This is a genomic window from Pantoea sp. LS15 (genome assembly GCF_012241585.1).
GTDB lineage: Bacteria > Pseudomonadota > Gammaproteobacteria > Enterobacterales > Enterobacteriaceae > Enterobacter.
Genome location: NZ_JAAVXA010000015.1, coordinates 57,672 through 115,342 on the forward strand (window position 1 = coordinate 57,672; position 57,671 = coordinate 115,342).

Genomic DNA, 57,671 nt, shown 5'->3' on the forward strand with positions numbered 1-57,671 from the left:
GCCTTCAAATCCATCATCGGCGCATTATTGGCGTCCTGCTGGACGCTGATAGATTCCATCATCGACATAGACTCCCGGTCGTTCAACAGAAGTCGGGTAACTTCCGGACACGAGAGATTGAGCGATTTTTCGATTTCATTTTTATAGACCCGGCTTGTCCGTGGAAATGACGAACAGGTTGGGCTTAAGGCCTGGGCACCCATGGCGCTATGAATAGAGCAGAGCTTTTCCGTATCCATAAACGGGCAGTTTTTACTTTCCGTATGGAAAATCACTTCACCCCAGTTGCCATACTGCTTTTTAGTGACTTTTATCGCCGTTTTCGCTGTCTGGCGAATAGCCGCATTTTTACTGTTCAGATAGCGGTTAACGGAGGATTTATCAAACGCGATGGTCCAGCCCTGACAACAATGTTCACGGCATTCCCCACCGACACAGGAAAAATCTGCGACCAGTTTAGGCTGGGTAATAACGATCTGTTTCACAGGCGGGTCCTCAAAATTCAGAGACAAAAAAACCCCGCCGAAGCGGGGTTTCACGCGTAAAATTAACGCAGCAGAGACAGAACAGTCTGTGGAACCTGGTTTGCCTGAGACAGAACAGAAGTACCAGCCTGCTGCAGGATCTGCGCGCGGGACATGTTGGAAACTTCAGTTGCGTAGTCAGCGTCCTGGATACGGGACTGAGCAGCAGACAGGTTGTTAGAGGTGTTGTTCAGGTTGTTGATTGCAGAAGTGAAACGGTTCTGCACAGCACCCAGACCAGAACGTGCTTTATCAACAGTAGCGATAGCTTTGTCGATGGTGTTCAGGTCGGTAGCGGTCATTGCTTTCAGGTCGATAGCGTTCACGCCCAGAGTAGTAGAGTCAGCTTTAGCGCCGCTCAGATCCAGGTTGATGGTGTCGCCGTCGTTAACGCCAACCTGAATTTTAACCACACCAGCAGTACCTGCAGTGCCGTCCAGCAGTTTGATGCCGTTGAAGTCAGTTTTGCCCGCAACGCGGTCGATTTCAGCCAGACGAGCGGTAACTTCATCCTGCAGAGATGCCAGGTCAGACGCGCTGTTAGTACCGTTGCTTGCCTGAACAGCCAGCTCACGAACACGCTGCAAGTTGTTGTTGATTTCGTTCAGAGAACCTTCAGCAGTCTGCGCCATGGAGATACCGTCGTTGGCGTTACGTGCTGCCTGAGTCATACCTTTGATCTGAGCGGTCATACGGTTTGCAATCGCCTGGCCAGCGGCATCGTCTTTCGCGCTGTTGATACGCAGACCTGAAGACAGACGCTCAATAGCAGTGCCCAGAGAAGACTGAGATTTGTTCAGGTTGTTCTGAGTGGTCAGGGACAACAGGTTAGTATTGATAACTGCCATAATTTTCTTTCCTTCAAAAATTGGGTTTTAGGTCCGGTGCCTAACACTCACAGCGTCTCTCACCGTCAACAAGGTTATCGACGGGTCCCCAAAAGACTTTAGAATCAATTTTGAAAAAATTATAAGCAGATGATTTTTAAGGTGTTTATTTTTAAAAAAGCAATTAAGGTTCACTATCGACTTATTATTTACGGCTTTTTAGCGCAAAGAATAGACACACTATTCAATGTGTTTTCAGCGCGCTGAAAATTACCCTAAAGTGCAATCCTTTCATTTACCCCACCGGGACCTGTCTATTCTTTGGATTATTTTTTTCTCACCATCGTAAACTTTTACGTTAAGAGGCCGATAAGAGTCCTGAACTACTTTCGTATTTTAAGGAAAATATGCATGGCTACTATCAGTAACCTCGGGATAGGTTCTGCAGGACTCGGGGATTTATATAATCAGTTGGATGCAGCAGAAAGAACCAAGCTGACGACGATTACTTCCCAGCAATCAACGTATAACGCACAGTTAAGCGCTTACGGCAAACTGCAGAGCGCCATGACATCGCTGCAGACTGCCACCGCTGCGCTGGGTAAAGCAACCACCTGGAACTCCACGTCTGTTAGCAGCACGAACACGGCCTTTACAGCCACAACGACCGCTGACGCATCCGTGGGTTCTTTTGTTGTCAACGTCAACCAGGTCGCGAAGGCACAGGCTCTCACCACAGGCTCCTATACAAACAACACGGACCTGCTGGGCGATACGACAGGTACGACACGTAAAATCACTATCACCCAGCCGGGTACGAAGACACCTTTAGAGGTGAACCTGGCGGATGGCGATACCTCTCTGGCAGGGATCGCGAGCGCCATTAATAAAGCGAACGGCAACGTCACCGCCAGCGTGATCAAAGCGAAAGAAGGTGATTACCGCCTGATGCTGTCATCGAAAACCACCGGTACGGATGGGGCGATGACGATTAGCGTCACCGGCGATGACAAACTGCAAAGCGCAATTGGCTACGATTCGACCACTAAAACGGGCGCACTGACGGTAAACACCGAAGCACAAAACGCCATTGTGGTGGTGAACAACATTTCGATTGAGCGCCAGTCGAATACCATCACCGATGCGCTGCCAGGTGTGACCTTCTCGCTGAAGGCAGAAAGCAAGGCCGATGAAACACTTGAGGTGAGTCGCGCAACAGATGCTAACCAGAAAGCCATCTCTGACTGGGTAACCGCATATAACTCGCTGCAGTCCACCATTAACAGCCTGACGAAATATGTTCCTGTTGACGCAGGTTCAGGAAGCCAGTCCACCAGTAACGGTGCGCTCGTTGGCGACGCGAATGTGCGTGGTATTCAGTCTCAGCTGCGCGGTCTGCTGACTGAAGTGCAGAGCGGCTCTGTTCAGATCATGGCTCAACTGGGAATTACCCAGGATCCAGTAAAAGGGTCTGACGGAACAGTCGGTAACCTGAAAATTGATACCGATAAACTGAAAAAAGCGCTCACCGACAACCCTACCGCCGTACAGCAGTACTTTGTGGGCGACGGGAAAACAACCGGTATGGCCACCCGGATGAGTAAGACGCTGGATACCATGCTCAGCACCAGCACCGGTAGCGCAGGTGTGATCCAGAACGCAAAAGACGGGATCAATAAAACGCTGAAAACGCTGGGTGAACGCTACGATGCGATGGAAGCCACTATTGATGCCACCATGGCGCGTTACAAAACGCAGTTCACCAGCCTGGACGTATTAGTCACCAAAATGACCAGTACGGCCAACTACCTGACACAACAGTTCTCACAAAAGTAGTCGTAGCATTTAGGAGTGGATATGTATAAGACCTCTGGTGTTCAATCCTATCAACAGATAGGTGTAGAAAGTGCAGTCATGAATGCCAGTCCACACCAACTGATTGTCATGCTGTTTGACGGGGCGCATAGCGCCCTCGTCCGCGCGCGTTTGTTCATGGAAGCCGGGCAAATTCGTGAAAAAGGTGAGGCTTTATCTAAAGCCATCAACATCATCGACAATGGTTTAAAAGCAGGACTGAACATGGAGGTTGAGAGCGAGTTGTCCGGTAATCTTGCCTCCTTGTACGAATATATGGTTCGACGTTTGTTACTGGCGAATGTCAGTAACGACGTAGACGCAATTGTTGAAGTCGAGGGTTTATTAAACAACATTGCGGATGCGTGGAAGCAAATTGGCCCCAATGCGTCCTCTATTTCAGGATAATTTTAATGAATAATCCCAGCGCAGCGCTTAGCCACTGGCAAGCGTTACATGCTCAGAGCATTGCTATGCTAAATCTCGCACATTCTGGTCAATGGGATGCGCTTATCGAGCAGGAAATGCATTACGTTCAACTGGTGGAAAAGATTTCGCAAACGCCCATCATGTCATGCCCTCCGGCTCAGGTTGAGCAAGCGCGTGCGCTGCTGGAAATGATCCTTGAGAATGAGAATACGCTAAAGTCGCTGCTGAAAGTCCGGATGGACGAGCTGCGCAGTCTCATTGATCAAACCGGTAAACAGCAATCCATTACATCTACCTATGGAAAGCTGTCAGGGAATATTCTTTATCCAGAAAGTTTGACCCGCGACACACAATTATGATTTCTTCATCCATACTCCAGAAGTCAGCCAAACGGCTTCTGGAGCACGGACGATGAAAAACCCCACCCTGTTACAATGTTTTCACTGGTACTACCCTGCTGGCGGTGAATTGTGGCGAGAGGTCACGGCATTAGCCCCCAATCTTAACGAAATCGGCATCAATATGATCTGGCTGCCACCCGCTTATAAAGGCGCGTCTGGTGGGTATTCGGTTGGGTATGATTCTTACGACTTGTTCGATCTCGGTGAGTTTGACCAGAAAGGCAGCATCGCCACCAAATACGGCAACAAAGCTCAGTTGCTGGAAGCCATTGACGCGCTAAAAAGCAACGACATTGCCGTGCTGCTGGATGTGGTGGTGAATCACAAAATGGGGGCAGATGAGAAAGAGTCTGTCCGCGTTCAACGCGTTAACGAACAGGACCGCACGCAAATTGATGACGAGGTCATCGAGTGTGAAGCCTGGACCCGCTACACCTTCCCTGTCCGCGCTGGGCAATATTCGCAGTTTATCTGGGATTACAAATGTTTCAGCGGCGTCGACCATATTGAAAACCCCGCTGAAGACGGCATCTTTAAAATCGTCAACGACTACACCGGCGAAGGCTGGAACGATCAGGTTGATGATGAAATGGGTAATTTCGATTATCTGATGGGCGAAAATATCGACTTTCGCAATCACGCCGTCACCGAAGAGATCAAATACTGGGCCCGCTGGGTCATGGAACAGACGCGCTGCGACGGTTTTCGTCTGGACGCCGTTAAACATATTCCCGCCTGGTTTTACAAAGAGTGGATTGAACACGTACAGGAAGTCGCGGAGCAGCCACTGTTTATCGTGGCGGAATACTGGTCCCACGAAGTGGATAAGCTCCAGGCCTATATTGACCAGGTCGAGGGTAAAACGATGCTGTTTGACGCCCCCTTGCAAATGAAATTCCACGAAGCGTCACGTCAGGGACGGGATTACGACATGAGCCAAATCTTCACCGGTACGCTGGTGGAAGCCGATCCGTTTCATGCGGTAACCCTTGTGGCTAACCATGACACCCAACCTTTACAGGCCCTGGAAGCACCGGTCGAACCTTGGTTTAAACCCCTGGCTTATGCGTTGATCCTGCTACGGGAAAATGGTGTGCCGAGCGTCTTTTATCCCGATCTCTTCGGTGCCAGTTATGACGATACAGGGGGCGACGGTGAAATGTACCATATCGACATGCCGGTCATTGAGCAGCTCCACGAATTGATCCTCGCTCGTCAGCGTTTTGCTCACGGTGTGCAGACGCTCTTTTTTGACCATCCTAACTGTATCGCCTTCAGCCGCAGCGGTACCGAGGACGATCCCGGCTGTGTGGTAGTGCTGTCAAATGGTGACGACGGTGAGAAAGTGATTTGTCTTGGAGAAAACTACGGTAATAAAACCTGGCGTGATTTCCTCGGCAATCGCGAAGAAACCATTACCACCGCGGCAGATGGCGAAGGGACCTTTACCTGTAATGGGGGGAGCGTCAGCATTTGGGTAATAGAGGAAGTGCTGTAGAAACAATGCCGGGTAAGCGTCAGCGCCACCCGGCAAAAATGGTTAAGGCGCCTTACTCTCCAGCGGATTTTTGCTCAGGTAATCAGCGCACTCAACCGTAGGACGGTCGACTTTCTGCAGCTCCATCCCGTCGTACTCAAGCGTTAAACCATCGCGTTCCAGCGGATAGATATCCAGCTTGCGGGTCACGTTGTAATAACTGTCTGAACGCAGCATGATTTTACCCGGCACGGCAATCACGCGCTGCCACTGACGGCAGTCAAGCGTATCGCCCTCTTCCGTTACCACCAGCGTGGCGATCGCCTCTGGGCTGACCATTTTGCTCTGCGGCCCTTTTGACTGCCAGTATCCCGCCAGTTCCGCCGGAACAGGATGCTTGATCACTTCTTTATAGTTATCGACCTGAACGCACCCGGTCAGTGCCAGCAGCACACCAGCAATTGCTATTTTTTTCATCACCTTTCCTGCATTCGAAGAAAAAAATATTGTGGCATTAAAGCGCTAAGGCTGCCAGCGAAGATCGACAGGTCTTAAACCTGCATCCCCATCACTTCCTGGTAAGCCGACACCAGTTTGTTACGCACCTGGATCCCCATCTGCAGGGACACCGACGCTTTTTGCAAATCGGCCATCACATCATTCAGGGCCACACCCGGTTCACCGAGGGTGAACTTCTCTGCCTGGATCCGTGCGGCGGTCTGGGTATCGCTGATACGGTCAAGAGCGGCATGCAGTTGCCCTGCAAAGCTAATGCTCGGCTGTTGTTCTGCCACATTCTGATTACGGGCAGTCATCGCCGTTGCCTGCAACTGACTGATTACCCCTTCAATACCCTGTATAGCCATGACTCTCCCCTGGATGGTTTTTTACGCGGTCAAGACTAACAGCTTGTCAATAAGATAATGGCGGTAAATAGCGTGAAAAAACCAGGTTATTTGACGCATAGAAAATCACGAATCATCAAATAATGGCAGGGCCATCAATATGGAACTTTTGTCGTGTTTGCCGACCCGGGAGTCAGTTTTGTTTCTCTACACGAATAACGTAAACCACCAGGATTTAAGAGGTGCGCAATGAGTGCAACAGCATCGACAGCGCCACAAAATAAATCACTCGAGTGGATGAACCGCCTTCGCGCGAATCCTAAAATCCCGTTGATCGTGGCAGGCGCTGCCGCAATTGCGATCCTTGTAGCGATGGTCCTGTGGGCGAAAAGCCCTGATTACCGGACGCTCTACAGTAACCTTTCCGATCAGGATGGCGGTGCCATCGTCACCCAGCTTACCCAGATGAACATCCCTTATCGCTTTGCCGATAACGGGGGTGCGCTTGAGGTACCGGCAGATAAGGTGCATGAACTTCGTCTGCGTCTGGCGCAGCAGGGGCTGCCGAAAGGTGGCGCGGTCGGTTTTGAACTGCTGGATCAGGAAAAATTCGGTATCAGCCAGTTCAGCGAGCAAGTGAACTACCAGCGTGCGCTGGAAGGCGAACTGGCCCGTACCATTGAAACGTTAGGCCCGGTGAAAAGTGCCCGTGTGCACCTGGCGATGCCTAAACCTTCTTTATTTGTCCGCGAACAGAAATCACCTTCCGCTTCCGTTACCGTGAATCTCGAACCTGGCCGCGCGCTGGACGAAGGGCAAATTAGCGCGGTGACACATCTCGTCTCCAGCGCTGTCGCCGGTCTGCCGCCGGGTAACGTGACGCTGGTTGACCAGAGTGGTCATCTGCTGACGCAATCCAACACCGCCGGTCGTGATCTGAATGACGCGCAACTGAAATATGCCGCAGATGTTGAAAACCGTCTCCAGCGTCGTATTGAAGCGATCCTCGGTCCGGTCGTGGGTAACAGCAACGTGCATGCGCAGGTGACCGCGCAGATCGACTTCTCTAATAAAGAACAGACCGAAGAGCAGTACAGCCCGAACGGTGATGCCGCTCAGGCGGTGATGCGCTCTCGCCAGATCAACTCCAGCGAACAGTCTGGTGGTGCGTACCCTGGCGGTGTTCCGGGCGCGCTGTCTAACCAGCCCGCACCGGCTAACTCAGCACCGATTTCTACACCTCCGGCTAACCAGCAGAACGGTCAGCAAAATAACCAGCAGACGACGTCAACGGCCAATAATGCCGGTCCGCATACCAGCAGTCGTAACGAAACCACGAACTACGAAGTGGATAGGACGATTCGCCACACTAAACTGAACGTGGGCGATATTCAGCGTCTTTCTGTTGCGGTAGTGGTGAACTACAAGACGCTTCCAAATGGCAAACCGCTGGCGCTGACAGCCGAGCAGATGAAGCAGATCGAAGACCTGACCCGTGAAGCAATGGGTTACTCCGAGAAGCGTGGCGATAGCCTCAACGTGGTGAACTCACCGTTCAACGCGGTGGATGAGACCGGCGGTGAACTGCCGTTCTGGCAACAGCAGGCGTTTATCGATCAGCTGATGTCCGCGGGACGCTGGCTGCTGGTACTGATTGTCGCGTGGCTGCTGTGGCGTAAAGGCGTTCGTCCGCAGCTCCAGCGTCGTGCTGAAGCCGAGAAAGCCGCTCGCGAACAGATGAGTGCGCGTCAGGAAGTGGAAGAAGCGGTTGAAGTTCGCCTCAGCAAAGATGAACAACTGCAGCAACGCCGTGCTAACCAGCGCATGGGCGCTGAGGTCATGAGCCAGCGCATTCGCGAAATGTCAGATAACGATCCGCGCGTCGTGGCGCTGGTCATCCGCCAGTGGATGGGTAACGAACATGAGTAATACGCTTACAGGCACCGATAAAAGCGTCATCCTGTTGATGACCATTGGCGAAGATCGCGCGGCAGAGGTGTTTAAACACCTCTCCCAGCGAGAAGTGCAAATTCTCAGTGCGGCCATGGCCAACGTGCGTCAAATCTCCAATAAACAGCTAACCGAAGTGCTGGCAGAGTTTGAACAGGAAGCCGAACAGTTTGCCGCACTGAACATCAACGCCAATGACTACCTGCGCTCCGTGCTGGTCAAGGCGCTGGGCGAAGAGCGTGCCTCCAGCCTGCTGGAAGATATTCTGGAAACGCGTGATACCGCCAGCGGTATCGAAACGCTCAACTTTATGGAACCGCAGAGTGCCGCCGACCTTATTCGCGACGAGCACCCGCAGATTATTGCCACCATCCTTGTCCACCTCAAACGTGGTCAGGCGGCCGATATTCTGGCGCTGTTCGAAGAGCGCCTGCGTCACGATGTGATGCTGCGTATCGCAACCTTCGGTGGCGTGCAGCCAGCCGCACTGGCGGAGCTGACAGAAGTACTGAACAACCTGCTCGATGGCCAGAACCTCAAGCGCAGCAAAATGGGCGGCGTAAGAACGGCGGCGGAAATCATCAACCTGATGAAAACCCAGCAGGAAGAGGCGGTTATTACCGCAGTACGCGAATTCGACGGCGAGCTGGCACAGAAAATTATCGACGAGATGTTCCTGTTCGAAAACCTGGTCGAAGTGGACGACCGCAGCATCCAGCGCCTGCTGCAGGAAGTGGACTCCGAGTCGCTGCTTATCGCCCTCAAAGGTGCCGAGCAGCCACTGCGCGAGAAGTTCCTGCGCAACATGTCTCAGCGTGCGGCAGATATCCTGCGCGACGACCTTGCCAACCGTGGCCCGGTACGTCTGTCTCAGGTGGAAAACGAACAGAAAGCGATCCTGCTTATTGTTCGTCGTCTGGCGGAAACCGGCGAGATGGTGATTGGCAGCGGAGACGACACCTATGTCTAATGAGATGCCGTGGAAGCGCTGGACACCGGACGATCTGGCTCCTCCCCTCTCCGAATTCACGCCAGCGGTGGTATCGCCCGAGGCGCTCGACCCGGATGCTGAGCAGCCTGAACTGAGTGAAGAAGAGCAACAAGCACAGATGCTGGCTCAGCTGCAAATGCAGGCACACGAGCAAGGCTATAATGCCGGTCTGAACGAAGGCCGGCAGAAGGGCCACGAGCAAGGGTATCAGGAAGGACTGGCGAAAGGGTTAGAGCACGGTATTGATCAGGCGCGCCAGCAGCAAGCGCCGATCCATGCCCGCATGCAACAGCTGGTCAGCGAGTTCCAGCACACGCTGGATGCGCTGGACAGCGTGATTGCCTCACGACTGATGCAGATGGCGCTGGAAGCCGCGCGTCAGGTTATCGGCCAGACGCCAGTGGTGGATAACACTGCGCTGATCAAACAAATTCAGGGGCTACTGCAACAAGAGCCGCTGTTCAGCGGTAAGCCGCAGTTGCGCGTTCACCCGGACGACCTGCAGCGCGTGGAAGAGAGCCTGGGGGCGACGCTAAACCTGCACGGCTGGCGTCTGCGCGGCGACCCGTCGTTACATCACGGCGGCTGCAAAGTCTCTGCCGATGAAGGTGACCTGGATGCCAGCGTTGCTACCCGCTGGCAGGAACTGTGTCGCCTTGCGGCACCGGGAGTCGTCTGATGACCGCACGCCTCACCCGCTGGCTCACCACGCTCGACAACTTTGAGACGAAGATGGCGCAACTGCCATCTGTTCGTCGTTATGGGCGACTGACACGCGCCACCGGGCTGGTACTGGAGGCCACTGGCCTGCAGCTTCCGCTGGGGGCGACCTGCGTCATTGAGCGTCAGGATGGACAGGAAACACGCGAAGTCGAAAGCGAAGTGGTCGGTTTTAACGGCCAGCGTCTGTTTCTGATGCCGCTTGAAGAGGTGGAAGGCATTCTGCCCGGTGCTCGCGTATACGCTAAAAACATTATCGGTGATGGACTGCAAAGCGGGAAACAGTTGCCGCTTGGCCCTGCCCTGCTTGGTCGCGTGCTGGACGGCAGCGGTAAACCGCTTGACGGCCTGCCTTCTCCGGACACCACTGAAACCGGCGCGCTGATCACTCAGCCCTTCAACCCCTTGCAGCGTACGCCAATCGAGCATGTCCTCGATACCGGCGTGCGTCCGATCAACGCCCTGCTGACTGTAGGCCGTGGACAACGTATGGGCCTGTTCGCCGGGTCTGGTGTGGGGAAATCCGTCCTGCTCGGCATGATGGCGCGCTACACTCAAGCCGATGTTATCGTCGTGGGTCTGATCGGCGAGCGTGGGCGTGAAGTTAAAGACTTTATCGAAAACATTTTGGGTGCGGAAGGCCGCGCCCGTTCGGTGGTCATCGCCGCACCGGCAGATGTCTCGCCGTTATTGCGTATGCAGGGTGCAGCCTATGCCACCCGTATCGCCGAAGATTTCCGTGACCGTGGCAAGCACGTACTGCTGATCATGGATTCCCTGACCCGTTACGCGATGGCACAGCGTGAAATCGCGCTGGCTATTGGTGAGCCTCCGGCGACTAAAGGCTACCCGCCTTCGGTATTCGCCAAGCTCCCAGCCTTGGTAGAACGTGCAGGGAACGGCATCAGCGGCGGCGGCTCCATTACCGCGTTCTATACGGTACTGACCGAGGGCGATGACCAGCAGGACCCGATTGCCGATTCCGCGCGTGCGATCCTTGACGGTCACATTGTGCTGTCGCGTCGTCTGGCCGAAGCCGGGCACTATCCGGCCATTGATATTGAAGCCTCTATCAGCCGCGCAATGACGGCGCTGATAACCGAGAAGCACTACGCCCGCGTGCGTAATTTCAAACAACTCCTCTCCAGCTTCCAGCGTAACCGCGATCTGGTCAGCGTAGGGGCGTATGCCAAAGGCAGCGACCCGATGCTCGACAAAGCGATTAACCTGTGGCCGCAGCTGGAGGCGTTTTTGCAACAAGGCATTTTTGAACGTGCCGACTGGGAAGATTCAATTCAGGCACTGGAGCTGATTTTCCCGCAGGTGTAACACAGGTGGAGGGCGAAGGTTATGGCGCAAAACAGCGCGTTATCAACGCTGAAAGATCTGGCTGAAAAAGAAGTTGATGATGCCGCATTGCAGCTTGGCGCAATGCGACGCGGGTGCCAGCAGGCTGAAGAACAGTTGAAGATGTTAATCGACTATCAGCATGAATATCGCACCAACCTCAATACCGATATGACACAGGGCATTGGAAGCCAGCGCTGGATTAACTATCAGCAGTTTATCCAGACGCTGGAGAAGGCGATAGAGCAGCATCGCCAGCAGCTTAACCAGTGGACCCAGAAAGTCGATACCGCGCTGAATTTCTGGCGCGAGAAAAAACAGCGGCTGCAGGCCTGGCAAACCTTACAGGACCGGCAGATTGCAGCCTCGACCCTGGCGGAAAACCGTCTGGATCAGAAAAAAATGGATGAGTTTGCCCAGCGCGCATCAATGAGGAAACCGGAATGATCACACTGCAACAACTGCTGATGAGCGACAGCGACCTGTCAGGCGGCACGCTGACAGGGAAAGGCACTGACGGTGCGCAAGACTTTCTCTCTCTGCTGGCGGGCGCCCTGACGGATGCAACCGGCAAAGGTAAGGATGCGCCACTGACCCTGGCTGACCTGAAAGCGGCTGGCAGTAAGCTGTCAAAAGTCGCTCAGGACGCCAGGGGAGATACCACGCTGCAGGCTAAAATTGCGGACCTGCTCTCGCGTCAGGGTGCGCTGAATGGCGATGAAGCACCCTCAACCACACCGCTGGAAACGCTGGTTTCCGGGCTGACACCGCTGTCAAAGGGAGATGCCCTGAAGACACTGAATACACTGAATACAGCCAGCAAAGATGACAGCAAAAGCGAACTGAGCGAAGAAGAGCTGGCAGGTTTAAGTGCGCTGATGGCGATGCTCCCCCACCAGCAGACCAGCACTACTCACGCGACAGGCACTGACGGTATTACCGCGAAGTCTGTTCTGAGTTCAGCGACGCCTGCACAAAATGGCGCGGGTCAATCGTCCCAGAACACCCCGCTGGCAGGCCATGATAAAGCACTGCTTTCTGCGTCTTATCAGAGTCAGGCGAAACACAGCGACCCTGCTCTGCCTGACAACGCACCCGCGACACCGGTTGTGACCGTTGCAGCGGAGAAGCACGAACTCGCCAGCGCGTCGTCTTCAACATCGCCGACGGCCACCCTGGCACCAGTTATGTCCAGCCATACGACCAGCCAGCCGGCCGCCACCGTTGCCACTGCGCCGGTGTTAAGCCAGCCTCTGGGGACTCACGAATGGCAGCAATCCCTGAGCCAGCACATCACGCTGTTCACTAAACAGGGACAACAGACAGCAGAGCTGCGTCTGCACCCGGAAGACCTGGGTCAGGTGCAAATTTCGCTTAAACTGGATGATAACCAGGCGCAACTGCAGATGGTCTCGGCGCACAGCCACGTGCGCGCAGCACTGGAAGCAGCCCTGCCGGTACTGCGGACATCGCTGGCTGAGAATGGTATTCAGCTTGCACAGAGCAGTGTCAGCAGTGAGAGTTTTGCCGGGCAGCAGCAGTCCTTCTCCGAGCAGCAACATCAGGCTTCGCGTTCCGGTAACACCGGCGGTTTTAATGAAGAGAGTGATGAGTTACTGCCTGCCCCTGCCGCCCTGCAATCCGCAGCGCGCGGTAACAGTGCCGTAGACATCTTCGCCTAAACGCCAGAGGTAGCGTGATTATCCCCGTCTTTTCCACGCTTTGACGACAGCAGGACACGGGATAATCACCTTATTAAGCTGTACCGAAACAGGAAGCTCGTATCAGATGACTGACTCCGCTATCACCAAAAAAAGTAAGCGTTCCATCTGGATCCCGCTGCTGGTGTTGATCACGCTCGCCGCCTGCGCCACCGCGGGCTATAGTTACTGGCGTATGCAGCAGGAACCTTCGACCGCTGCGGCCAAAGCCGAACCTGCACCACCGCCGGCGCCGGTATTTTTCCCTCTCGATACCTTCACCGTGAATCTCGGTGATGCGGATCGTGTGCTGTATGTCGGTATTACGCTGCGCCTGAAGGATGAAGCCACGCGCGCACGCCTGAATGATTATCTTCCGGAAGTGCGTAGCCGCCTTCTGCTGCTGTTCTCTCGTCAGGATGCTTCGACGCTGGCCACCGATGTTGGTAAGCAAAAGCTGGTCGACGCCATTAAACAAACGCTGGCGACCCCGCTGGTAAACGGCCAACCTAAGCAGGAAGTCACTGACGTTCTGTATACAGCCTTCATTCTGCGGTAACGACATGGGCGACAGTATTCTTTCTCAGGCAGAAATCGATGCGCTGCTTAACGGCGACAGCGATAAGAGTGATGATCCGCAACCGGGTCTTGGCGGCGATAGCGATATTCGCCCCTATGACCCGAATACCCAGCGTCGCGTGGTACGTGAACGTCTGCAGGCGCTGGAGATCATTAACGAACGTTTTGCACGTCAGTTCCGTATGGGGCTGTTTAACCTGCTGCGTCGTAGCCCGGACATCACGGTCGGTGCGATCCGTATTCAGCCGTATCATGAGTTTGCCCGCAACCTGCCGGTGCCAACCAACCTTAACCTGATTCATCTGAAGCCGCTGCGCGGCACTGGACTGGTAGTGTTTTCGCCAAGCCTGGTGTTCATTGCGGTGGATAACCTGTTCGGTGGCGACGGACGTTTCCCGACCAAAGTAGAAGGTCGTGAATTTACCCACACCGAGCAGCGCGTGATTAACCGTATGCTGAAGCTGGCGCTAGAATCTTACAGCGACGCGTGGAAAGCCATTAACCCACTGGACGTGGAGTATGTACGTTCTGAGATGCAGGTGAAATTTACCAATATCACCACCTCTCCAAACGATATCGTCGTCAACACACCGTTCCATGTGGAAATCGGTAACCTGACCGGGGAATTCAACATTTGCCTGCCGTTTAGCATGATCGAACCGCTGCGCGAACTGCTGGTTAACCCCCCGCTGGAGAACTCACGCAACGAAGACCAGAACTGGCGTGAAAACCTGGTACGTCAGGTTCAGCATTCGCAGCTTGAGCTGATCGCGAGTTTTGCCGATATCCCGCTGCGGTTATCCCAGATTCTGAAATTACAACCCGGCGATGTTCTGCCGATAGAAAAACCCGACCGCATTATTGCCCATGTGGATGGTGTCCCGGTGCTGACAAGCCAGTACGGCACACTTAACGGTCAGTATGCGTTACGCGTTGAGCACTTGATCAACCCGATATTGAATTCGCTGAATGAGGAACAGCCCAAATGAGTGACATGAACAATCCGTCCGATGAAAACAGCGGAGCACTGGACGATCTGTGGGCTGACGCGTTAAACGAGCAACAATCCGCCCCGAGCAAAAGCGCGGCGGATGCAGTATTCCAGCAGCTTGGTGGGGGTGATGTCAGCGGCACGCTGCAGGACATCGACCTGATTATGGACATCCCTGTTAAGCTGACCGTGGAACTGGGACGCACCCGTATGACCATTAAAGAACTGCTGCGCCTGACGCAGGGTTCCGTGGTGGCACTTGACGGCCTGGCCGGTGAGCCACTGGATATTCTGATCAACGGTTATCTGATTGCCCAGGGTGAAGTGGTGGTGGTTGCCGATAAATACGGCGTACGTATCACCGATATCATTACCCCATCAGAACGTATGCGTCGTCTGAGCCGTTAAGCATGAAAACTCAGGCAATAATATCACAACCTTCTGCCGTCCCCGGCTCACCTCTGCTCCAGGTGAGCGGGGCATTGTTCGGTATTATTGCCTTTATTCTTATCGCCGCATGGCTGGCGAAACGCGTTGGTCTGGCGGGTAAAACTGCCGGTGCCCGCGGTCTGAAGGTCAGCGCCAGCACCACACTCGGGCCACGGGAACGCGTGGTCATTGTCGATGTGGAAGATGCGCGTCTGGTCCTGGGCGTAACCGCCTCAAACATTAACGTATTACATAAACTGCCGCCCGCTCCTGTTGTGGTGGACGAGCGCGCAGACGCCCCTGCGGATTTCCAGTCCGTTATGAAGAGTTTGCTTAAGCGTTCCGGGAGATCCTGATGCGCCGTTTGTTATCCCTTACGCTTGCGGGCGTGGGCCTGTTTGCTCCCGCGGTTTATGCGCAATTGCCTGGTCTGGTCTCAACGCCCCTCGCTGGCGGCGGCCAAAGTTGGTCGCTCCCGGTTCAGACACTGGTTTTCATCACCTCGCTGACGTTTATTCCGGCCATCCTGCTGATGATGACCAGCTTCACCCGCATCATCATCGTCTTTGGTCTGTTGCGAAACGCGCTGGGAACCCCTTCGGCACCGCCAAACCAGGTTCTGCTGGGGCTGGCGCTGTTTTTGACCTTTTTCATTATGTCGCCGGTAATCGATAAGATTTATACCGACGCTTACCAGCCGTTCAGCGAAGACAAAATCTCCATGCAGGAGGCGCTGGATAAAGGCGCGCAACCGCTACGAGAATTTATGCTGCGTCAGACGCGTGAAGCGGATCTTGCGCTCTTTGCTCGCCTGTCCAACACCGGTGAGCTTCAGGGCCCGGAAGCGGTGCCAATGCGTATTCTGCTGCCTGCCTATGTCACCAGCGAGCTGAAAACCGCGTTTCAGATTGGCTTTACCATTTTTATTCCGTTCCTGATTATCGACCTGGTGATCGCCAGCGTGCTGATGGCACTGGGTATGATGATGGTTCCTCCCGCCACCATTGCCCTGCCCTTTAAGATCATGCTCTTTGTCCTGGTCGATGGCTGGCAGCTGCTGGTCAGTTCTCTGGCCCAGAGTTTCTACAGTTAAGGAACGGCGATGACACCCGAATCGGTCATGATGATGGGCACGGAAGCGATGAAAATCGCGATAGCCGTTGCCGCGCCTTTGTTGCTTGTCGCGCTGGTAACCGGTCTGATTATCAGTATCCTGCAGGCCGCCACGCAGATTAACGAAATGACGCTGTCATTCATCCCGAAAATCATCGCCGTGTTCGTGGCGATTATCGTTGCCGGGCCGTGGATGCTGAACCTGTTGCTGGACTATATGCGCAACCTGTTTACCAATCTGCCGTACATTATCGGCTGACCTGACGATGCTGCACTTCACCAGCGACCAGTGGGTTCAGTGGCTTGGCGTCTATTTCTGGCCAATGCTGCGCATCATGGCGCTGATCTCAACAGCCCCGATTCTCAGTGAGAAATCGATCCCCAAGCGTGTCAAAGTGGGGCTGGGCATTATCATTTCCATTATCGTTGCGCCCTCTCTCCCCCCAGTGGATATTCCGATTTTCTCGGCCAATGCGGTATGGGTGGCATTGCAGCAGGTGATGATTGGCGTCGCCGTCGGCTTTACCATGCAACTCGCCTTTGCCGCCGTGCGTACCGCAGGGGAACTCATTGGCCTGCAGATGGGGTTATCGTTCGCCACGTTTGTCGATCCCGGTAGCCATCTCAACATGCCCGTTCTGGCGCGCATTATCGACCTGCTGGCCATGCTGCTGTTCCTGTCGTTCAACGGTCATCTGTGGCTCATCTCCATGCTGGTGGATACGTTCCATACGCTGCCGATTGGTGAGAACCCGGTGAACAGCAATGCTTTTCTGGCGCTCACCCGCGCAGCAGGGCTGATATTCCTGAACGGGCTGATGCTCGCGCTACCGATTATCACGCTACTGCTGACAGTAAACCTGGCATTAGGTTTACTGAACAGAATGGCGCCACAGTTATCGGTGTTTGTCATTGGTTTTCCGCTGACGTTGACGGTCGGAATTTTATTAATGTCATTACTCATGCCACTTATCGCCCCCTTCTGTGAACATTTATTCGGCGAGATATTCAATCTGTTAGCGGATATTGTCAGCGAACTGCCACGTAAATAATAGCCCTCACTGTTGATATTGTCTTTCTGAGGATATTCCTAAAATAAAACCCGAAAAACATCTTCCAGGATATATCTGACGCGGTTTAATTGTTTCTAACCACCTCACAATACTTAATAATTACTTTACTTTAAGAAGATTCCTGGCAAATTATACGTAACTTTACGGGATAGTGAGTCCGCCTGAAAGTCTTTGTCATGCTCACAGGTTTATTATTTTTTTCCATCCCGTATGGCTGTTTTGAGCTCTCAGGCAGATGGTGAATTATCGTTACGCATTGAGTGAGGGTATGCCATGTCAACGATCATTATGGATTTATGCAGCTACACCCGGCTAGGGTTAACCGGGTACCTGGCAAGCAGAGGGGTAAGAAAGAGAGACATCAACGATGCACACACCGTTGACGAACTCGCAGCCGCTTGTGACGAACTAAAACCAGGCGTGGTGTTTATTAATGAGGACTGTTTCATTCACGATCCAGCCAACAGTCAGCACATTAAGCAAATCATTAATCAGCATCCAAAAACCCTGTTTATTGTTTTTATGGCGATCGCGAATATCCATTTCGATGAGTATTTATTGGTCCGTAAAAACTTATTAATCAGTTCTAAATCGATTAAACCAGAGTCGCTGGATGACATTCTGGGTGATTATTTGAATAAAGAAGTTAAAAATGTAGGAGCGGTTAACTTACCCACCCTATCATTAAGCAGGACTGAATCAAGTATGCTGAGAATGTGGATGGCGGGCCAAGGAACTATTCAGATCTCAGACCAGATGAATATTAAAGCTAAAACCGTTTCGTCACACAAAGGAAATATTAAAAGGAAAATTAAAACGCATAATAAGCAAGTGATCTACCACGTAGTACGCCTGACCGATAATGTGACGAACGGGATTTTCGTCAACATGCGTTAGTCGCTTAAGACCCTGTGCACCCTACCTTTGATCTCTGGCCTGGCCAGAGATTTTTGCTTCTATAGAGATTGTCGGGCACGCGATGTGCTACCCGACGCCGTGCTACTCTGCTTTCTCAACAAAAATACCGTCCGGATGCCCCAGTTCGTTAAAAAACCAGATGCCGAGCGGGTAGTCTTCCAGTGATACCAGGTACATTGTGCCTTCGCTAAACTCTTCAATTGCCAGTACCACACCCAGGCGGCGCGGCCCACCGTCCGTTTTAACGGTTACCCGATCGTTGACCTTCATACATTCCTCCTCTGGTTTTGAGCCAGTGTAGAACAAAACGCAAAAGCGCACATCGCCGTCCGGCGCGAATGGCGTTTTTATACACAGGCTATACTTAACCTTGGACACGTTTGTAGGTTGAAAGAGGAGTCCCGTAATGAAGACCGATAAAGCGTACAGCGACACTATCAAACGCGACGTCGAAGTGGATGTCGATGCCCTGCTGGCCGCCATCAATGAGATCAGTGAATCAGAAGTCCGTCGCATGGACGATAATTCTGACCGCGTCATTGTTAACGGAAGGGATTATCACACCTATCGTGAGCTGGCTGAGGCTTTCGAGCTTGATATACATGACTTTAGCGTGTCTGAAGCAAATCGGTAGCACGAAAAAAATCCCGGTCATGGGGATGACCGGGATCAAAACTTGCTTATGCAAGAAGCACTTGAAATTCGTTACACCAGGAAACCTGATGTACACGCCACACTATCCCCAACAATTTTGTCTGACAAGCATATATTCTCAGAATGAATATAACATTTTTAACATATTGATTTTTGTTATGAGCGACAACATACGCCGAATGCGGGTTTGCCTGGGATAGTTCCTTTCTCCCGAGTTTCCCTTTCCGTAATTTTTTAGGAATATTCTTAGTCGCTGACACATCCGTTATCTGGAGTCACTATGCCTTCACTGCGGGATACACTGCTGATTTTTTCTGATCTGGATGGCTCGTTGCTGGATATTCATACCTATGACTGGCAACCAGCGATACCCTGGCTCGACAGGCTGCTGGATTACCAGATACCGATCATTCTTTGCAGCAGTAAGACGGTGGCAGAGATGCTTGAGATCCAGCAGGAGCTGGGACTGGAAGGTTTACCTCTTATTGCCGAAAACGGCGCAGTGATTCAACCTGATGTCCGCTGGGAAATGGGCAAGCGCCACATCAGAGGGATGGCGCACCAGGATATCCGTCGGCTGATTGAGCAAATCCGCCTGCAGTTGCGCGTTAAATTCACTACCTTTGACGACGTCGATGAACGAGTGATCAGCGAGTGGACCGGGCTGACGCGCTATCGCTCAGCCCTTGCACGCAAGCATGAAGCCTCCGTCACGCTTATCTGGCGCGACACCGATGAGAAAATGGCTGAGTTTGAAGAGGAGCTGGCGCAAAGTGGTCTGAAATGCCTGCAAGGCGCCCGCTTCTGGCATATTCTGGACGCCCGCTGTGGTAAGGACGTTGCGGTTAACTGGCTTATTGAGCAGTACCATGAGCAGGAAGGTCTAGTCCCTACCACCCTGGGGCTCGGCGATGGCCCAAATGATGCACCACTGCTGGACAGCGTGGACTTCGCTGTCGTCATCAAAGGGATAAACCGACAGGGTATCGTGCTGCGGGACACTAGCCCTGCGCGGGTCTATCGCACGCAGCAGCCCGGACCAGCGGGCTGGTGTGAGGGGCTGGATCACTTCTTGTCACGATCGCGCCAGATAACCTGATTACGTCCCCCCTGTTTTGCCAGATACAGCCGGGAATCGGCAATCGACTGCAGCTGTTCAAAGTTGTAATTCCCTTTTTCATGGGCACAACTCACACCAAATGACGCACTGATATGTACTGTGGTGCTTTTTTTCACCAGAATCTCTTTGCTGTCAATTCTTGCGCGGATGCGTTCTGCTATCATCGAGGCCTCCGGAAGTGCCACCCCAGGTAATACCACGCAAAACTCTTCCCCACCGACGCGCCCGGCGACATCGTTTTCACGTAGCCCGCTGGCAATAATCCCGGCAGCGTGAGACAACACCTTATCACCCGCCTGATGACCAAAGCGGTCATTGATACTTTTAAAGTGGTCCAGATCTATCTGAATCACGGAAAACGGTAGCGACTGCTGCTGGCATTGTTGCGCCAGTATTCTGGCCCGTTCGAAGAGCGCACCACGGTTATTCAGACGAGTGAGCGGATCATGCCATGCCTGCCACTGCAGTGAGTTTTGCAGGGTATACATGTTGCTCACCATTCGACGGATCACCAGCCAGGAGATAAGCAGCATGGCCGTGAACAGCGCCCACAACAGCGCCAGCACTATGCTGATGCTACCGAAATCACCCTGAACACCTTCATGGAGGGTATGCACCCGCAGAACGACGCCATCAAAGTGATCGAGCCGTTCCCAGCTGATAAAACGACTACCGAGACGGATACCACCTTCCGTATCACTTTCAATGGCATGCGCAATTTGCGCCATTTCGCGTTCGTCAAAATGGTTCATCAGGCTGGCCGGAGATTCCGAAGAGGCAATAATGTTGAGGCGCGAATCGTACAGCTGATATTCCCCTTCGGCATGATCGTCTGTTGCATCGGCCAGCAAACGCTGCATGGTGCTAAACGAAAAATCCATCGCCACTACGCCATACCAGTAATGTTCGAAATAGATGGGTATGCTGGCCGTAATCATGCGCTCATTGCCGGTCCAGGATGAAGCGGTGGAGATAAACCAACGCACCGCCCGCGCGCGATTATTGCGTTCCGACTGCTGCGTAAACCAGGGCTGGGTCACCAGGTGGTAATAACGCGTGATGATGTCGCCACTCTGTGCAGGTGTATCGGTGGAGAGATAAAACCCGGCACGGGAGATATAGATAACCCGCTCTTCATTCTGCGCTGCCGATGAGGCCAGACGCAGCAAATACCCTACTTCAAGCGCAGCAGATATTTCATTACGGATGCGTTCATCGTCACGGTTCAGGAGCGTGGTTTTTTCAACAAAAGCATCTGATACGCCATTGATGGGGAGCGTGCGTTCTTTATCCACCGCCAGCTGCCAGGCAGACTGCTTTCGAAGGGTGTCAAAACGTACAACCGCATCATGCAAAACATCAAATGCCAGCGGTTTATGCAGTGCGTCCCGCATGCTGTTACGGAAAAATAGCGCCTTATCAACGCCAAATTGCAGCTGTCTGTCGAGCGAATTGGCAACCGTTTCCAGATGGTTACGCTGGCTGGAGATATAGGCCTCTTCCAGCACCACCACCTCGCGCCAGGTCAGAAGCGTGGAAAAGATCAGAACGACAAGAAAACAGGAATTAACAATCAGGCCAGGGTTGCTGCGCTTTTGCAGCCATTGTAAAAAAGATCGTCTTACAACAAATGTATCGCGCTGCACACACACTCTCCCTGATGACTGCCTGGACCCGGTACCTGAAATAAAAACGCCCGACAAAGCCGGGCGTTATGTGATTAAGCCTTGTCTCGTTTCTGCTGCCCGTCACCCGGCTGAAGCTCATCTTCACGAAATGCTTCCCGCTTGATGCTGTAGCCATCGTGCCACCGACATTCCACCATTCCACTGGAATACCCGGTGACAATCATTCGTGGGCCGCCCTTCTTAGGCTTAACTTCATCACTGACCAAAAAGACCATACCTGCCTCCTGTATCAGGGTGAAACTGTTTCAATTTAGACGAGGAACAGTCTTTTTGCATCTGTAACGAGTAACAATTAGTGCGCCGTGCCACGCATTTTTTCGACCAGCTTCACGACTGCCACCACGATAGCACCAATGATAAAGCCCAGCACAAGGTTAAGCAGTGTAGGCAGGATAGCCGCCACGATGGCCCCCTGCGCCGACGAGAAGTGTTCGATGGCATGATGCAATGGCGCAATACCGTGAACCACAATACCGCCACCCACGAGGAACATCGCCAGCGTGCCGACCACGGATAAACTCTTCATCAGCCACGGCGCCAGCACCAGTAAGCTTTTGCCGACCCCTTTTGCCACCACGCTCGATTTCTCTTCCAGCCAGAAGCCGATATCATCCAGCTTAACGATCACGCCTACCAGGCCGTACACCCCAACCGTGACCAGAATAGCGATCCCGGAGAGGATCAGAACCTGGTTCATCAGTGATGTTTCAGACACGATCCCCAGCGTAATGGCGACGATCTCTGCAGAGAGAATAAAGTCGGTACGAATAGCCCCTTTCACTTTATCGCGCTCAAAGGTTTTCGGATCCTGCGCGGCCAGTGCTTCAAGACGCTGCTGGCGCATTTCAGGTGTATCGCTCTTATTACGTGCCGCGAACGAATGCAGGACTTTCTCAACGCCTTCGAAGCATAAAAATGCCCCACCAATCATCAGTAACGGCGTGATGGCCCAGGGAATAAACGCGCTGATCAGTAGCGCCAGTGGTACCAGAATCACCTTGTTGAGGAATGAGCCTTTCGCTACACCCCACACCACCGGCAGTTCACGGTTAGCCCTTACCCCACTCACCTGCTGGGCGTTAAGCGATAAATCATCTCCCAGAACGCCAGCGGTTTTCTTCGCGGCCAGTTTCCCCATCACTGAAATGTCATCCAGTAAGGTGGCAATATCATCCAGCAATGTTAATAAGCTACTTCCTGCCAAAATCTCAATCCTTCTTTTTTGGTAATTAAGTGAATAGTATGGAGCAAAAGTACAAACCCGGAAACAGGCACCTTTCGTCAACAAAAAATTCACATCAACTACACAATTAAAGGGCTCGCCAGCACGAAAGTTTTCGCGTTTACTATCAGCGACCTTTTTATTTCGTCGTGAGGGATTATGCGTTTCCGGCAATTGCTACCGCTCATTGGGGCACTCTTTTCACTGTATATCATCTGGGGTTCAACCTACTTTGTCATTCGCATCGGTGTAGAAAGCTGGCCGCCGCTGATGATGGCGGGGATTCGCTTCCTCGCGGCAGGGGTCTTGTTGCTGGCTTTCCTGCTGCTACGCGGACATAAACTGCCCCCACTTCGCCCGCTGCTTAATGCTGCATTGATTGGCCTGCTGCTGCTGGCCGTGGGCAATGGGTTTGTGACCATTGCCGAGCACCAGAATGTACCGTCAGGGATCGCCGCCGTGGTTGTTGCCACCGTCCCGCTGTTTACCCTCTGTTTTAGCCGTCTTTTCGGCATTCGTACCCGCAAGCTGGAATGGCTGGGAATTGGTATTGGTCTTGCTGGCATTATTCTGCTCAACAGCGGCGGAAACCTGAGCGGGAACCCGTGGGGCGCCGTGATTATTCTGATCGGCTCTATGAGCTGGGCGTTTGGTTCCGTATACGGCTCCCGGATAGAGTTGCCCTCCGGCATGATGGCTGGCGCAATAGAGATGCTCGCTGCAGGGATTGTGCTGTTGATCGCCTCAACGCTGACGGGAGAAAAGCTGACGACAATGCCGGGTCTGTCGGGTTTTCTGGCGGTCGGTTATCTGGCGTTGTTTGGATCGCTCATCGCCATTAATGCCTACATGTTCCTGATCCGCAATGTTTCTCCGGCCGTCGCCACCAGCTATGCCTATGTTAACCCGGTCGTGGCCGTGCTGCTCGGCACAGGATTGGGCGGTGAAACACTCTCGTCGGTGGAATGGCTGGCACTAGGGGTGATTGTTTTTGCTGTTGTGCTGGTCACGCTGGGCAAATATTTGCTGCCTGCCAAACCGGTTGTCACACCTTGCGAGGTGGAAAAACCGTAAGCGGGTGAATCCCTTGAGTATCGATCTGCGCGGTCTGACCGCCGCCGCAGATCCACTCTTCCAGCCGTTCTGTTAGATCGGCATCGTTCAGTTTTAATCTGCCTCTCAGGGCACACTCCCAGACGATCAGCACTCGCCAGCCCTGAGCAATAAGCGTGGTGAGATCCCGGTTGTCACGATCAACGTTCTTACCAATTTTCTCCAGCCAGAAATCGGTGCGTGTCGCCGGGACCTTGAACAAGTAGCAGTCGTGATGATGCCAGAAACAGCCGTGGGTAAAGATGATGCACTGGTACGCGTCGACAACGAAGTCCGGGCGACCCGCAAGCGCGGGGTCCTGCACGCGGAAATCAACGCCGGCCTGTGTCAGAAGTGCGGCCAGGCGTTTTTCAATTGCGGTATCACGCGTGCCGATGGCACGCATGTTTTTACTGCGTGTTGCTTTATCGTGAACATCCGTCATTGACGGCCTCACTCTGACGTAGCGCCACTGCCTGTTTGATGCGCGAGAGCAGCAGTTTTGCCACCGCCGCAAACGCGGGAACCACCACAGAATTACCAAACTGGCGGTAAGCCTGCGTGTCCGAAACCGGAATGCGGAAGCTGTAGCCTTGCGGGGTCTCAAACCCCATTAACCGGGCGCATTCCCGGGGGGTTAAGCGTCGTGGACGATGACGCTGGTTGTCCGGGTCGTCGAAATTCTGCTCGCCAAGCGCCTTGTCCCAGCCTCTGTCGATCAGAATTTCTGCACCGTCTTTATAGTAGCGGGCAGACAACGTACGGGTAACACTGTGCGGATCGTTTGGGTTTACCATCCCGAAACCGAAGCCGTTACCTTTCGCCTGATGTTTTTTGGCATAGCGGTAGAGGTATTTCCATAGCACCGGGGTGAGGATAAATTTGGCGTCGACGGCAGGCTCAAGCAGATCAGCCACGGTAGGACGGCGCGCCGGATATAAAGAAGGAATATCACGCAGGGTGAAATCCCCTTTCAGATTGAGATCGCGGCGGAAACCCACCAGCACGATTCGTTCGCGATGCTGGGGCAGAAAATGTTTCCCATCAATGATTTTTGGATCATCCGCGCCCATGTCCTGTGAGTCGGCCACGTCATAGCCCAACTCGTCCAGCGTTTGCATGATGATGCGGAAGGTTTTTCCACCATCATGGCTCTTTAAATTCTTGACGTTTTCCAGCACAAAAATCGCCGGGCGTCGGGCGTCAATAATGCGGGCCACATCAAAAAACAGCGTTCCCTGCGTATCACAGGCGAAACCGTGGGCGCGTCCGAGGGCGTTCTTTTTCGAGACGCCCGCCAGGGAGAAAGGCTGACACGGGAAACCCGCCAGCAGCACATCATGCGCCGGGATCGTCTGGCGAATGTGCTCCGCGGCTTGCGCATCGCTCACGCCACTTTTATGGCTCAGGGTGACATCGCGGATATCCGCGTTGAAATGATGTTCATGCGGATCGCAGTACCAGTTTGCTTTGTAGGTGCGCACAGCATGTTTGTTCCACTCGCTGGTAAACACGCACTGGCCGCCGATGGCTTCAAAGCCGTGTCGGATACCACCGATACCGGCAAACAGATCGATAAAGCGGAAGGCATAGTTCGGGTGCGCGGCTGAAGGGCGTGGAAGCAGGCTCTGCAGGTAACGAAACTCGCCTTCGCTCAGGCGACGCCCTGCCCGCTCGCTGGTCAGCAGTCTTTTCAGGATTGCCGGGCTCCAGTGGCTCTCACCGTGTGCCACCAGCTGATTTGCCAGGGTTTTAGCATCATAGATATCTAACAACTGGTGCAATAACGCCTGCACCGTTGCCGTTGATTTCTCAGCCTGCTCAGGTGCGGGCTCAGTCACTGATCGATTTTCCTGCATTCTTTTAACCGGACAATAAAGACTGGAAACAGATTACCACAGTTCATTTGCGCAAACTGCGACGGAAGCGGCTCTGAACCTGGCTATCCAGCCCGATGCAGTCGCCGTGTAATTCGGCACTGAGTTTCGCCATAAACTGGATCAGAAAATCGGCGTTGTGGTGCGCGAGCTCGCGCCCGACATCCGTTTGCATTGTATCAGGCAAGCGCAACAGCTTGGTCTGAAAATGGTCAAGGGCAAATGCCCGGTCATCAAGTGCTCGTGCATCGGCGAACGGATCGTCAGCATCAAACAGTGCCACTCCCAATGCGCCAGACACGGCAAAGACACGCGCCAGACCGATGGCTCCCAATGCTTCCAGACGGTCTGCATCCTGGACAATTTTGGCCTCAATACTTTGTGGCGTCAGACCGGCGCTGAAACTGTGTGCTTCGATGGCATGTTCCACGGCGGCATAGCATTCGGACGGAAAATCAGGGAAATCGCATTGCAGAATGCTACGTGTCTTACGCGCCGCCAGACGGGATGACTGACTGCGTTCCGGATGGTTTTTCGGCAGGCTAACGATGTCATGAAAATAACATGCGGTCAGCACAACCAGCGAATCAACCGTCTGGTTGTCCATGATTTTTTGCGCGGTAATCCAGACACGACGAAAGTGTGAAATATCATGAGCGGCGTCGTCGGTAGTGTGGTTTTCGTCGAGCCAGCGTTCAAAGCGGTGCTGCCACTGCGTAAGTTCCATTATCACATCCTGTCGTTGAAACGGTAACAATAGCAACTTTCCCCGCTGCTATCACCGGTTGTCCTGACGGGGACGCGTATACCAGGCAATCGCGCCCAGAATCAGACCGACTGTGCCCAGCACCAGAAACCCCAGAATGGCTCCAAGCCACTTCCCGCTGGTCGAGCCTAAATCACCGTCCGCAACGGTATCAGGCAGTGATGGAATTTTACTTACCACCCACGCGTAGCGCGCCATAGCCCAGACAAAGTAACCGCAAAATGCGTAGAATACCCACAGAGCCAGTTTGCCTCCCAGGCCGCGTTCAATTTTTCGTTCCATCATTACCCTTTACTCCACGATAGCAGCGCTACCGTTTTCACCTTCTCACTTAGTTTTGTGACAATCATCACATTTTGTCATTAAACGCGGTTGTGTGGGAAGGTTTCTTACGCTCAGTTTGCGTTAAGTTGATCTCAGGCAAGATTGACGGTTGTATTAATTTTGCTCTGAAAGGGCGAGATATATAATTTCAAGAAATTATAAAACTGAAATAATAATAGCGTGAAATACTTAACAATAATTAACCCCTATACATTCAACTGAATAATTCACAAGAAAAATAAAGCGACATTTAGAAATATTTTGCAATATTTATACGATTTTAATTACATTTATTTTTGAACCAAAATAACAATCGATAGAATAGTATCAGCCATGTAATTACGGAGGGTAATTACATATATTCATATAAATTATCTTTAAAGGGAATATATAATGAAAAGAAAAGTTCTGGCACTTCTTGTACCTGCTTTATTAATGGCTGGCGCAGCAAATGCGGCGGAGATTTATAACAAGAATGGTAATAAACTGGATCTTTACGGAAAAGTAGATGCGCGTCATACCTTTTCTGACAATGCTAAAGAAGATGGTGACGACACCATTATTGAAATCGGTTTCAAAGGTGAGACTCAGATTAACTCACAGTTAATGGGTTATGGCCAGGCATTGTTAAAATCCCAGGCGAGTGATACTGAGGGCTCACAAAAAAGTTACGCGAAGCTTGCATTTGCCGGTCTGAAGTTCGCTGAATACGGTTCATTTGATTATGGTCGTAATTATGGTGTGGTTTACGATGTAGAAGCCTGGACAGATATGCTTCCAGTCTTCGGCGGAGATTCTTACACCTGGACTGATAACTTTATGACTGGTCGAACCAACAGTGTTGCGACTTACCGTAACAATGATTTCTTCGGTCAGGTAGAGGGACTTCACTTCGCGCTTCAGTACCAGGCAGCCAACGAAGGTGAAAATGCCAACGAAGATCAGGAAGGTACCCGTAATGGTCATAAAGACCCGCGCTTCCAGAACGGTGATGGATTTGGCCTTTCCACATCTTATGACTTTTCTGGTGATTTGAGTGGCGTCAGCCTGGCTGCTGCTTATGCCTCCTCTGACCGTACCAATGAGCAGGTAGCCGCTGGTAAGAACAAAGAGGGCAATGGCTGGGCCAACGGTGAGACTGCCGAAGCCTGGACTGTTGGTGCTAAATATGACGCGAATAATGTCTATCTGGCGATGATGTATGCTGAAACCCGTAATATGACACCAATCGGTAATGACGGTATCGCTAATAAGACTCAAAACTTTGAAGCAGTAGCACAATACCAATTTGACTTCGGTCTGCGTCCTTCACTGGCATGGGTTTATTCAAAAGGGAAAGATCTGGACGGTAAAGGATTCAACCATGACCTGGTTAATTACGTTTCTGTTGCCAGCACTTACTACTTTAATAAAAACTTCTCTACCTATGTTGATTATAAAATAAATCTGCTGGATGAAGATGAAGATGAAGATGAAGAACTGTATGATACATACGGCATTTCCACTGATAACGTTGTCGGTATTGGTTTGACTTATCAGTTCTAATTTACAAAAAGACCAAAGGCCGCAATTGCGGCCTTTTTTATTACTGTGCTGAATATATTACGGTGCTTCCTGCAACGCCACACGAATAAATCCATTATTCTGCGCCAGCAGTTCATGCGCTTTCCACGCATCCAGCCCTGTCAGCACCATCAACACCGCTGTTTTACAGTTATGGTTACACCCTTCCAGCGCGGCTTTCGCCTCCGCCCGGGTACATCCGCTGGCTTCCATCACTATTGCGATTTGTCGCTCAGCCCATTTGGTATTGCTTGCCTCCAGATCCACACGCAGGTTGCTGTATACGCGACCGGTACGAACAGCCAGCCCGGTAGCGATCATCGAGAGGATCATTTTCTGCGCAATCCCCGCTTTGGTATTGATATAGCCTGCGACCACATCAGCCCCCAGTTCCGGGGCAATCACCATACTCGCCAGTTGCGCCGCTTCACTTTGCGCGTCACCGGTAATAACAGCAACCGCAGAACCCAGCGACCACGCATGCCGCATCGCGCCCCAGACCCACGGTGTTTTTCCGCTAATGGTCACCGCCAGCATCATATCGTGTTCGCCAAAGGTGATGGCCTGCAGGTCGGCAACGCCACGCTCATAGCTCCCTTCTCCCTCGCCTGCTGTAACGGCAATGACAGGAGTTTTACCCGGAGCATATTCATCCGCTACCTGCTGCGCGACACGGCCCGACGGGCCTGCGCCAACAATGACTAAACGACCGCCGTGGCTGAGGGTCGCGGCGGCGTTATCCACCACGCGGGCGATAGTTGTTAAACAGGGGGTAATAGCAGCAGTGATAAGTGCATCATCCTGGTGAATGACTTTCAGCATGTCCAGCGTGGACAATCTATCAATATTCATCGTGCTGGCGTGCCGTCTTTCCTTGACCGAACCGGTAAGCATAATGCTCATAAACAGCCTCCTTATTATGAGTACCCACACACTATAAAGTGTTTTATATGGATGACATGCGAGGAGGGTCACGAAAAGAGGAGCAAATCCACGCCTTTACATGGCTTTAAGAAAAGCGCGTCATCGGCGATAATTACCCCCTTTCTTAATCATCGCGGAGTGTTGATGAGCGATTTGCAGCCTTTCCTTCTGACGCGCAAGCGCCCCATGAAACTGAATACGCTGGTCACGTTGATGGTATGCGCGATTATTGCCTCTGTGCTGCTGGTAGTCTTTGCACTCTATTCAGTACAAATTACCCGGGCGACCCGCGATGATGTTAAAGATACCGCTCTGGGTATCGCCCGCACGCTGGCCGACAGCCCGGAGATCCAGCGAGGTCTGATGCAGCCCCCGCAGGCAGATATCATTCAACCCATCGCCAAAGCCGTCACCCAACGCAACGATCTGCTGCTCACGGTGGTGACTGACATGCGGGGGATTCGTTACTCGCACCCGAACGAAGCGCTGATCGGCCTGCACTTTATTGGTAATGACCTCGAGCCTGCGCTGGAAGGTAAAGAGAATGTCTCCGTTAACCGTGGTGCGCTCGCCGAAGCGCTCCGCGTTTTCACCCCTGTTTACGACAGCCAGCACGATCAGATCGGTGTGGTGGTGGTCGGTATCTCTCTCAAAAAAGTGGAAGATCAGATCGCCCGTGGGCGGATGAACGCCGTCTGGACCATCATATTCAGTATATTTATGAGCTCTATGGCGATTTGGGGCCTGGTTCGGGTACTGAAACGCATCCTGTTCGGGCTCGAACCCTACGAAATCTCCGCATTGTTCGAACAGCGTCAGGCTATGCTGCAGTCGCTCCGTGAAGGGGTGCTGGCCGTCGATATTCATGGCCGAGTGACGATGATTAATCAAACCGCCAGAGAGATTTTACTCCTGCCTTCAGGTAAGCAGACTGAAAATGCCAGCGCGCCGCTGCTGGCCAGCCTGCGGGAAGTCTCGAAAACGGGAATTGCCCGCCAGGATCAGGAGATAAGCTGCAACGGGCGGCTGTTGCTGTGCAACATGGTGCCAGTCAAAAGCCAGGATCGTGTGATCGGCGCGATCACCACCTTCCGCGATAAAACGGAAATCAGCCAGTTGATGCAGCGGATTGATGGCATGGTCAGTTATGTCGACGCCCTGCGCACGCATACACATGAGTTTATGAACAAACTGCACGTGATCCTTGGCCTGCTGCACATGAAACGCTACGACAAGCTGGAAGAGTACATCATCCAGACCGCGCATAATTACCAGACAGATATCGGCGAGATACAGAGCAAGGTAAAATCTCCGGTGATTGCCGGGTTCCTGCTGGGTAAAATAAACCGGGCGAAAGAAGTGGGCGTCACCCTGACGCTGGCCGATGAGTGTCAGATACCGGACACCGCCAGTGAAGAGCAGGTTGCGGTGCTGATCACCGCGCTTGGTAACCTTATTGAAAACGCACTCGACGCGATGGAAGGACAGCAGGAAGGCGAAATCAGTCTGCTGTTGCATTATCAAAATGGCTGGCTCAGTTGCGAAGTCAGTGATGACGGCCCCGGTATTGATCCCACTCAGCTGGAGGCTATTTTTACAAAGGGATTCTCAACCAAAGGTGAAAACCGCGGTGTTGGGTTATTCCTTGCTCGCCAGCAGATCCAGAACCTGGGTGGAGACATCTCCGTCGAGTCTGAGCCTGGTGTATTTACCCAATTTTTTGTTCACATCCCCTGGGATAGCGAGAGGAATATCGCGTGATAAATGTATTAATTGTCGATGATGATGCCATGGTAGCCGACCTCAACCGTCTGTACGTCAACCGTGTTGAAGGCTTTAGCTGCTGCGGTGTCGCCTCTACGCTCAACCAGGCCGAGGCCTTTATCAACAACCCCAACCAGCCTGTCGATCTGGTACTGCTGGACGTTTATATGCAGCAGGATAACGGGCTTGATCTGTTGCCTGTCATTCGCGCTTCAGGCCGCCCTATCGATGTCATTATGATCTCCTCCGCTGCTGACGCCGCCACGATCCAGACCTCCATCCATTACGGCGTGATGGATTATCTGATTAAGCCCTTCCAGTTCCCACGTTTTGAAGAGGCACTGAACGGCTGGAAGGCGAAGCACAGTCTGATGGGATCGCACCAGTACTATGAGCAGGCCGACGTCGACAGGCTGATTCACGGCGGAGCGCCAGAGCTGGCGGACAGTAAAAAGCTGCCGAAAGGGTTAACGCCGCAGACGCTGCGCACGATTTGTCAGTGGATTGATGCCCATCCGGAGACAGAATTCTCCACCGATGACCTGGCAGGCGCGGTCAATATCTCCCGCGTGTCATGCCGCAAATATCTGATCTGGCTGGCGCAAATCAATATTTTGTTCACCAGCATTCACTACGGTGCCACCGGGCGTCCGGTGTATCGCTACCGCCTCCAGCCGGAGCAAACAGGCCTGCTCAAGCAGTATTGTCAGTAACGCGGTAGCTGTTATCCAGCAACGTAAACCGGAAGTGGTGCGCTGAAGAGAGCACCACTTCTTTTGTTTTGGTCACAAAGATAGCTTCAATATCGGGGCGCGCTCGCAGCGTGGCACATCCCTTCTCTACCCCCATGCCGTACATCAACGTGGTCCAGATATCCCCATCAATGGAGTTTTTAGAAATGATGGTCACGCTATCCAGTTCGTTATCCAGGGGATACCCGGTGCGCGGATCAAGAATGTGGTGGTAGCGCTTACCATTCTGTTCAAAGTAACGCTCGTATGTTCCGGACGTCACGACAGACATATTCTCGACCGTCATCGTGCCGATCAACGCATCTCCGGCGAACGGTTTTTTGAGCCCCACGCTCCAGCCCCCTTCCGGCGAGCCTAATGTCTGGATATTGCCGCCGAGGTTAATCAGCCCCAGATCTGCCCCCTCTTTGTGCAGATAATCCCGCACTCTGTCGGCGATATACCCTTTGGCGATGGCCCCCAGATCAATCTCCATACCCGTTCTGGTCAGAAAAACGCTGCTGCGAGTCTCATCAAGGATGACATCATCAGGACGGGTAATCGCCAGCAGTGACGCGATTTCATAGGCAGGCGGAACGCTGTCTCCCTGAAAACCAATTTTCCAGCGTTTCACCAGCGGACCAATGGCCAGGTTAAAGGCGCTGTCCTTGAGGAGGCTTGCCGCTTTTGCACAGCGGATCAGTTCAAATACGGGTCGGCTGACGGTAACCGGATGCTGGCCTGCAGCATGGTTGATATCCATGACCTGCGAGTGCGCGCGGTTGACGGTGAACAGATCTTCATACTGTTTGATCAGGCGAAACACACGGGATGCGAGGGCTTCGTCATGGGAGAAGAGTTTCAGGAGGATGGGTGAGCCCATCAGGACGGCGGAGTAGCTGTAAACGCGATGGCTATCGGGCATGGGATGTATCCTCAAATGTAACCCCGGCAAGCACAGCGCCGCCGGGGAATATGCCGGATGGCGCTGCGCTCATCCGGCCTGAGAAACAGGTGCCTTACCTCATTTTCGAACGCATAGCCGCCTGGTGTCCGGCCAGAGTACCAAAAATAATGATATCTGCCACTGCGTTACCACCGATACGGTTACCGCCGTGGATCCCACCGACCACTTCACCGGCAGCAAACGCCCCAGGCAGTACGTTGTGGTTGCTGTCCAGTACGCAGGTTTCGGTGTTGATGGTCACGCCGCCCATGGTGTGGTGCACGCCTGGTGCAATCTGAATGGCGTAGAACGGCCCTTCGTTGATTGGCGCACGCAACGCAGTGGTACGGCCGAAATCATCGTCGTGCTGTTTTTCAACAAAACCGTTGTAGCGCTCAAGGGTTGCCAGGAACTGGTGGTAATCCATCCCCAGGGCCTCAGCCAGGGCTTTTGGTGAGCTGGCGCTGGTCACAAATCCTTTGGCGATATACTCATCTGCGGCTTTGTTTTTGGCACGCACATGTTCATCAAAGACGATGTATGCGTATTTCTCTGGCAGCGCGATGATTGACGCGGAAACTTTATCGCGGGTCGACATCTCATTGAAGAAGCGATTCCCCTGCTGGTTCACCAGAATCGCCCCGCCGCCGCGGATAGATTCGGAAATCAGATACGATGTTTTCTGCTCAACGGTTGGGTGGATCTGGATTTCACCCATATCAACGGTGCCTGCACCAATACGTTCCAGCAGCGCGATACCGCCACCGGTCGCCCCTTTGTGGTTGGTGGTAACGAAACCCTCCAGGTCCGGACGGTATTTCACCACCATCTGGCTGTTGGCACTGAAACCACCGGTGGCAACAATGACACTTTTGGTTGCGACGGTAATAGTTTCATTCTCTTCGGTGGTCAGGCGCACGCCGGTTACTTCACCGTTTTCGAAGATAATATCGCTGACGGAGGTGTCCAGCATGACGTCGATGTTGCGTTTGTTGACGTTACGCACCAGACCGCTAATCAGGTAACCGCCCACCGCAGAGCCGTCTTTTGGACGGTGAGTACGGTCGATACTCATCCCACCAGTGGTGGTGATGTCGTTTAGCATAATACCGCGTGTTGCCAGCCACTCAATCGCTTGCGGCGCGTTCTCAACAAAGCGACGCAGCAGTTCCGGGTTGTTCTTGTTACCGCCGCCTTTCAGGCTTTCCTGATAGAACAGCTCTTTGCTGTCCTGAATCCCTTTCACCCGCTGGAAGCGCGTCTCTGCGGCGTTCATCCCGGCAGACGCTTTGATAGTATTACCGCCGATGGTTGGCATCTTCTCAACAATCAGCACGCTTGCGCCTTCGTCGTGTGCCTGAATGGCTGCGGCCAGACCGGCACCACCGCTACCGACCACCACCACGTCCACGCTGCGGGTTTCATTCGGGTCAACGCCCTCTTCTGCTGCCAGCGCTTTGCTGGATTTCAGCATTGCTTTCGAGACCGCTTTTTTCACCGCTTCACTCTGGCTGGTTGCGCCAGTGATGGCATCCACGTGCGGGGTGTTGGCATCCAGAATGCGGGTACGGATCTCTTCAAAGCTGGTGACAAACTCAACATCTTCGCTCGGGCCCGATGCGAGTTCGATATCAGCAATGCGGTCAGTCTCCAGGCTGACGTTAATCACCAGTTCGTTAGCATCGTCCTGCACTTTCTCAACAAAGGTGCCAGGTTTGAATTTGGATTCACCCATGCTCATGTCGCGGATCATCGCTTCCACCAGTGAGAAGCGCCACAGCGGTTCAGGGATGTTCAGCTCTTCACGTTTGGTGCTATCCATAAACAGTTCAAGGCTTTCACCAGCCGCGATGCGGTCAGTCCAGTCCGGGTAAGCGATAGTCGCGCGCCCCACGGCAATCAGGTCGTAACCGTGGTCCAGCGCTTCATTGACGTCCGCGGCATTCACCACGCCGCCCACACCCATGACGGGAATTTGCGCCAGCGTCTCAGAGCGCAGGGTGCAGTATTTTTCGATAAGCGGAGTCGGGTCCTGGGTGTCAACAATAGAAGGACGCAGAGTGGCACCCACAGAGAAGTGCAGATAATCCACACCACGAGCAGCCAGTTTCTCCAGCAGGTACATGGTGTCTTCAAAACGGATGCCCGGTACTTCCAGCTCTTCAGGGGAGAAGCGATAGCCAATAATAAACGCGTCATCCGCGTACTGGCGCACCATTTTGTGGGTAATTTCCAGCACCGCCAGCGGGAATTTCGCGCGGTTATCACGGCTGCCGCCCCATTCGTCCGTGCGCTGGTTTGAGTTCGGGGAGTAGAACTGCTGGATCAGATAGGTATTGGCCCCGTGGATTTCGACACCGTCAAAACCGGCCTGAATTGCGCGGCGTACGGCTTCGCCAAACTTACCGATCATGCCTTCGACTTCGGCGGTGGTCAGCGCAACCGGCGTCGCGGCACCATCACGTGGAGCGGCAACAGCGCTTGGCCCAACCGGCGTACGGCCACCGATCAGTTTTGGGTCAACCATACGGCCGCCGTGGTAAATCTGCAGCAGGGCTTTAGAACCCTTAGATTTAATTGCCTCAGCGATTTTCGCCAGCCCGGCGATTTTCTCGTCATTATCAATACCGATCGCACCCGGGAAGGCAAGGCCGAGATCGTCGACAAAGCAACACTCAACAATAATGGTACCAATGCTGCCGGAACGAGCCCGATAGTACTCCACCAGCTCGCTGGTCACCGTACCGTCATAGTAGCCGGTACAGGTTGTCATTGGGGCCATTAACAAACGGTTTTTCAGTTCGGTGCCATTCGGTAATGTGAAGGGACTCAGAATGCGTTCGTTAGTGCTCATAATAGAAAACTCCAAACTTTTAAAAATTAAGAATTCGTTATCGGATTGATTTTTTATTTCGTCGTTCTTTGCCGATGTCATGATATTAATATAATGATTTTTTTAGTTTCTAAAGTTATTACGTTAGTTAAAAAACTATTTAATCCCCTCAATAACACAAATAACACATTGGTGTTAGTGAATGTAATTTATAAATTCACAATAATTTAAAATTCGTTAAAAAAGAAATGAATAACTCACTTTACAGCAAGACAGCAAAGCATATAAAAATCAACACCTTAAAAAACAAAAGACTTCTCTGTTGTTACAAAAATGATAAATTTAATTCATAAAACACGTAATACCCACATACGCCTGAGTGGTTATTAATAAAAGAATAAAAATAACGCTGCCATTCTGTTTTTTTGATCGCGATCAATAGTCATGGCATCCAAAAGTGCAATATAAAAACATCATCATTTTTTAATTTAGCGCAATCAAAAATGCGTTAAATCGCTATTACTGAAAATACAAAAGTGCACCTTTAATAACTAAAAAAAGCAAAGAAACTTAAGAAAGCCATTTTGTTTTTCAGTACGACCGAATTTTTGACAACTTAAGACGTGAAACTATGAATACAAAAACTGCTGTAACGCCTCCTGCGGCGAACCAGGCATCCAACGGAAAGGCAAAACGTCTGCTTATGATGGCGTTGCCGATTGTTGTTGCCGTGCTGTTGCTGTTTGTTCCTGTTCCAGACGGGTTGCCGCCTTATGCATGGCACTACTTCGCCATCTTTGTCGGTGTGATCGTTGGTTTGATCTTCGAACCACTGCCGGGTGCGGTGATTGGCCTGACGGGCGTGGTGGCCATTGCGCTCTGTAGCCAGTGGGTGCTGTTCAGCCCAGAACAACTGGCTGACCCAAAATTCAAGCTGGCCGGCGCCTCCTTTAAATGGGCCGTGAGCGGTTTTGGTAACTCTACCGTCTGGCTGATTTTTGGTGCCTTTATGTTCGCCGCAGGTTACGACAAAACCCGCTTCGGACGCCGTCTGGCGCTGATTCTGGTGAAGTATCTGGGCCGTCGCAGCCTGACGCTCGGCTACGCCATTACCTTCGCAGATTTGCTGCTGGCACCGTTCACACCGTCCAACACTGCGCGTAGCGGCGGGACCATCTACCCGATTATTGCTAACCTGCCGCCGCTGTATGGTTCAAAACCAAACGATCCAAGCGCGCGTAAAATTGGTTCGTACCTGATGTGGGTGGCGATCACTGCAGCCTGTATCACCAGCTCAATGTTCCTCTCCGCACTTGCACCGAACCTGCTGGCGCTGGCGCTGGTGAAAAGTACGGTTGGGATTGATATCTCCTGGGGTACCTGGTTCCTCGCCTTCCTGCCGCTGGGCATCCTGTTGATCCTGACCATGCCGCTGCTGGCCTACTGGTTCTACCCGCCAGAAGTCAAAGTGAATAATGAAGTGCCGCTGTGGGCGACCCGCGAGCTGGAAAAACTGGGCAAACTGTCCCGCAACGAAATCCTGCTGCTGGTATTCGTGTGCTGTGCGCTGCTGATGTGGATCTTCGCTGCCGCATGGATTGAACCTGCCATGGCTGCCCTTCTGATCGTAGGTCTGATGCTGTGGACCGGCGTGCTGGAGTGGAACGATATCACCGGCAACAAAGCCGCGTGGAACACCTTCGTCTGGTTCGCCACCCTGGTTGCGCTGGCAGATGGCCTCTCCTCTACCGGCTTTATCAGCTGGCTGGGTAAAGAAGGTGGTCTGTTAATGAGCGGTATCTCACCGGGTGTTGCGACCATCGTTCTGCTGCTGGCGTTCTACCTGCTGCACTACCTGTTTGCCAGCACCACCGCGCACACCACCGCGCTGCTGCCAGCGATGCTGACCATCGCCTCCACCATTCCGGGCATGAATATGGAAGTATTTGTTCTGCTGATGGTGACCTCGCTGGGTGTGATGGGGATCATCACCCCTTACGGTACCGGCCCAAGCCCGATTTACTACGGTAGTGGCTACCTGCCAACCAAAGACTACTGGCGCCTCGGCACCATCTTCGGTGCCATCTTCCTGGCGGCCCTGCTGCTGATTGGTTATCCGTGGATGTCCATGATGTTCTGATTCCTGACCGCCGGGCTCATCCTCCGGCGGTTTTATTTTTGTGGAGCAATACGCTATGTCAAACAAACCGTTTATCTACCAGAACCCCTTCCCTCTCGCGCATGACGACACCGAATACTATCTGCTGACCAAAGAGCACGTCTCCGTTGCCGAGTTCGAAGGTCAGGAGATCCTGAAAGTCGAGCCAGAGGCGCTGACACTACTGGCACAGCAGGCTTTCCACGATGCTGCATTTATGCTGCGTCCTTCTCATCAGAAGCAGGTTGCCGCCATTCTTAACGATCCGGAAGCCAGCCAGAACGACAAATACGTTGCCCTGCAGTTCCTGCGCAACTCCGAAATTGCCGCCAAAGGGGTGTTGCCAACCTGCCAGGACACCGGCACGGCGATCATCATGGGTAAAAAAGGCCAGCGCGTCTGGACCGGCGGCGGCGACGAAGCAGCCCTGAGCCAGGGGGTGTATAACACCTACATCGAAGACAACCTGCGCTATTCCCAGAATGCCCCGCTGGACATGTATAAAGAGGTGAATACCGGCACCAACCTGCCTGCGCAGATTGACCTCTACAGCGTGGACGGGGACGAATACAAATTCCTGTGCATGGCAAAAGGTGGCGGTTCAGCCAACAAAACCTATCTCTACCAGGAAACCAAAGCGCTGATTACCCCGGCGAAACTGAAAAATTATCTGGTTGAGAAGATGCGTACCCTGGGTACTGCGGCCTGCCCGCCTTACCATATCGCGTTTGTGATTGGCGGTACCTCTGCTGAAAGCACCCTGAAAACCGTGAAACTGGCGTCCACCCGCTATTACGACGCGCTGCCAACGGAAGGTAACGAACACGGCCAGGCGTTCCGTGATGTTCAGCTCGAACAGGAACTGCTCCAGGAAGCGCAGAACCTGGGTCTCGGCGCACAGTTTGGCGGTAAATACTTCGCCCACGATATCCGCGTGATCCGCCTTCCACGCCACGGCGCGTCCTGCCCAATCGGCATGGGTGTTTCCTGCTCTGCTGACCGTAATATCAAAGCAAAAATCAACCGCGACGGGATCTGGATTGAAAAACTGGAACACAACCCGGGCCAGTACATTCCTGAATCTCTGCGCCAGCAGGGCGAAGGCGACGTGGTCAGCATCAACCTCAACAAGCCGATGAATGAGATCCTGGCGCAGCTCTCCGCGCACCCGGTCTCTACCCGTCTGTCGCTGAACGGCACTATCATCGTCGCGCGCGATATCGCCCACGCGAAGCTGAAAGAGTTGCTCGACAACGGCGAAGAACTGCCGCAGTACGTCAAAGATCATCCGATCTACTATGCGGGCCCTGCTAAAACGCCGGAAGGCTACGCATCGGGTTCACTCGGCCCGACCACCGCGGGACGTATGGACTCATATGTGGACTTACTGCAATCCCACGGCGCCAGCATGATCATGCTGGCAAAAGGCAACCGCAGCCAGCAGGTAACGGATGCCTGCCATAAACACGGCGGCTTCTATCTGGGCAGCATTGGTGGCCCAGCGGCGGTACTGGCACAAAACAGCATTAAGAGTCTGGAATGCGTGGCATATCCTGAACTGGGTATGGAAGCCATCTGGAAGATTGAAGTGGAGAACTTCCCGGCGTTTATCCTGGTGGATGACAAAGGCAACGACTTCTTCCAGCAGATCCAGAACAAACAGTGCAAAGGGTGTTCACAGCGCTGAGTATTATCAGCCCGGCAGGCTCCACGCCGCCGGGCTTTTTTTAGGGTTGCGTCTGTTCACAAAACAGAAAACAGACTGCCCTGACACCGCCAGGTGAATAAATCATCAACGCAATGTTAAGTCATTGTTAATTAAATGGCACTCACTGCATCACACCCAATTGATGCGGCAAACGCATCAGATGATGTGTTTATTGCGCTTATAAAATTCCCCTCACTGATCCAGTTTTCAGAAACAGACGGACAACACGTCAATAATAAACTGGAGACGACCATGATTTCCTCACCCCCACCTGCAACCGTTCGTGCAAGAGCGGGCGCGATACTTCGCGTCACCTCGGGCAATTTCCTTGAGCAATTCGACTTCTTCCTGTTCGGGTTCTATGCCACCTACATCGCGCATACTTTCTTCCCGGCGAGCAGTGAATTTGCTTCCCTGATGATGACCTTCGCCGTCTTCGGCGCAGGCTTCTTAATGCGTCCCATCGGTGCGATTGTCCTAGGGGCTTACATCGACAAGGTCGGTCGTCGCAAAGGGTTGATCACTACCCTGTCGATTATGGCGGCCGGAACCTTCCTGATTGTGCTGATCCCCTCTTATGAGAGTATCGGCCTGTGGGCACCGCTGCTGGTGCTGGCTGGACGCCTGCTGCAGGGCTTTTCCGCCGGGGCGGAGCTTGGCGGAGTGTCGGTCTATCTGGCTGAAATTGCCACGCCAGGCCGCAAGGGTTTCTTTACCAGCTGGCAATCCAGTAGTCAGCAGGTGGCGATTATGGTCGCCGCTGCAATGGGTTTTGCACTGAACGCGATGCTGGAAGAGAGCGCCATTCGTGAATGGGGCTGGCGGATCCCGTTCCTGTTCGGCTGTCTGATTGTGCCGTTTATCTTCTTCCTGCGCCGTAAGCTGGAAGAGACTGAAGAGTTCCGCACGCGCCGTCATACGCTGGCGATGCGTCAGGTCTTTACCACTCTGCTGGCGAACTGGCCGGTTGTGGTCGCGGGCATGCTGATGGTGGCCATGACCACTACCGCGTTCTACCTGATCACCGTCTATGCGCCTACCTTTGGTAAAAAAGTGTTAATGCTCAGCGCCTCAGACAGCCTGCTGGTGACGCTGCTGGTGGCGATTTCCAACTTTATCTGGCTGCCGGTGGGCGGAGCCCTGTCGGACCGCTTCGGTCGTAAACCGGTGTTGATTGCCATGACGCTGCTGGCGCTGGCGACCAGCTATCCGGCCCTGACGCTGCTGGCTAACGCCCCCAGCTTCTCCATGATGCTGAGCGTACTGCTGTGGCTCTCTTTCCTCTATGGCCTCTATAACGGTGCGATGATCCCGGCCCTGACGGAGATCATGCCAGTTGAAGTGCGTGTTGCCGGTTTCTCACTGGCGTATAGCCTTGCCACCGCGATCTTCGGCGGGTTTACGCCAGTCATTTCAACGGCCCTGATTGAGTACACCGGTGATAAAGCCTCCCCGGGCTACTGGATGAGCTTCGCGGCGGTCTGTGCGTTGCTGGCAACACTTTATCTTTATCGTCGCAGCGCGATGAGCCTGCAAGTTCAGAGAGGATGATATGCACACATTTGTACGTTCAGGACTAACCGGACTGATATTGATGGCGACCAGCGCAGGCGCGCTGGCCCAGGAAGTAACGGTTATGATCTCAGGCGGTTTCAAAGCCGCGCTGGAAAAACTTGCCCCCCAATATGAAGCCCGGACGGGTAACCACATTGTGCTGATCCCGGGGCCGTCAATGGGACAGACGCCGCAGGCGATCCCCAACCGATTGGCTCGCGGTGAAAAAGCGGACGTGGTGATTATGGTCGGGGATGCGCTGACGCATCTGACGAAGGACCGGATGGTCAAAGAGGATTCGCGCGTTGAGCTGGCGGATTCGCCTATCGGCGTGGTGGTTAAAACCGGCTCACCGGTGCCGGATATCACCACGGATAGCGCACTAAAACAGACCTTGCTTAAGGCCAGCGCCATCGCCTACTCCGACAGCGCCAGCGGCCGGTATGTGCAAACCGAGTTGTTCAAAAAGCTGGGGATTGAAGCGCAGGTAGAGGGAAAAGCGCACAAGGTGGAGCGGATCCCGGTCGCCTCTGAAGTGGCGAAAGGGAAATACAGCATCGGGTTCCAGCAAGTCAGCGAACTGTTACCTGTGCCCGGCGTGACTTTTGTCGGCAAGCTGCCGGATAACCTGCAATACATCACCCGTTTTGCCGGGGCCGTCACCGCTCACGCGGAACATCCTTCCGAGGGTAAAGCCCTGCTGGATTACCTCTCTTCAGCAAACGCGCAGGAGACCATCACCGCCACCGGGATGATCCCTGTCACTACGCCGCACGGTAACGTGCGGTAATGAGCGTTTCGAGCTCAGCGGCAATCCACGACTGAATACGCCCGCTGCGGCGGATCAGCCCGACAGTACGTTTGACTTCGGGCTCGATCAGCGGGATATGCGTCAGAAAGGAATGTTCAGAGTATGGCATCGACATGGCGGGGACGGCAGCAATGCCTATCCCCGCCTCAACCATTCCCAACATCGTGGTGACGTGGCGCGTCTCGCAAATGCCGGGTCGTTCCGGCTTAATATGGCCAAGCATTTGATCGAGCAGATTCCGGTTCCCCGACGTAATATCCAGGCTGATGTAATCCTGCTGATAAAACGCCTGCCAGGTCAGACTCTTGCGACCCGCCAGTGGATGATCACGACGACACGCGGCGACATACACATCCTCCACCAGCGGAATAAAGGTGATATCCGGCTGAAGGCTTCTCGCAAAACAGATGCCAAAATCTGCCTGGCCGCTGGCCACCGCGTCAATGACATTACCCGCGCTGCTGTCGATGAGTTTAATGCGCACGCGTGGGTAGCGACTGTGGAACTGGCGGATCACCTCCGGCATAAAATGGCAGGCCGCCGAAGGTACCGTGGCGACGGTGATAAGCCCGGTGCGCTCCTCGCTCACCTTGTCGATATCCGCCAGCATAGACTCCACGTTTTCCAGAAGCAGCCCACAGCGGTCGGCAAAGGTTTGCCCGAAGAGCGTCAATGTTACGCGCCGGGTAGTTCTGTCGAACAGTTTCGCCCCGACGGCCGTCTCCAGCTTTTCAATGCGGCGGCTTAAGGCGGACTGAGAGATGCAGATAGACTCCGCGGCGATACGGAAGTTACCGTACTCCACCAGAGCTCTGAAGGCATAAAGATCGTTGAGGTCGAAATTGACGGGCATATTTTCTGGCAATCCCTAGCGCTTTCTGGAAACTCGGACATTCATAATAGCAGAGATCAACGCAGGGAAAGGTGCCGCTGAACGACGCGTTTGGGAATATTAAACGTCGATAAATATCAGCTAACGCTCTACGCTATAAGCGTATTGATGGAATGATAATGAATTTATTTTTATAACAGGAGCAGCAAGTGACCCCGAACAAAACATCATACCTGGCTGTTTTCCCGGTTCTTATGCTAACCCTCCTGCTATCAGCCTGTAGCACGTCTGAGCACACACCAGTGGCAAAAAGTAGTCATCTTTTCACCCCGCAACGTACGCCGCTTCCTTATAAAGTGACGCTTTCCGGAACGCCGGATGATCGTATGCTCTGCGAAAATTGTGGGAACAGTGGCAAAAAGGTCTTCATCAAAGGTGGAGAAAAACTCAGCCAGTACAGCATGATGTATGAGAGTTCCTACTATGTCTTCCTGTGTGATAACTCCGCTGAAGCCTGTCGCGCCGGTTCGTGGATTGCAATAAACAAAAACCTTGCCGAACCGTATGTAAAAAAGATATCGCTTGGCGGCCGGTCTCAAATCAGCGATCTCCAGCCGGCAAATGATGCGCATAACACCTGGCTGCAGGTGACTTATGTCAATGGAGAACAGAATGTTTTCACTTTTGATAACAATAAATAATCGCCGGGCAACTGACTTTTCTCGCCTGATTTTCTCAATGGGAGTTTTGTCACTGAAAGGAAACGAGATAAGTGATTGAATAATGGCGGAGAGGCTGGTCTCTCCTGCCATTCCGACATCTCTACGTTTTGTAGTTGCCTTCATGCCGGGTTCTTTGGCATGTTAACCTAACCTGACCTTTCAATTTTGTTCACGTGACGAGTTTGCGAGCAAAGCGATGATTAAGTGGCCCTGGAAATCAAATGACGCTGGTCAACATATGGCGCTGCCGTGGGATGACGCGCTGGCGATCCCCGTGCTGGCCAACCTCCAGCCGGATGAACAGTCAAAGCTGATTCAACTGGCGGATCGCTTTTTGCAGCAAAAGCGGCTGGTCCCGCTGCAGGGGTTTGAGCTGGATGCCCATAAAAGTGCACGTATCGCCCTGCTGTTCTGCCTGCCGGTGCTCGAACTGGGTATCGAGTGGCTGGACGGTTTCCACGAAGTGCTTATCTATCCCGCGCCGTTTGTCGTTGACGATGAGTGGCAGGACGATATCGGTCTGGTGCACAACCAGCGGGTGGTTCAGTCCGGTCAAAGCTGGCAGCAAGGGCCAATTATCCTGAACTGGCTCGATATTCAGGATTCATTCGATGCATCAGGCTTTAATCTGATCGTTCACGAGGTGGCGCATAAGCTGGATACCCGCAATGGCGATCGCGCCAGTGGTGTACCGCTGATCCCACTTCGTGAGGTTGCGGGATGGGAGCACGACCTGCATGCCGCGATGGATAACATCCAGGATGAAATCGACCTGGTGGGCGAAAGCGCAGCCAGCATTGATGCCTACGCGGCGACCGATCCCGCAGAGTGCTTTGCGGTACTCTCTGAATACTTTTTCAGCGCACCAGAGCTCTTCGCCCCCCGTTTCCCGGCGCTGTGGCAGCGTTTTTGCCAGTTTTACCAGCAAGATCCCCTACAACGTTTACGGCAGAATGAGGATTCTGGCGGTCATTCTCCCCGCCAGGTCCATTAATTTTTTTCAGCAAGGGGACGCTCAGTTGACCGAACCCCTACGCTGAGCACTAAAAACAGTAATGCCATGCCCCATGCAGCCATCGTTAAAAACTGCTCACCGTAGAAGCGTGTCACGACAGGTACCAGCAGCGCGCTAACGCCGTAGCCTAATGTGTGGCTGGTGGCGATCACCCCCGCCCCTTTCCCCGTAGTCAGCCGATCGTTCAGCAGTAGCTGATATCCTGGTGTTGCCATAGCGGCCCCGAGTGACGTAATAACAATCCCCACATAGAAAAGCGCCAGACCGGCGAAAGACATCAACCCAAGACCCACTACCATCAATACCGCTGCCACGCAGAGCAATGTTACCGGGCTGAAATATTGCGGGCGGACCACCAGAAACTGCGCGGCAAGTGTTGCCAGAGCAGCAAGGCTTAACAGAAGAGCAACATGATGGCTAATGTCCCGGGCGTTACCCTCCAGTAACGGACTAAGATGCGGTGACAGGCCAAGTTGCATCAGGCTCACCAGGGCTGCCAGCAGCAGTGCCAGCAGCAGGAACGGCAGCATTGAAGCCCGCAAACGGGTCGACTGATGCGCCACTGGCGGTAACGGTGGGTCCGCCACTTCGCGAAGCACCAGCAGAAAAGCGATGAAAGGCGCAATCGCCATAAGCCAGAGCGGTGCTACCGGATTGACGCTGAGCATCAGCGCCGCCAGCGGTGGCCCGAGCAAACGACCGCAACTCAGACCGGAGCTTATCGTCGCCAGCGCGGCCATTCTTTTCTCCAGCCCCGCGCGCTGGATAGCCCATGTCTGGGCAGCGGGAACCAGACCTGAGACCGTCAGACCATACAGCGTGCGCGAGAGAACCAACCCGGTCAGGCCCCAGAAATAATCCAACATTCCGGCCGCCATCGCCCAAACCACCAGCGCCATCACTCCGAAACTGACCAGATAGCCACTCAGCGAGGCCAGCATCACGACCTTACAGCCATGTCGCTCGCTCTGGCGTCCCCACCAGGGCGATGCGGGTAAAAAGAGCATGGATCCAAACATCAGCAGCCCTGCCCAGACCGAAAGCGAAAGCCCGGTCTGAGTGACCAGTTGCGGAAGCATGACCAGCAAACCGTTTTGCCCAATCCCTAATAAACCTGCACATAACGCCAGGGGCCAGTTGGCTTTTGGGGTGACGTTTTCCGTCAAGGTTTCAGAGTAAGCGCGCATGAGAATGTGAACATAGTGTCAATAAGTGTGTGGAAATCATGAAATTTATGAAAACAAATATTGCAAAAATAGTTGCGACTGTAAACAGAATGAATATCATAACGAGAATTATTATCAGTCATGGAATGAGGTTCATCTATGCGTACTCTGCCCCGCTCCGCCGGTACAGACGTTGCGGCCCAGTGTTTTTTAAACGCCCTGTTGCGTGAAACGAAGGACTGGCACTATCACTCCGCAACCGCTGCGGATGAGTTATCGCACATTCATATTCCGCTTTCTCCGGCCCAGGCGCTTCGGGTTCCGGTACGGTATTTCTCCCCGACCCAGCATCATCAGTACTGTTTCCCGGCAATGCTTATCCAGAGTGACAATGACAGTAGTGACGCCGTCACATTTCATCAACTGGTTGATTTAATTCTTGAAAAACCGTCAGTAAAAGGTTCGCTGGATGCCGATACGCTGGCGCGTTTTAAACAACGTGCCCTTGAAAGTCATGCGCACACCTGGCAGGCGATTGATTTGCGCCACAACTGGGCAACCCTGCGCGATAAACCGTTAACCTTTGCCGAAGCAGAACAGGCGCTGCTGGTTGGCCATGCATTCCACCCTGCGCCAAAGTCGCACGAGCCGTTTAACGAAACCGAGGCGCGCCGCTATTTGCCCGATTTCGCTTCTCGCTTCCCGCTGCGCTGGTTTGCAGTTGAGAGCACACTTATTGCTGGTGACAGCCTGAATGTTTCCCTGCGCGAACGTTTACTGCGCTTCGCAGCCCAGAGCGCCCCTGAACTTCTCGGTCACTTCACCGACACCCGCTGGCTGCTGCCGATGCATCCGTGGCAGGCGGAGTACCTGCTCGGTCAGGAATGGTGCCAGCGACTGGTGACCAACGGTTCGCTGCAGGACCTGGGTGAAGCGGGCGCGCAGTGGCTGCCAACCAGCTCTTCACGCTCGCTGTACAGCGAAACCAACAGCGACATGATTAAGTTTTCCCTCAGCGTGCGCCTGACCAACTCCGTGCGCACGCTGTCGGTGAAAGAAGTTAAGCGTGGTATGCGTCTGGCTCGTCTGGCTAAAACCGAACGCTGGCAAGATCTACAGGTGCGTTACCCGACCATGCGCGTGATGCAGGAAGATGGCTGGGCGGGACTGCGCGACGAAAGCGGCGTGATTCAGGAAGAGAGCCTGATGGCCCTGCGCGTCAATCTGCTGTTTGATACTCCGGATACGCAAACCAATGTGCTGGTGAGCCTGACGCAGGCCGCCCCGGACGGCGGTGATAGCCTGCTGGCTGCGGCTGTACGCCGTCTGAGTGAGCGTCTGGATTTACCGCTCGCCCGGGCCGCACGCTGCTGGCTGGACGCCTATTGCGACCGCGTTCTCCTTCCGCTGTTCAGCGCCGAAGCCGATTACGGTCTGGTCCTGCTGGCGCATCAGCAAAACATTCTCGTGGAGATGCAGCAGGACTTCCCGGTCGGGCTTATTTACCGCGACTGCCAGGGCAGCGCCTGGACCGAAGGAGCCGACGCATGGCTGAAAGAGGCGGGCGAAACTGACGTGGAAAACCGCTTCGGTGAGAGCCAGTTACTGCGCTACTTCCCTTACTACCTGCTGCTGAACTCTACCCTTGCCGTCACCGCAGCTCTCGCCGCCGCCGGTTTCGACAGCGAAGAAAACCTGATGTCTCGCGTGCGTGATGCGCTGGCCAGCCTGCGCACGACGGCGAAGCAGACCCGCTGTCTTGACTACGTGCTCGACAGCCCAACCTGGAACTGCAAAGGCAACTTTTTCTGCTATCTGCACGATCGCAACGAAAACACGATTGCCGACCCGGCAGTGATCTATTTCGATTTTAGCAACCCGTTTTACAAGGAGAAGGTGTGATGGCTAACGCGAACATCGTTCATTCCGGTTACGGTTTTCGTTGCACCATAACGGACATGTCCATGCCGCTGACGCTGGGTCTCGACGGCAGCGCGGTGCTGGAGCGCTTGCGCGATATCCCGGACGGCTGGCTGGTTGAAGCACTCGATCAGCTGTTTGTTGCCGCGCCCGCGCTGACTGGCATTACCCTGCCCTGGGCGACCTGGCAGGATGAACCTCAGGCGCAGGCGCTTTTTAGCCTGGCCCACGGGGACTATCTGTCACGCGAAACCTTCTGGCAGTTGCCGCTGTGGCTGAAAGGCGAACGCCCCCTGGCCAGCGGTGGTATGCAGTTTGATGAGAGCCGTCAGCTGTATTTCCCGCTGCGCCCTCATCACCCGCAGGGCGAGGTATACCGCCGTTATGACCCACAAATCAAGCGCACCCTCAGCTTCCGCGTGGCCGATGTGGCGCTGGACGGCGAGCGTTTCACCCGCTGGATGAATAATCCGCGCGTCAACGCTTTCTGGGAGATGGCCGGCCCGCAGTCCGAGCAGGAAAACTACCTGCGTCGTCAGCTCGACTCGACATATTGCTACCCGGTTATCGGTTGTTTCGACGACCAGCCGTTCGGCTATTTTGAACTCTACTGGGCACCAGAAGACCGTATTGGCCGCCACTACCGCTGGCAGCCATTTGACCGTGGGCTGCATATGCTGGTCGGAGAAGAGAACTGGCGTGGCGCGCAATACATCCGTAGCTGGCTGCGCGGTGTTAGCCACTATCTGTATCTTGATGAACCGCGCACCACGCGCATTGTCGCGGAGCCGCGCTTCGACAACCAGCGTCTGTTCCGCCATCTGGCGTCTGCTGGTTTTGATACCGTGAAAGAGTTCGATTTCCCGCACAAGCGCTCGCGCCTCATCATGAACCAGCGTCACCACTTCTTCAGCGAGGTGGAACTGTGAACGTGCTCTGGCAGAAAGTGAACCGCGAGATGGTGGCGAAGATCCTCGCCGAGCTGGAATACGAACGCACCCTGCGCGCTGAGTCGGTTTCGTCGGACGGCTGGCGCATCACCATGGGCAGCGAGTCCTGGCAGTTTCGCGCCACGCGCGGGATCTGGGGTTGGCTGCATATCGACCCGGACAGCCTGACCACCGCCAGCGGCGAAGCCGTCGAAGCAGAAAGCGCGCTGCTGCAGCTGGCGACGGTGCTGGAGATGAGCGACGCGCAAACGGCGGAGCATCTGGAAGATCTCTATGCCACGCTGAGAGGCGATATCCAGCTTTTACAGGCGCGTGAAACGCTGGATGCCGACGCGCTTATTCATCTCGATCCTGACGAACTCCAGTGTCTGATGAGCGGCCATCCTAAGTTTATTTTTAACAAAGGACGCCGTGGCTGGGGCCTGGATGCGCTGCGCCAGTACGCCCCGGAATACCGCGGGCGTTTTCGCCTGCACTGGGTTGCAGTTCAACGTGAGCATCTGGTCTGGAGCAGCGATGTCGATTGCGATATCAACACCCTGCTGGCCAGCACCATGGACAATGCCGAGCGCACGCGGTTTGACGCTCGCTGGCAGACGCTGGATCTCGACGATAGCTGGCTACCCGTGCCGCTGCACCCGTGGCAGTGGCAACAAAAAATTGCCATTCATTTCCTGGCGCAGCTCGCGCGTGGTGAGATGGTGGAACTGGGGGAATTTGGCGATGAGTATCTGGCCCAACAATCCCTGCGCACGCTGACCAACGCTAGCCGTCGTGCGCCGTATGACATCAAGCTGCCACTGACCATCTACAACACCTCCTGCTATCGCGGCATTCCGGGCAAGTACATTGCCGCCGGGCCGCTGGCTTCGCGTTGGCTGCAGCAGCAGTTCGCCACCGATGCCACGTTTATCCGCTCAGGCGCGCAGGTGCTTGGCGAACCCGCTGCCGGGTATCTGTCGCATACTGGTTACGCCGCGTTACCGAAAGCACCCTATCGTTACCAGGAGATGCTGGGGGTGATCTGGCGCGAAAACCCGTCATGTTATCTGCAGGACGGTGAACAGGCGGTGCTGATGGCGGCGATGATGGAAACCGATAACGCCGGGCGTCCGTTGATCGACGCGTGGATCAACCATTCCGGTTTAACGGCTGAAGCATGGCTGGAAAAACTGTTTGAAGCGACGGTGATCCCTTTCTACCACCTGCTCTGCCGCTATGGCGTGGCGCTTATCGCCCACGGCCAGAACGTGACGCTGGTGATGAAAGACTCTATTCCGCAGCGCATCCTGCTGAAAGATTTCCAGGGCGACATGCGTCTGGTAGATGAAGACTTCCCGCAGGCACAAAGCCTGCCGGAGCAGGTGAAGGCCGTCACGGCACGCCTGAGCGCGGATTACATCATCCATGACCTGCAAACCGGCAACTTTGTCACGGTGCTGCGTTTTATCTCGCGTCTCACCCAGCAAAGCGGCGTCAGTGAAACGCGTTTCTATCAGATCCTGGCCGGAGTGCTGCGCCAGTATATGGCGGCTCACCCGGATCTTGCAGAGCGATTCGCGAAGTTCGACCTGTTCAAACCGCAAATTATTCGCGTGATCCTCAACCCGGTCAAACTGACCTTCTCCGAACACGACGGTGGCAGCCGCATGCTGCCGAACTATATCACCGACCTTGATAACCCTCTTTTTCTGGCCTCCCGGGAGTCAGCACAATGAAAACCTATGATTTCATCGGCATTGGTATTGGCCCGTTTAACCTCAGCATCGCCGCCCTGGCGGAAGGGCTGGACGGTTTTAGTTCACTGTTTCTTGAGCGCAAGCCGCATTTTTCCTGGCACCCTGGCATGATGGTGCCGGACTGCCATATGCAAACCAGCTTCCTCAAGGATCTGGTCAGTGCCGTCGAGCCTACCAACCGACATAGTTTTCTCAACTACCTGGTACAGCGTAAAAAATTCTACCGCTTTCTGACCACCGAGCAGCGTACCGTTTCTCGCGAGGAATTTGCCGATTACCTGTGCTGGGCGGCGGAAAACCTCACCAACCTGTCATTCAGCCAGCAGGTACAGCAGGTGAGTTTTGATGAGAAAAACGACCTGTTTGAGGTGGTAACTCAACGTGACCGCTTCCTGGCACGCCATGTCTGCGTGGGGATTGGCAAACAGATCAATCTGCCTGACTGCGTCACAACTCAGGACGATACCTGCTTCCACGCCAGCGAGATGATGCTGCGCACGCCGGATCTCGCGGGCAAGCGCGTCACTGTTGTCGGTGGCGGTCAAAGCGGTGCCGACTTGTTTTTGAATATTTTCCGTGGCGAGTGGGGCCAGCCGCTGAGCCTGAACTGGGTATCGCGGCGCAATAACTACAACGCGCTGGATGAGGCTGCTTTTGCCAACGAGTACTTCACGCCGGAGTACGTGGACAGCTTCTCCACGCTTGGTGAAGAGGCGCGTCGCCAGATGCTGCACGAGCAGAAGATGACCTCCGACGGTATCACCACCGAGTCCCTGCTGGCGATTTATCGCGCCATGTACCACCGCTTCGAAGTGCTGCGTGAAAAACCCTGGGCGCACCTTTTGCCGTCCCGCTCGGTGACTGCGCTTACGAGGCTGCAAAACGGACAGCGCCTGGCAATACAGCATCATCTCGACGGTGGCCACGAACAGCTGGAGACCGATGTGGTGATCTTCGCCACCGGTTACCGCAGCGTGCAGCCAGCGTTCCTCGCCCCGCTGTCTCACCGCCTCCATCTGGATACGGACGAAGCCTTCTGCATTAACAACGATTTCACCCTCGAATGGGACGGCCCACAGAGCAACCGCCTGTTTGCCGTGAATGCCGGGATGCACCGTCTCGGCATTGCTGAACCCCAGCTCAGCCTGATGGCCTGGCGTGCCGCACGAATTTTGAATCGCGCGCATGCTGACGAGCCGTTTGAGTTGGCTACCTCCCCTGGCGTGATCCACTGGCGTACCACTACCAGCCCGGAAAACAGCCAGGTTTTTAAATCTTTAGCGAATACCACCGAGTACTGACACACACAATCAGGATCAACATAACAATGAAACGTTCTCATCTTTGGGTTTTAAATCCTTGTTTGCTTGCAATGCTTTCTACCTCTGCGTGGGCGGAAGAACAAAAGGAAGAAAATATCGTTGTCTCCGCCAGCCGCGCGCATCGCAGCGTGGCGGAGATGGCGCAGACCACCTGGGTTATCGAACGGGCCGAAATTGAGCAGCAGGTTCAGGGTGGAAAAGAGATTAAAGACGTGCTGGCGCAGCTGATCCCGGGTATGGACGTCAGCAGCCAGGGTCGCACCAACTACGGCATGAACCTGCGTGGCCGTTCGATGATGGTTATGGTCGACGGTGTGCGCCTGAACTCATCCCGTAGTGACAGCCGACAACTGGACTCCATCGATCCGTTTAACATCGACCGTATTGAAGTGATCTCCGGTGCCACATCGCTCTATGGCGGTGGCAGTACCGGCGGTCTGGTGAACATCGTCACCAAAAAAGGCCAGCCAGATACCGAAGTTGAGTTCCAGACTGGAACAAAAAGTGGCTTTAACAGCCATAACGACCACGATGAGAACGTGTCGGCAGCCGTCAGTGGCGGCAATGATAAAGCCTCCGGTCGTCTGTCCGTTTCTTATCAGCGTTACGGCGGCTGGTATGACGGCAACGGCGACGAGGTGATTATTGATAACACCCAGACCGGCTTACAGTATTCAGACCGTATTGATGTGATGGGCACAGGCACCATCAATATTGACGACCACCAGCAATTGCAGCTGACGACGCAGTATTACAAGAGTGAGTCCGACGGTAAGCATGGGCTGTATCTCGGGAAGAACTTCTCGGCGGTAACAGGAGATGCCACAGCGTATAACAAAAACAATCTGGATTCTGACCGTATTCCTGGTACCGAACGTCATCTGATCAACCTGCAGTACTCTAATACCGACTTCTGGGGACAGGATCTGGTCGCGCAGATTTACTATCGTGACGAGAGTCTGACCTACTACCCATTCCCGACCCTGAGCAAAGGTGTGGTGACCAGTATTGGCGCATCTCAGCAGAAAACCGATTTTTACGGCGGTAAGCTGACGCTGAACAGCAAGCCAGTGGATGATTTAACCCTGACCTGGGGTGTGGATGCCGACCATGAAACCTTCGACGCCAACCAGCAGTTCTTCGACCTGAGTAAAGCGGCGGCGAGCGGCGGTATGAAACTGGACAATGCTTACAACGTGGGACGTTATCCGGGTTACAGCATTACCAACCTTGCCCCGTTCCTGCAGGCGAGCTATGACATTGACGCCATCACCCTGAGCGGCGGTGTGCGTTACCAGTACACCGAAAACAAGGTGGATGACTTTGTTGGCTACGCGCAGCAGCAGGCTATCGCCACCGGGAAAGCCACTTCGGCAGACGCGGTGCCGGGCGGGAAGACCGATTACAACAACTTCCTGTTTAACGCCGGGATCCTCGGTCGCCTGACCGAACAGCAGCAACTGTGGTTTAACTTCTCGCAAGGCTTTGAAATTCCTGACCTGGCGAAGTACTACGGTTCCGGTACCTATCAGCTCGTCGACGGACACTATCGTCTGTTGAACAGTGTGAACGTTAACGACTCGACGCTGGATGGCATTAAGGTCAACGCTTACGAACTGGGCTGGCGCTACACCGGCGATAACCTGCGCACGCAGGTTGCGGCGTATTACTCGCTCTCGGATAAAACCATCACCATCAACAAAACCGATATGACCATCAACCTGGAAGACGACAAACGTCGTATCTACGGGGTGGAAGGTCAGGTGGATTATTTCTTCACCGACAGTGACTGGAGCACCGGCGCGAACTTCAACGCCATTAAGTCTGAAACCCGTGAAAACGGTAAATGGGAGAAGCTGACAGTTGACAGCGCCAGCCCGTCAAAAGCCAGCGCATGGGTCAACTGGGCGCCGGGCGACTGGACCTTGCGTGTACAGAGCACGCAGACCTTTGACGTTTCAGATGCCGACGGTAAGAAGATCGATGGCTACAACACGGTCGACTTCCTGGGCAGCTACGCCCTGCCGGTGGGTAAAGTCAGCTTCAGCGTAGAAAACGTACTGGACGAAGACTACACCACCGCCTGGGGCCAGCGCGCACCGGGGCTGTATAGCCCAACCTACGGTGCACCGGGGCTCTATACCTATAAAGGCCGTGGTCGTACGTTTGGTCTGAACTACTCCGTACTGTTCTAATCTTGTGCGCCGCCTGCGGGCGGCGCATTTTGCTGTGTAATTTCGAAGCAAATTTACTATAAAATCAGCGATTTGCTGAAATTGTCGGCAAACGAACAAAAAGGTTGTTTTCCCCCTTTGACAAGGCGTACTGAGGTCGCTACTATGCGCCTCGTTCAAACGATTCCTCTGTAGTTCAGTCGGTAGAACGGCGGACTGTTAATCCGTATGTCACTGGTTCGAGTCCAGTCAGAGGAGCCAAATTTAAGAAGCCTGCTCAGGAAACTAAGCAGGCTTTTTGCTTTTCTACTTACCGTTACTTTCCGCGACCCCGGACAACTGCCGCCAGGCCGCCACTTCCTCATCCAGCCACTCGACAAAGAGAGCCACCTCCGGTTTCGCCTCCGTTAACTGCGATGTCACCAGCCAGTAAGGCCAGGGATACGGCGCGGTGAAAGGGGTAAGCTGGACCAGTTCGCCCCGGGTGATGGCATCCTGAACCAGAGAACGGCGCTCCAGCGCGATACCTTTACCGAGCCGAACGGTTTCGATAATTAAATTGGAGTCGTTAATACATAAACCGCCAGGCACGATCTCTTGCTCAAGCCCTGCATTTACGCACCACGCTTTCCACGACTCCATAGAAAAAATAATCTGACTTTTTGCAATCTCAACTGGCGTAGCGGGCAGCACACCGCCGTTATAACCGGGTGCGGCCACCACAATCAGTTCATCGGAAAAAAGATAACGGCTTTCACTCCCTTCCCAGTTTCCCCTACCCATTCGTATCGCGATATCTATCCCTTCCTGCTGCAGACTGGTTACCGTCAGGCTGGCCTGGATCCGAAGAGTGATAAGGGGATATTTCGCCCGAAAGCGTTCCAGACGCGGCAATAACCAATGGCATCCAAAAGATGGCACCATCGACAGCGTCAGCTCCCGTTTTGTCGGCTTCACCTGCACGAGCCGGGTGGCATCCGCAATATGGTTCAAAGCCTCGCGTACCTGTAAGGCATATAGTCGCCCTTCTTCATTAATCTGCACCCCTCGCCCGTGCCGGATAAAGAGCTTTACACCCACCATGTCCTCCAGCACTTTGATCTGCTGGCTGATGGCAGAGTGGGTAACGTGAAGCTCTTTCGCCGCCAGCGTCACGCTGCCAAGACGCGCGACAGCTTCAAAGCTTCGCAAACTGGCAATGGGTGGAAAATCCGACATGAAAGCACTCCCTTATCTGCACTGGATTTATCACGGTAATTTGCCCACATGTCAGTAAAACTAACCTTTGCGGTAAGATACTGAAGATATTCGCCATGCGGATTGTATTGTAATGTCTGTTCATCCTTTTCAATGACATGTTATTCCACAGAGACAGGAAAACGGGAATTATGATTAAGCTTGTTGGTATGATGGATTCGCCTTATGTACGGCGCGTGGCGATCTCCCTTGAGCTTTATGGCGTTGAGTTTGAAAGTCAGCCGCTGTCAGTCTTCAGCACCTTCGAAGCATTCTCCCGCATCAACCCCGCAGTAAAAGCGCCGACGCTGATTCTGGATAGCGGAATACGTCTGATGGACTCGTCGCTGATACTGAATTATTTTGAGGCGCAAGCCGCTCCCGAACGGAGGCTTCTGCCTGCAGTACCGGATGCGCTCGCAAACGATCTCCAGACGCTGGGCTTTATCCTCGCCGCCTGTGAGAAAGCCGTGCAAAATGTGTATGAACATAACCTGCGACCGGCGGACAAGCAGTACAGCTCATGGGGTGAACGTATTACAATCCAGCTGCTGGCAGCCTGCAAAGAATGGAATGCCTTGCTGGAGGCGCGTCCTGCCACCGCAGTTCCCGATCAAGTTGCCGTCACCAGTACCGTGGTCTGGACGTTTATTCAGTCGATGATCCCCCAGGTCGTTAACGCAGCGGATTTTAGAGAGATTCAGGCGATTGCTGAATCATTCGAATCACAGGCAGTCTTTAAAAAATATCCTTTCAACTAAATGACGGGCCCGGTAAGCACAGTACCTACCGGGCAAACCAGAGCCTAGATCTGATAATCAATCGCCACTTCTTCCGGCTCCATCACCTGGCGTTTAATCTCATCAACGGACAGACCGGCGTTGCAGAGTTCGATAAAGCGCCACACATAGTTGCGCTGTAGCTGTCCACGCTTCAGGCCGAGCCATACGGTATTGGCGTCAAACAGATGACGTGTATCAAGCCGCACCAGGTTCCCGTCTTCACGTTCTCCACTGGACTGTTCCGCCACCAGACCGATACCCAGACCCAGTTCGACGTAGGTTTTGATCACATCAGAATCCTGCGCGCTCAGCACCACGTCCGACGTTAACCCTTTGCGGTTGAAGGCTTCATCAATGCGCGAGCGCCCGGTAATGCCCTGGCGGTAAGTAATCAGTGGCCATTTAGCGATCGCTTCCAGCGTCAGGGGGGATACCTGATTCAAAGGATGATCAACGGGAAGTAATAAACTGTGGTACCAGCGGAACCAGGGGAACGCCACCAGCAGCGGGTCGTTGCTCAGGCGCTCGCTGGCAATACCGATATCCGCCCCGCCGTTTTGCAGCAGCACTTCAATTTCCTGCGGCGTGCCCTGGATAAGCTCCAGACGGACATCAGGGAAAAGTTCGCGGAAGGCTTTAATCACCGGCGGCAGGCTGTAGCGAGCCTGCGTGTGGGTGGTGGCGATGGTAAGCACGCCGGAGGCATCATTGGTAAAGAGATCCGCCAGTCGACGAACGTTGCTGGCCTCGTTGAGGATCCGCTCCGCGATGGTGAGCAATGCCTTACCAGGCTCCGTCATGCCAAGCAGTCGCTTACCACGACGGATAAAAATCTCTATGCCCAGCTCCTCTTCCAGCTCGCGGATATGGCGGCTGACACCGGACTGAGAGGTATAAAGCATATTGGCGACTTCGGTCAGGTTAAAGTCCCGCCTGGCCGCCTCACGGATAATTTTAAGTTGCTGGAAATTCACGATTCACTCCGGCGCATCTGACATTGCTCTATTGTTAGAGTCAGCTGAGCTGCAGAACAAATAATAAAAACCAGCATCTTATGCTTTTATGGAATATTAACTCACGAGCTGCAGTTCTCGGTTCTCAAGCGAAGGCTTGCTGACCAGAGACATCAAAATCTCTTTTACCGCCTGCGCTTGTGGCGACAGCGAACCACGCGCGGACATGTTCAGCGACAGAGGTAAGCTCATAGACGGCGTTGTGATGCGCGCCATCCAGCCATTTGCCGCACTGCACAGCGAGCGTGCAGCGGATTCCGGCAGAACCGTCACTCCCATTCCGCTAGCGATAGCTGCGGTCAGCGTGGAGATAGAGTCGATTTCGCCAATGATTTTTGCCGTCAGACGGCGTAGGGAGAATGCCTCATCCACGCGGACGCGCACGGCACTGTAGTCACGCGGCAGATAGAGATTCATCTCAGCCACGGCGGTCAGGTCTACGCTCTGACCTGGGCAGTCGCGGGTGCCCACGAGGTAAAGATCTTCTTTCAGCAGCGGCTGGCTGGTGATCCCGGCGACCGGAGATCTATCGTAAAGCACCGCCATATCCAGCTGGCCGTTGAGCAGTTTGTCATTCAGTACTGAACCGCTGTTTTCGTGCAGGTATACCAGCACTTCCGGCAGCTCGGCGCGAACGGCCTGCAGCAGCGGCATGGTAATAGACGATGCGGCCGTTCCCGGTGCTAAACCGATGGAAACATGTCCGCTCAGAGTCTGACCGACATTATTCACCGCCAGCTGCGCCTGTTCACACTGGCGGAGGATGGTGCGTGCATGGGTATAAAGGATCTTACCTGCTTCCGTTGGCGTAACGCCGCGTTTGGTGCGAATCAACAGCTGTTGATCCATCTCGCCTTCCAGAGTAGCCACCTGCTGGCTCAGCGCAGGCTGCGCGAT

At 53.8% G+C, this 57,671-nt stretch carries 55 protein-coding genes, 1 tRNA gene and 1 pseudogene (2 of these 57 cut by a window edge); 37 read left to right on the forward strand and 20 right to left on the reverse strand.

Annotated elements, in window-relative coordinates:
* On the reverse strand, positions 1 to 485 hold the 5' end (the start) of the coding sequence (fliB, locus tag HED65_RS18790) for a flagellin lysine-N-methylase (protein WP_114979704.1). 721 nt of this gene lie to the left of the window's left edge; only the first 485 of its 1,206 coding nucleotides appear in the window; the start codon lies at positions 483 to 485; its stop codon lies off the left edge, out of view.
* 62 nt (positions 486 to 547) lie between these two features.
* Positions 548 to 1,372 carry a flagellin N-terminal helical domain-containing protein gene (locus HED65_RS18795; RefSeq protein ID WP_023312294.1) on the reverse strand — a complete coding sequence of 275 codons (825 nt, stop codon included), beginning with the start codon at positions 1,370 to 1,372 and terminating at the stop codon, positions 548 to 550.
* A 390-nt stretch (positions 1,373 to 1,762) separates the two neighbouring features.
* Between HED65_RS18795 and fliD the strand changes: the two genes are divergently transcribed.
* The 4 genes from fliD to amyA are packed head-to-tail and all read left to right on the forward strand — an operon-like array spanning position 1,763 to position 5,533.
* The gene (fliD, locus tag HED65_RS18800; protein WP_114979705.1) at positions 1,763 to 3,187 is read left to right on the forward strand and encodes a flagellar filament capping protein FliD; all 1,425 of its coding nucleotides are present in this window, start codon (positions 1,763 to 1,765) and stop codon (positions 3,185 to 3,187) included.
* A 21-nt stretch (positions 3,188 to 3,208) separates the two neighbouring features.
* The gene (fliS, locus tag HED65_RS18805; RefSeq protein WP_023312296.1) at positions 3,209 to 3,613 is read left to right on the forward strand and encodes a flagellar export chaperone FliS; all 405 of its coding nucleotides are present in this window, start codon (positions 3,209 to 3,211) and stop codon (positions 3,611 to 3,613) included.
* A gap of 5 nt (positions 3,614 to 3,618) precedes the next feature.
* Positions 3,619 to 3,993: a flagella biosynthesis regulatory protein FliT gene (gene fliT / locus HED65_RS18810; RefSeq protein ID WP_114979706.1), complete on the forward strand. Its 375-nt coding sequence runs from the start codon at positions 3,619 to 3,621 to the stop codon at positions 3,991 to 3,993.
* A 52-nt stretch (positions 3,994 to 4,045) separates the two neighbouring features.
* Positions 4,046 to 5,533, forward strand: a complete 1,488-nt coding sequence (gene amyA, locus HED65_RS18815) for an alpha-amylase (RefSeq protein ID WP_114979707.1) — start codon at positions 4,046 to 4,048, stop codon at positions 5,531 to 5,533.
* A 42-nt stretch (positions 5,534 to 5,575) separates the two neighbouring features.
* Here amyA and yedD read toward each other — a convergent pair whose 3' ends face one another.
* Positions 5,576 to 5,989 (reverse strand): lipoprotein YedD, encoded by a 414-nt coding sequence (gene yedD, locus HED65_RS18820; RefSeq protein ID WP_114979708.1) that lies wholly within the window; start codon positions 5,987 to 5,989, stop codon positions 5,576 to 5,578.
* A 74-nt stretch (positions 5,990 to 6,063) separates the two neighbouring features.
* Positions 6,064 to 6,378, reverse strand: a complete 315-nt coding sequence (fliE, locus tag HED65_RS18825; protein WP_114979709.1) for a flagellar hook-basal body complex protein FliE — start codon at positions 6,376 to 6,378, stop codon at positions 6,064 to 6,066.
* A gap of 228 nt (positions 6,379 to 6,606) precedes the next feature.
* On the opposite strand from fliE, the gene fliF reads away from it, so the two are divergent.
* From fliF to rcsA, 14 genes and pseudogenes are all read left to right on the forward strand, one after another.
* Positions 6,607 to 8,286, forward strand: coding sequence for a flagellar basal-body MS-ring/collar protein FliF (fliF, locus tag HED65_RS18830; RefSeq protein WP_114979710.1), 1,680 nt, complete (start codon positions 6,607 to 6,609; stop codon positions 8,284 to 8,286).
* Positions 8,279 to 9,277 carry a flagellar motor switch protein FliG gene (gene fliG, locus HED65_RS18835; RefSeq protein ID WP_023312301.1) on the forward strand — a complete coding sequence of 333 codons (999 nt, stop codon included), beginning with the start codon at positions 8,279 to 8,281 and terminating at the stop codon, positions 9,275 to 9,277. Before fliF ends, fliG begins: the two co-directional genes overlap by 8 nt.
* On the forward strand, positions 9,270 to 9,977 hold the full coding sequence (gene fliH / locus HED65_RS18840; protein WP_114979711.1) for a flagellar assembly protein FliH: 708 nt from the start codon (positions 9,270 to 9,272) through the stop codon (positions 9,975 to 9,977). Before fliG ends, fliH begins: the two co-directional genes overlap by 8 nt.
* Positions 9,977 to 11,347: a flagellar protein export ATPase FliI gene (gene fliI, locus HED65_RS18845; protein WP_114979712.1), complete on the forward strand. Its 1,371-nt coding sequence runs from the start codon at positions 9,977 to 9,979 to the stop codon at positions 11,345 to 11,347. Before fliH ends, fliI begins: the two co-directional genes overlap by 1 nt.
* A gap of 21 nt (positions 11,348 to 11,368) precedes the next feature.
* Positions 11,369 to 11,812 (forward strand): flagellar export protein FliJ, encoded by a 444-nt coding sequence (gene fliJ, locus HED65_RS18850; RefSeq protein ID WP_006811155.1) that lies wholly within the window; start codon positions 11,369 to 11,371, stop codon positions 11,810 to 11,812.
* Entirely contained in the window at positions 11,809 to 13,047 is a 1,239-nt protein-coding gene (gene fliK, locus HED65_RS18855) for a flagellar hook length control protein FliK (protein WP_114979713.1), read from the forward strand. The genes fliJ and fliK overlap by 4 nt, the downstream gene beginning before the upstream one ends.
* 106 nt (positions 13,048 to 13,153) lie before the next feature.
* A complete protein-coding gene (fliL, locus tag HED65_RS18860) occupies positions 13,154 to 13,624 on the forward strand; it encodes a flagellar basal body-associated protein FliL (protein WP_028019592.1) in 471 nt (156 codons plus the stop codon).
* A gap of 4 nt (positions 13,625 to 13,628) precedes the next feature.
* Complete coding sequence (gene fliM / locus HED65_RS18865) at positions 13,629 to 14,633, forward strand: flagellar motor switch protein FliM (protein ID WP_028019593.1); 1,005 nt, start codon at positions 13,629 to 13,631, stop codon at positions 14,631 to 14,633.
* Positions 14,630 to 15,043: a flagellar motor switch protein FliN gene (gene fliN, locus HED65_RS18870; protein ID WP_114979714.1), complete on the forward strand. Its 414-nt coding sequence runs from the start codon at positions 14,630 to 14,632 to the stop codon at positions 15,041 to 15,043. The genes fliM and fliN overlap by 4 nt, the downstream gene beginning before the upstream one ends.
* Positions 15,044 to 15,045: 2 nt before the next feature.
* Positions 15,046 to 15,420, forward strand: a complete 375-nt coding sequence (gene fliO, locus HED65_RS18875) for a flagellar biosynthetic protein FliO (RefSeq protein WP_114979715.1) — start codon at positions 15,046 to 15,048, stop codon at positions 15,418 to 15,420.
* Positions 15,420 to 16,157 (forward strand): flagellar type III secretion system pore protein FliP, encoded by a 738-nt coding sequence (gene fliP / locus HED65_RS18880; protein WP_008500316.1) that lies wholly within the window; start codon positions 15,420 to 15,422, stop codon positions 16,155 to 16,157. The genes fliO and fliP overlap by 1 nt, the downstream gene beginning before the upstream one ends.
* 9 nt (positions 16,158 to 16,166) lie before the next feature.
* Positions 16,167 to 16,436 (forward strand): flagellar biosynthesis protein FliQ, encoded by a 270-nt coding sequence (fliQ, locus tag HED65_RS18885; protein ID WP_008500315.1) that lies wholly within the window; start codon positions 16,167 to 16,169, stop codon positions 16,434 to 16,436.
* A gap of 7 nt (positions 16,437 to 16,443) precedes the next feature.
* Positions 16,444 to 17,245, forward strand: a pseudogene (gene fliR / locus HED65_RS18890) (flagellar biosynthetic protein FliR).
* Between the two features lie 278 nt (positions 17,246 to 17,523).
* The gene (gene rcsA / locus HED65_RS18895) at positions 17,524 to 18,147 is read left to right on the forward strand and encodes a transcriptional regulator RcsA (RefSeq protein WP_008500313.1); all 624 of its coding nucleotides are present in this window, start codon (positions 17,524 to 17,526) and stop codon (positions 18,145 to 18,147) included.
* Positions 18,148 to 18,249: 102 nt separating this feature from the next.
* On the opposite strand, the gene dsrB is transcribed toward rcsA, so the two are convergent.
* On the reverse strand, positions 18,250 to 18,438 hold the full coding sequence (gene dsrB / locus HED65_RS22550) for a protein DsrB (RefSeq protein ID WP_189338754.1): 189 nt from the start codon (positions 18,436 to 18,438) through the stop codon (positions 18,250 to 18,252).
* A gap of 136 nt (positions 18,439 to 18,574) precedes the next feature.
* On the opposite strand from dsrB, the gene yodD reads away from it, so the two are divergent.
* Complete coding sequence (gene yodD, locus HED65_RS18905) at positions 18,575 to 18,802, forward strand: YodD family peroxide/acid resistance protein (protein WP_028019596.1); 228 nt, start codon at positions 18,575 to 18,577, stop codon at positions 18,800 to 18,802.
* A gap of 300 nt (positions 18,803 to 19,102) precedes the next feature.
* Positions 19,103 to 19,921, forward strand: coding sequence for a mannosyl-3-phosphoglycerate phosphatase-related protein (locus HED65_RS18910; protein ID WP_114979717.1), 819 nt, complete (start codon positions 19,103 to 19,105; stop codon positions 19,919 to 19,921).
* Here the strand turns inward: HED65_RS18910 and dgcQ are convergent.
* From dgcQ to HED65_RS18925, 3 genes are all read right to left on the reverse strand, one after another.
* On the reverse strand, positions 19,888 to 21,588 hold the full coding sequence (gene dgcQ, locus HED65_RS18915) for a cellulose biosynthesis regulator diguanylate cyclase DgcQ (RefSeq protein WP_114979718.1): 1,701 nt from the start codon (positions 21,586 to 21,588) through the stop codon (positions 19,888 to 19,890). The two genes, HED65_RS18910 and dgcQ, sit on opposite strands and share 34 nt — an antisense overlap.
* A gap of 74 nt (positions 21,589 to 21,662) precedes the next feature.
* The gene (locus HED65_RS18920) at positions 21,663 to 21,845 is read right to left on the reverse strand and encodes a YodC family protein (RefSeq protein ID WP_028019599.1); all 183 of its coding nucleotides are present in this window, start codon (positions 21,843 to 21,845) and stop codon (positions 21,663 to 21,665) included.
* Between the two features lie 77 nt (positions 21,846 to 21,922).
* The gene (locus HED65_RS18925; protein ID WP_114979719.1) at positions 21,923 to 22,834 is read right to left on the reverse strand and encodes a DUF808 domain-containing protein; all 912 of its coding nucleotides are present in this window, start codon (positions 22,832 to 22,834) and stop codon (positions 21,923 to 21,925) included.
* A gap of 177 nt (positions 22,835 to 23,011) precedes the next feature.
* Between HED65_RS18925 and yedA the strand changes: the two genes are divergently transcribed.
* A complete protein-coding gene (gene yedA / locus HED65_RS18930; RefSeq protein WP_114979720.1) occupies positions 23,012 to 23,926 on the forward strand; it encodes a drug/metabolite exporter YedA in 915 nt (304 codons plus the stop codon).
* Here yedA and HED65_RS18935 read toward each other — a convergent pair.
* The 4 genes from HED65_RS18935 to drpB form a co-directional block, all read right to left on the reverse strand.
* Positions 23,898 to 24,389 carry a very short patch repair endonuclease gene (locus HED65_RS18935; RefSeq protein WP_114979721.1) on the reverse strand — a complete coding sequence of 164 codons (492 nt, stop codon included), beginning with the start codon at positions 24,387 to 24,389 and terminating at the stop codon, positions 23,898 to 23,900. The genes yedA and HED65_RS18935 overlap by 29 nt on opposite strands.
* A complete protein-coding gene (locus HED65_RS18940) occupies positions 24,370 to 25,785 on the reverse strand; it encodes a DNA cytosine methyltransferase (protein WP_114979722.1) in 1,416 nt (471 codons plus the stop codon). The genes HED65_RS18935 and HED65_RS18940 overlap by 20 nt, the downstream gene beginning before the upstream one ends.
* Before the next feature lie 61 nt (positions 25,786 to 25,846).
* Positions 25,847 to 26,548 carry a phosphohydrolase gene (locus HED65_RS18945; RefSeq protein ID WP_114979723.1) on the reverse strand — a complete coding sequence of 234 codons (702 nt, stop codon included), beginning with the start codon at positions 26,546 to 26,548 and terminating at the stop codon, positions 25,847 to 25,849.
* Positions 26,549 to 26,599: 51 nt separating this feature from the next.
* Positions 26,600 to 26,869, reverse strand: coding sequence for a cell division protein DrpB (gene drpB / locus HED65_RS18950; RefSeq protein WP_114979751.1), 270 nt, complete (start codon positions 26,867 to 26,869; stop codon positions 26,600 to 26,602).
* Between the two features lie 435 nt (positions 26,870 to 27,304).
* Between drpB and HED65_RS18955 the strand changes: the two genes are divergently transcribed.
* A complete protein-coding gene (locus HED65_RS18955; RefSeq protein ID WP_114979724.1) occupies positions 27,305 to 28,456 on the forward strand; it encodes a porin in 1,152 nt (383 codons plus the stop codon).
* 57 nt (positions 28,457 to 28,513) lie between these two features.
* On the opposite strand, the gene HED65_RS18960 is transcribed toward HED65_RS18955, so the two are convergent.
* Positions 28,514 to 29,377: an N-acetylmuramic acid 6-phosphate etherase gene (locus HED65_RS18960; RefSeq protein ID WP_114979725.1), complete on the reverse strand. Its 864-nt coding sequence runs from the start codon at positions 29,375 to 29,377 to the stop codon at positions 28,514 to 28,516.
* Positions 29,378 to 29,542: 165 nt separating this feature from the next.
* Here HED65_RS18960 and HED65_RS18965 point away from each other — a divergent pair, with 165 nt between their 5' ends.
* Positions 29,543 to 31,159, forward strand: a complete 1,617-nt coding sequence (locus HED65_RS18965; RefSeq protein ID WP_114979726.1) for a sensor histidine kinase — start codon at positions 29,543 to 29,545, stop codon at positions 31,157 to 31,159.
* Positions 31,156 to 31,875 (forward strand): two-component system response regulator DcuR, encoded by a 720-nt coding sequence (dcuR, locus tag HED65_RS18970; RefSeq protein ID WP_028019609.1) that lies wholly within the window; start codon positions 31,156 to 31,158, stop codon positions 31,873 to 31,875. Before HED65_RS18965 ends, dcuR begins: the two co-directional genes overlap by 4 nt.
* On the opposite strand, the gene HED65_RS18975 is transcribed toward dcuR, so the two are convergent.
* Together HED65_RS18975 and HED65_RS18980 are read right to left on the reverse strand one after the other, a co-directional pair.
* Positions 31,856 to 32,818 (reverse strand): FAD:protein FMN transferase, encoded by a 963-nt coding sequence (locus tag HED65_RS18975; RefSeq protein ID WP_114979727.1) that lies wholly within the window; start codon positions 32,816 to 32,818, stop codon positions 31,856 to 31,858. The genes dcuR and HED65_RS18975 overlap by 20 nt on opposite strands.
* Positions 32,819 to 32,912: 94 nt before the next feature.
* On the reverse strand, positions 32,913 to 35,693 hold the full coding sequence (locus HED65_RS18980; protein ID WP_114979728.1) for a flavocytochrome c: 2,781 nt from the start codon (positions 35,691 to 35,693) through the stop codon (positions 32,913 to 32,915).
* A gap of 610 nt (positions 35,694 to 36,303) precedes the next feature.
* On the opposite strand from HED65_RS18980, the gene HED65_RS18985 reads away from it, so the two are divergent.
* The 4 genes from HED65_RS18985 to HED65_RS19000 all read left to right on the forward strand — a co-directional run bounded on the left by HED65_RS18985 (position 36,304) and on the right by HED65_RS19000 (position 41,882).
* Entirely contained in the window at positions 36,304 to 37,812 is a 1,509-nt protein-coding gene (locus HED65_RS18985) for an anion permease (protein ID WP_114979729.1), read from the forward strand.
* A 55-nt stretch (positions 37,813 to 37,867) separates the two neighbouring features.
* Positions 37,868 to 39,517 (forward strand): class I fumarate hydratase FumA, encoded by a 1,650-nt coding sequence (gene fumA, locus HED65_RS18990; protein ID WP_114979730.1) that lies wholly within the window; start codon positions 37,868 to 37,870, stop codon positions 39,515 to 39,517.
* Positions 39,518 to 39,790: 273 nt separating this feature from the next.
* Complete coding sequence (locus HED65_RS18995) at positions 39,791 to 41,089, forward strand: MFS transporter (RefSeq protein ID WP_114979752.1); 1,299 nt, start codon at positions 39,791 to 39,793, stop codon at positions 41,087 to 41,089.
* A 1-nt stretch (position 41,090) separates the two neighbouring features.
* The gene (locus HED65_RS19000; RefSeq protein ID WP_114979731.1) at positions 41,091 to 41,882 is read left to right on the forward strand and encodes a substrate-binding domain-containing protein; all 792 of its coding nucleotides are present in this window, start codon (positions 41,091 to 41,093) and stop codon (positions 41,880 to 41,882) included.
* Here HED65_RS19000 and psrA read toward each other — a convergent pair.
* Positions 41,857 to 42,756, reverse strand: a complete 900-nt coding sequence (psrA, locus tag HED65_RS19005) for an L-proline-binding transcription factor PsrA (RefSeq protein ID WP_114979732.1) — start codon at positions 42,754 to 42,756, stop codon at positions 41,857 to 41,859. The two genes, HED65_RS19000 and psrA, sit on opposite strands and share 26 nt — an antisense overlap.
* 188 nt (positions 42,757 to 42,944) lie before the next feature.
* On the opposite strand from psrA, the gene HED65_RS19010 reads away from it, so the two are divergent.
* Together HED65_RS19010 and mtfA are read left to right on the forward strand one after the other, a co-directional pair.
* On the forward strand, positions 42,945 to 43,436 hold the full coding sequence (locus HED65_RS19010) for a hypothetical protein (RefSeq protein ID WP_114979733.1): 492 nt from the start codon (positions 42,945 to 42,947) through the stop codon (positions 43,434 to 43,436).
* Between the two features lie 217 nt (positions 43,437 to 43,653).
* A complete protein-coding gene (gene mtfA / locus HED65_RS19015) occupies positions 43,654 to 44,451 on the forward strand; it encodes a DgsA anti-repressor MtfA (RefSeq protein ID WP_114979734.1) in 798 nt (265 codons plus the stop codon).
* Here mtfA and HED65_RS19020 read toward each other — a convergent pair.
* Entirely contained in the window at positions 44,448 to 45,659 is a 1,212-nt protein-coding gene (locus HED65_RS19020; protein WP_114979735.1) for an MFS transporter, read from the reverse strand. The two genes, mtfA and HED65_RS19020, sit on opposite strands and share 4 nt — an antisense overlap.
* A gap of 138 nt (positions 45,660 to 45,797) precedes the next feature.
* On the opposite strand from HED65_RS19020, the gene HED65_RS19025 reads away from it, so the two are divergent.
* The 6 genes from HED65_RS19025 (at position 45,798) to HED65_RS19050 (ending at position 54,004) form a co-directional block, all read left to right on the forward strand.
* Positions 45,798 to 47,540: an IucA/IucC family protein gene (locus HED65_RS19025; RefSeq protein ID WP_114979736.1), complete on the forward strand. Its 1,743-nt coding sequence runs from the start codon at positions 45,798 to 45,800 to the stop codon at positions 47,538 to 47,540.
* The gene (locus HED65_RS19030) at positions 47,540 to 48,487 is read left to right on the forward strand and encodes a GNAT family N-acetyltransferase (RefSeq protein ID WP_114979737.1); all 948 of its coding nucleotides are present in this window, start codon (positions 47,540 to 47,542) and stop codon (positions 48,485 to 48,487) included. The genes HED65_RS19025 and HED65_RS19030 overlap by 1 nt, the downstream gene beginning before the upstream one ends.
* On the forward strand, positions 48,484 to 50,226 hold the full coding sequence (iucC, locus tag HED65_RS19035) for an IucA/IucC family protein (RefSeq protein WP_114979738.1): 1,743 nt from the start codon (positions 48,484 to 48,486) through the stop codon (positions 50,224 to 50,226). The genes HED65_RS19030 and iucC overlap by 4 nt, the downstream gene beginning before the upstream one ends.
* On the forward strand, positions 50,223 to 51,548 hold the full coding sequence (locus HED65_RS19040; protein WP_114979739.1) for a lysine N(6)-hydroxylase/L-ornithine N(5)-oxygenase family protein: 1,326 nt from the start codon (positions 50,223 to 50,225) through the stop codon (positions 51,546 to 51,548). Before iucC ends, HED65_RS19040 begins: the two co-directional genes overlap by 4 nt.
* 26 nt (positions 51,549 to 51,574) lie before the next feature.
* Positions 51,575 to 53,764: a TonB-dependent siderophore receptor gene (locus HED65_RS19045; RefSeq protein WP_114979740.1), complete on the forward strand. Its 2,190-nt coding sequence runs from the start codon at positions 51,575 to 51,577 to the stop codon at positions 53,762 to 53,764.
* Positions 53,765 to 53,928: 164 nt separating this feature from the next.
* A tRNA-Asn gene (locus HED65_RS19050) sits at positions 53,929 to 54,004 on the forward strand.
* A gap of 45 nt (positions 54,005 to 54,049) precedes the next feature.
* On the opposite strand, the gene HED65_RS19055 is transcribed toward HED65_RS19050, so the two are convergent.
* Entirely contained in the window at positions 54,050 to 54,961 is a 912-nt protein-coding gene (locus tag HED65_RS19055; protein WP_114979741.1) for a LysR substrate-binding domain-containing protein, read from the reverse strand.
* Between the two features lie 170 nt (positions 54,962 to 55,131).
* On the opposite strand from HED65_RS19055, the gene HED65_RS19060 reads away from it, so the two are divergent.
* Entirely contained in the window at positions 55,132 to 55,740 is a 609-nt protein-coding gene (locus tag HED65_RS19060; RefSeq protein ID WP_114979742.1) for a glutathione S-transferase family protein, read from the forward strand.
* A 44-nt stretch (positions 55,741 to 55,784) separates the two neighbouring features.
* Here HED65_RS19060 and cbl read toward each other — a convergent pair whose 3' ends face one another.
* Positions 55,785 to 56,735, reverse strand: coding sequence for an HTH-type transcriptional regulator Cbl (cbl, locus tag HED65_RS19065; RefSeq protein ID WP_114979743.1), 951 nt, complete (start codon positions 56,733 to 56,735; stop codon positions 55,785 to 55,787).
* A gap of 96 nt (positions 56,736 to 56,831) precedes the next feature.
* Positions 56,832 to 57,671, reverse strand: the 3' portion of a protein-coding gene (nac, locus tag HED65_RS19070; protein ID WP_008499475.1) for a nitrogen assimilation transcriptional regulator NAC. It continues 78 nt past the right edge of the window; only the last 840 of its 918 coding nucleotides appear in the window; its start codon lies off the right edge, out of view; it ends in the stop codon at positions 56,832 to 56,834.

Coding starts and splice junctions, on each gene's coding strand:
- yedA (WP_114979720.1), top strand. CDS start 23,012: ATGCGTTTCCGGCAATTGCTACCGCTCATTGGGGCACTCTTTTCACTG.
- yodD (WP_028019596.1), top strand. CDS start 18,575: ATGAAGACCGATAAAGCGTACAGCGACACTATCAAACGCGACGTCGAA.
- HED65_RS18965 (WP_114979726.1), top strand. CDS start 29,543: ATGAGCGATTTGCAGCCTTTCCTTCTGACGCGCAAGCGCCCCATGAAA.
- HED65_RS19020 (WP_114979735.1), bottom strand. CDS start 45,659: ATGCGCGCTTACTCTGAAACCTTGACGGAAAACGTCACCCCAAAAGCC.
- drpB (WP_114979751.1), bottom strand. CDS start 26,869: ATGGAACGAAAAATTGAACGCGGCCTGGGAGGCAAACTGGCTCTGTGG.
- fliS (WP_023312296.1), top strand. CDS start 3,209: ATGTATAAGACCTCTGGTGTTCAATCCTATCAACAGATAGGTGTAGAA.
- HED65_RS19040 (WP_114979739.1), top strand. CDS start 50,223: ATGAAAACCTATGATTTCATCGGCATTGGTATTGGCCCGTTTAACCTC.
- HED65_RS19025 (WP_114979736.1), top strand. CDS start 45,798: ATGCGTACTCTGCCCCGCTCCGCCGGTACAGACGTTGCGGCCCAGTGT.
- yedD (WP_114979708.1), bottom strand. CDS start 5,989: ATGAAAAAAATAGCAATTGCTGGTGTGCTGCTGGCACTGACCGGGTGC.
- amyA (WP_114979707.1), top strand. CDS start 4,046: ATGAAAAACCCCACCCTGTTACAATGTTTTCACTGGTACTACCCTGCT.
- fliL (WP_028019592.1), top strand. CDS start 13,154: ATGACTGACTCCGCTATCACCAAAAAAAGTAAGCGTTCCATCTGGATC.
- HED65_RS19055 (WP_114979741.1), bottom strand. CDS start 54,961: ATGTCGGATTTTCCACCCATTGCCAGTTTGCGAAGCTTTGAAGCTGTC.
- fliG (WP_023312301.1), top strand. CDS start 8,279: ATGAGTAATACGCTTACAGGCACCGATAAAAGCGTCATCCTGTTGATG.
- rcsA (WP_008500313.1), top strand. CDS start 17,524: ATGTCAACGATCATTATGGATTTATGCAGCTACACCCGGCTAGGGTTA.
- fliP (WP_008500316.1), top strand. CDS start 15,420: ATGCGCCGTTTGTTATCCCTTACGCTTGCGGGCGTGGGCCTGTTTGCT.
- HED65_RS18920 (WP_028019599.1), bottom strand. CDS start 21,845: ATGGTCTTTTTGGTCAGTGATGAAGTTAAGCCTAAGAAGGGCGGCCCA.
- fliT (WP_114979706.1), top strand. CDS start 3,619: ATGAATAATCCCAGCGCAGCGCTTAGCCACTGGCAAGCGTTACATGCT.
- fumA (WP_114979730.1), top strand. CDS start 37,868: ATGTCAAACAAACCGTTTATCTACCAGAACCCCTTCCCTCTCGCGCAT.
- HED65_RS19030 (WP_114979737.1), top strand. CDS start 47,540: ATGGCTAACGCGAACATCGTTCATTCCGGTTACGGTTTTCGTTGCACC.
- dsrB (WP_189338754.1), bottom strand. CDS start 18,438: ATGAAGGTCAACGATCGGGTAACCGTTAAAACGGACGGTGGGCCGCGC.
- fliQ (WP_008500315.1), top strand. CDS start 16,167: ATGACACCCGAATCGGTCATGATGATGGGCACGGAAGCGATGAAAATC.
- HED65_RS19000 (WP_114979731.1), top strand. CDS start 41,091: ATGCACACATTTGTACGTTCAGGACTAACCGGACTGATATTGATGGCG.
- HED65_RS18945 (WP_114979723.1), bottom strand. CDS start 26,548: ATGGAACTTACGCAGTGGCAGCACCGCTTTGAACGCTGGCTCGACGAA.
- fliM (WP_028019593.1), top strand. CDS start 13,629: ATGGGCGACAGTATTCTTTCTCAGGCAGAAATCGATGCGCTGCTTAAC.
- HED65_RS18935 (WP_114979721.1), bottom strand. CDS start 24,389: ATGACGGATGTTCACGATAAAGCAACACGCAGTAAAAACATGCGTGCC.
- psrA (WP_114979732.1), bottom strand. CDS start 42,756: ATGCCCGTCAATTTCGACCTCAACGATCTTTATGCCTTCAGAGCTCTG.
- fliE (WP_114979709.1), bottom strand. CDS start 6,378: ATGGCTATACAGGGTATTGAAGGGGTAATCAGTCAGTTGCAGGCAACG.
- HED65_RS18795 (WP_023312294.1), bottom strand. CDS start 1,372: ATGGCAGTTATCAATACTAACCTGTTGTCCCTGACCACTCAGAACAAC.
- HED65_RS19045 (WP_114979740.1), top strand. CDS start 51,575: ATGAAACGTTCTCATCTTTGGGTTTTAAATCCTTGTTTGCTTGCAATG.
- fliJ (WP_006811155.1), top strand. CDS start 11,369: ATGGCGCAAAACAGCGCGTTATCAACGCTGAAAGATCTGGCTGAAAAA.
- mtfA (WP_114979734.1), top strand. CDS start 43,654: ATGATTAAGTGGCCCTGGAAATCAAATGACGCTGGTCAACATATGGCG.
- HED65_RS18910 (WP_114979717.1), top strand. CDS start 19,103: ATGCCTTCACTGCGGGATACACTGCTGATTTTTTCTGATCTGGATGGC.
- fliO (WP_114979715.1), top strand. CDS start 15,046: ATGAAAACTCAGGCAATAATATCACAACCTTCTGCCGTCCCCGGCTCA.
- HED65_RS18980 (WP_114979728.1), bottom strand. CDS start 35,693: ATGAGCACTAACGAACGCATTCTGAGTCCCTTCACATTACCGAATGGC.
- HED65_RS18985 (WP_114979729.1), top strand. CDS start 36,304: ATGAATACAAAAACTGCTGTAACGCCTCCTGCGGCGAACCAGGCATCC.
- fliF (WP_114979710.1), top strand. CDS start 6,607: ATGAGTGCAACAGCATCGACAGCGCCACAAAATAAATCACTCGAGTGG.
- fliD (WP_114979705.1), top strand. CDS start 1,763: ATGGCTACTATCAGTAACCTCGGGATAGGTTCTGCAGGACTCGGGGAT.
- fliK (WP_114979713.1), top strand. CDS start 11,809: ATGATCACACTGCAACAACTGCTGATGAGCGACAGCGACCTGTCAGGC.
- fliI (WP_114979712.1), top strand. CDS start 9,977: ATGACCGCACGCCTCACCCGCTGGCTCACCACGCTCGACAACTTTGAG.
- HED65_RS18995 (WP_114979752.1), top strand. CDS start 39,791: ATGATTTCCTCACCCCCACCTGCAACCGTTCGTGCAAGAGCGGGCGCG.
- HED65_RS18955 (WP_114979724.1), top strand. CDS start 27,305: ATGAAAAGAAAAGTTCTGGCACTTCTTGTACCTGCTTTATTAATGGCT.
- fliN (WP_114979714.1), top strand. CDS start 14,630: ATGAGTGACATGAACAATCCGTCCGATGAAAACAGCGGAGCACTGGAC.
- HED65_RS19060 (WP_114979742.1), top strand. CDS start 55,132: ATGATTAAGCTTGTTGGTATGATGGATTCGCCTTATGTACGGCGCGTG.
- HED65_RS18975 (WP_114979727.1), bottom strand. CDS start 32,818: ATGCCCGATAGCCATCGCGTTTACAGCTACTCCGCCGTCCTGATGGGC.
- fliH (WP_114979711.1), top strand. CDS start 9,270: ATGTCTAATGAGATGCCGTGGAAGCGCTGGACACCGGACGATCTGGCT.
- HED65_RS18960 (WP_114979725.1), bottom strand. CDS start 29,377: ATGAGCATTATGCTTACCGGTTCGGTCAAGGAAAGACGGCACGCCAGC.